Source organism: Streptococcus suis, from assembly GCF_024509555.1.
In the GTDB taxonomy this organism is placed as follows: domain Bacteria; phylum Bacillota; class Bacilli; order Lactobacillales; family Streptococcaceae; genus Streptococcus; species Streptococcus suis_AD.
In genome coordinates this window covers 1-57,671 of record NZ_JAMWEL010000007.1, presented here as the reverse complement: position 1 = coordinate 57,671, position 57,671 = coordinate 1, and the positions used below count along the sequence as shown (strand labels likewise).

Here is a 57,671-nt window from a genome sequence, read left to right as displayed (position 1 = left end):
TGGAGAAACCTGAGTTGTCAATGAGATACCGTCGTTGGCATGGTTGAAGTTGAGTTTAGAAAGGGTGTTCAAGTTTTGCAACCAACCACCACGAGATTTAGAAGTTGGGTTAGCACCTGGTGGGAAGAATTCTACTTTAGAAGTGTTGACAGAGCCATCTTCGTTGAGGAATACACCACGGTGTACAGGTGAGTTACCAGTTTGTTTAGAGTAGGCAACGTTTGATGTGATAGTCAAGATAGATACAGCAGCTTCTGCATTCTTGTAAAGTTTCTTGTTAGCAAGACGAGTATAGAATGCTTCCATGAGCCATTTTGCAATGTCATCTACACGGTCATCGTCCTCACCGTAACGTGGGAAGTCACCCGTTACTTCGTAATCGTAGATGAAGCCATCTTCGTCACGGATTGGTTTCACTTGTGCATACTTGATAGCTGACAATGAGTCAACAGTGTTTGCGAAACCACAGATACCGAAGCCCATGTTTGCACGGAGGTGAGTTGGCAAGAAGGCCATTTGAACAGCTTCGTAGTTGTACTTGTCTGTCATGAAGTGGATGATGTTCATGGCATCAACGTAAGTGTCTGTCAACCAGTCAAGGGCTTTTTCAAAGTTTGCGATAACTTGGTCGTAGTCAAAGACTTCAGAAGTGTTTGGTTCAACGCCGTCAAATACTTTATAGTCTTTGTGAACATCATCGTAACCGTTGTTCCAGCTTGAAAGAAGGGCTTTCAAAACGTTAACACGCGCACCGAAGTACTGGATGTTGTGGCGTTTGTCTTCGCTTTCTGGGTCAAGTGGAGACACACAGCAAGAGATACATGACATTTCACCATAACCGTCTTTGGCCATTGTTGTTACACCTTCGTATTGGATAGAAGAGTGTTTGTGGCTCATTGCCATACAGTAGCGACGGAAAGCGTATGGAAGTTGGTCAGACCAAAGAACTGTCAAGTTTGGCTCTGGAGAGTTACCGATGTTGTCAAGTGTGTTCAAGAAACGGTAGTCCATCTTCGTAACACGGTGACGACCATCGTTACCCATACCTGCCATAGATGTTGTAAGGAAAGTAGGGTCACCAGAGTAGATTTCGTCGAAGGCTTTTGTACGAGCAAATTTCACTGTACGAAGTTTCAATACGAAGTCATCAACAAATTCTTGGATTTCTGATTCAGTAAATGTACCACGAGCCAAGTCACGTTCTGCGTAGATGTCAAGAACGATTGGCACACGACCAAGAGAAGTTGCTGCACCGTTGATAACACGGCAGACTGCCATGAAGGCGATGTTGGTCCATTGGATTGCTTCTTTTGTGTTCATCGCAGGTTTGCGAACATCAACACCGTACAAGTCACCCAAGCGAACAACTTGTTGAAGAGCTTGGTACTGCATGTTGATTTCTTCGCGAAGACGGATTGACTCTTCATCGATTTCAGTGATGGCATTCCAGTCAGCTACTTTTTCTTCCATCAAGTAGTCAGCTCCGTAAAGGGCCAAACGAGCATACATACCGATGATACGGCCACGTGAATAAGCATCTGGAAGACCAGAAACGTGGTGTGAGTGGCGAGCACGGCGGATGTCAGCTGTGTAGGCACGGAAGATACCGTCGTTTACAGTTGTAGCGTGTTTTGTATAGATTTCATGGATAAGTGGGTCTGGAGTATAGCCGTTTTCGATAAGCGTTGTTTCAGCCATACGGATACCACCACGTGGCATGAAGTTAAGTTTGAAGAGCTCATCGTTTTGGATACCAAAGATGAGTTCGTTCTCTTTATCAATGAAACCTGCTGGGATGTCAGCAATAGAGGTAGCACGATCTACGTCCATTGGGAAACGAGTGTCCTCGTAACCAGCTTTTGTTTCTTCAATGATTTTTTTGATATGAAGTGAACGCTCAGTTGGACCTGCAAGGAAGCTTTCATCTCCATCATATGGAGTGTAGTTAGCTTGAACGAAACGTGTTACGCTAGCTTTTTCTTGCCAGTCTACACCTTTAAAGCCTTCCCAGGCTTGAGCGAAAATGTCTTCAGTAACATTTTTTGTTTTCACTTTTGTTGACATGAGGGTTCTCCTTTTAGATAGTTTTGTTTTTCACATATTTTAGTATATCATATGTAAGCACTTTCTTCAAGACAAAACACTGAAAAATAAATTGGAATTTTTTCCAAGTAGATGGAAATAGTATCCATTCATCCAGTTATCTATCTTTCTGAACATTATTATATTAAAATATTCAACAATGGTCAAACATAATGGATTGATATATTGACAAAGAAAGCGTTATCATGTAGAATGTATGTGTATATTATATTAATAACAAAAGATAAAAGGAGGCAGACGATGAGAGCTTACTCTAAGGAATTATTTTCTAAGAAGAATAGATATTCAATTAGAAAATTGACAGTAGGTGCGGCGTCAGTTATCGTAGGAATTTCTCTATTTTCAGGTGGAACAGTATTGGCAGAGGGAACAGCACTTGCCGATACTCCTGTTGAGACGATAGAAAACAACGATGTTAGCAATACAAATGAAGGAGTTGTGGATCAAGATAGCTCCCAAACAGACGAGGTAGTTGGTTCTGAAATAGAAGCTGCGCGGACGGAAATGAATTTTGCCCAGTCAGAATCTCAAGAAGTCGCTGCGGAATGGACGCCAACTTCTACACCGGCTGGTACAGTTGAGGTCGTTGAAGAAGAAGGAATTCGTTACAACCGCTTGTCTTCAGTTGATGGTCAGGACAATTCGACAAATATCGGAACATTTGAAAATCCTGACTTGAAGATGAATGCAGATGGCAGTGCGGAGGTATCATTGTCATTTGTAGAACGCTCTGAACCAGCACAGGCTCGCTTTGGTGTCTATCTGAACCATACTGATCAGAATAAGCATGTCTTAGTTGGTTATGATAAAGATGGTTGGTTCTGGGAGTACAAGTCTCCAAGCGGAAGCACGTGGTATCAAGGTCAACGGGTACCAGCTCCTGAAAGAAATGTTCTCTATGATTTAAGTGTCAATTTAACACCTACTGGTGAGATTTCGGCATCCATTCTTTCAGATTCCATGACCGAGGCACAGGAATTGTTTGCGGCTCAGCAAATTCCCGAAGCAGCTTGGAATGATTTAAAGAATACCTTATCAGCTAAATTAAAAGTTACTAGCCGTAATACTGATCGTACAGTGGTAGATATTGTTGCTAAAAACCAAGAGGGAGTTTCAGAAACAGCTAGCCAGCCAACAACTCCTGCTACAACAGGTACAGGGACACCAACAACTCCTACTGCTCCAACTACACCAACTCCAGTAGCAACTGAAAATACAGCTCCTACAACCATTGGTCCAGACTGGCGTCCAGCATCGACTGTTCAAGGGACAGTTGATGTTGTAGAAGTAAATGGTGTTCGCTATAATGCCCTTGCTTCTACTACATCTAATAACAATTCTGAGAATGCAGCCTTGTTTGTTAAAGAAGGCTTGACAGTAGATGCTTCGGACAACGCCAACCTTGCAGTAACCTTTGTGGAAAATTCAGAAGCAGGTCATGGTCGTTTTGGTGTCTATTTGAAACACAGAGATGAACGCAACCATATCTTTGTCGGCTATGATAACGGTGGATGGTTCTGGGAATACAAGGTAAATGGTCAAGGCAATTACCTCAGCAATCGCAGTGTTCAAGCACCAACTAAGGGAAGCACCAACCGCCTAGAGATTTCTTATAAGTCAGACGGACAATTAAATGCGACTGTCAATGGTCAGAACTTATTTGATACCTATACAGTCGGAACAGAAGTTCGTCAAGCCTTGGCAAATGACAAGCGCATTGCCTTGAAATTGGGAACCTATGGTCAACAACTAACCAAGGTTAACGTGGTTGCAGACAACCAAGACGGTGTCAAACCAGTTGAGACAACAGCAGAAGATGCAATTGTACTAAATGATAGCAATGTTTCCTACGAGACCCTTGCTTCAGATGTTCTTACTGCTAAGATTGACCGTGCCTTCCCACGTATCAAAGAATATACGATGCAGGGTGAAAAGGTTTATGGTCAAGTCAATCCAATCCGTACCCTCAGAATCAATGATTACGAAGTTACACCAACAGTTACTTTCAATAAGGTAAGTGACAGAGTTGCAGAGTATGTTCTAGATGTTGTTGATGAAGCTAAGAAACTAAATGTCGCTATCAAGGTTAAGGTAGAGGTTGCTGGAAATGAGTTGCACTTTGATGTGACAGAAGTAAACAACCGTAACCAAGTAACTCCTGGTCAGACCATTGATGATGTCGCTAAATTGGTACAAAGTATCTCCTTTGCCAATAATAACTTAGTATCGGTAGCTAGCACACAGGCTGGTGCTAAGTTTGACGGTGCACGTATGTCTACCAATACTCACCAAACAGGTGATCGTCACGTAGATGTGCAAGACAATACACCAAGCTCTAGTGCAGGATTTATGTATGGATTTGTTTCTACTGATAAGCTAGCTGCTGCGGTATGGAGCAATTCACAACACGGTACAGGTGGTGCAGATGACTTTACTCGTCTGACTGCAAACAGCGAACGGTACAGTCTAAATGGTGAAACAGGTGTCCACTACGGTATTGCAAGCTCACCTTGGCAGTGGCAAAAGGCACATAACAGTGTTGTATATCCAGCCTACACCTTGGAATTACCAAGTGCTAAGGTTGTCTTTACAAAAGATGCTAACGAAGACAATGTGGTAGACTGGCAAGATGGTGCGATTGCTTACCGTCAAATTATGAACAATCCAAAAGGGCATGAATACGTACCAGAATTGGTAGCTTACCGTATTGCCATGAACTTTGGCTCACAAGCGCAAAACCCATTCTTGATGACCTTGGATGGTATTAAGAAGATTGCTCTTCATACAGATGGTCTAGGTCAAAGTGTTCTTCTTAAAGGGTATGGTAGTGAAGGTCATGACTCTGGTCACTTGAACTATGCAGATATTGGTAAACGTATCGGTGGCACAGAAGACTTCAAGACTTTGATTGAAAAATCGCAACCATATGGTGCAAAATTAGGTATTCACGTTAACGCATCTGAAACCTATCCAGAATCTAAATACTTCTCTGAAGAAATTCTTCGTCGTCACGCAAATGGCGAGTATGTTTATGGCTGGAACTGGATTGACCAAGGTATCAATATCAGTGGTCACTATGATTTGGCTCACAACCGTCTGAAACGTTGGGAAGATTTGAAGAAAGAATTGGGCGACGGCTTAGACTTTATCTATGTCGATGTATGGGGTAACGGCCAGTCTGGTGGCGAAAATGCTTGGGAAACCCATATTCTTTCTAAGGAAATCAATATGCAGGGTTGGAGAAATGCCTTTGAATGGGGCTATGCAGGTGAGTATGACTCGACCTTCCAACACTGGGCAGCAGACTTGACTTATGGTGGATACCGTCTAAAAGGTATTAACAGTAACATTGTTCGCTTTATTCGCAACCACCAAAAAGACTCTTGGGTTGGTGATTACCCGGCTTATGGTGGTGCGGCCAACTATCCACTTCTCGGTGGTTACAATATGAAAGACTTTGAGGGTTGGCAAGGTCGTAGCGATTACAATGGCTATATCACAAACCTCTTTGCTAATAACCTCATGACCAAGTATATCCAGCACTTTAAGGTAACAAGCTGGAAGAACGGTACACCAGTTACCATGACAGACCATGGTGAAACCTACAGATGGACACCTGAAATGGAAATTGGTCTAGAAGATGAAGATGGTAACAAACTCTTGCTCAGACGTAAGTCAAATGATGTGAGCAATGAAGGCTATCGCCAACGTACAGTAACCTTGAATGGTCGTACAATCCAAGATGGTAGTGCCTACTTAGTTCCATGGAACTGGGATGCCAATGGTCAGGATCTTGAAGCCAAAGATCATAAGATGTATTACTTCAACACTGCTGCAGGTGCTACAACCTGGACCCTACCTTCAGATTGGACTGGTAACAAGGTTTACCTCTACAAACTTACTGAGCTTGGTAAGACAGATGTTCAAGAATTGGCAGTAACAAATGGTCAAATTACCATTCAAGCTGATGCAAATGTGCCGTATGTTCTTTATAAATCTCCTCAGACAAATCCAGAGATGTCCTGGAGCGACGGCATGCATATCTATGACCAAGGCTTTAACTCAGGTAAGCTAGACCATTGGACAATTGATGGTGATACTAGCAAGGCTACTTTGGTCAAATCCCAAGGTGCCAACGATATGCTCCGTATCCAAGGTAATACATCCAAAGTTAGTCTCAGTCAAAAATTGACTGGTCTGAAACCAAATACCAGCTATGCAGCTTATGTAGGGGTAGACAACCGCAGTACAGCAAAAGCTAGCATTACAGTCAATACAGGCAGTTCAGAAGTTACAAACTATACAAATGAGTCTATTGCTCTTAACTATGTAAAAGCCTATGCTCATAATACATTGCCACAAAACGCAACGGTTGAGGATACAAGTTACTTCCAAAACATGTATGTATTCTTCACAACTGGAGACAATGTGGATAATGTACGCTTGACCCTATCTCGCGATGCAGATGCTGCAGCAACCTATTTTGATGAAATTCGTGTCTTTGAAAATGACTCAACCATGTTCGCAGGTGGTCACAATACAACTGCAGGTACCTTCAAGCAAAACTTTGAGAATGTTCCGCAAGGTATTTTCCCATTTGTTATCGGTGGTATTGAACGAGTTGAGGACAACCGTACTCACCTTGCAGAAAAACATGCTCCATACACTCAACGTGGCTGGAATGGTAAGAAAGTGGACGATGTCATTGAAGGCACTTGGTCACTCAAGACAAATGGTCTGACAGCTCGCAATAGTATTGTTTACCAAACTATTCCACAAAACTTCCGCTTTGAAGCTGGCAAGGCCTATCGTGTAAGCTTTGATTATGAAGCAGGTTCTAATGGAACTTATGCCTTTGCTATCGGTGAAGGACGTTATAACAATGATGCTGGTAGCCTAACGCTGAATCCATTGAACAATTCATGGGAAGATAGTGACAAGGCTAAGAAAGCAAGCTTCTTAGTTACAGGTGCAGAGTCTGGCAATACTTGGGTTGGTATCTTCTCAACTCGCCGTGGTGGTGATACCAAGGGAGATACTAGTGGAAACGCCAACTTCCGAGGCTACAATGACTTTATGCTGGATAATCTGGTGATCGAAGAAGTTACCTTGACTGGTCACTTGTTGACAACGGATTACTATAACTTGAATACTCCTGTCTTGAATGAAAACTATACTCAAGCAAGTTTGGCACCATACAAAGAAGCTTTGTTAGCAGTGTCTGCAGCTCCTGAGGATATTAGTATCGAAGACGCTCGTACCTTGATTGCTACTGCCAATACAGCCCGTCAAAATCTTCAAGTGAAGAAAACAGCAATTACAAATGAAGATATTGGCTTGGCTCAGGCTAACGCTCAAGAAGGTGAAGAAATAGCTAAAGCCTTTGACGGCAATCCGTCTACTATCTGGCACACACCATGGAATGGCCGTCATATTAATGAGCCAGTGACAGTTAACCTTCGTAGACCAGTTGACATTCAACGTTTTGAATATGTGCCAAGACAATCAGGCCGCAACGGTATCTTGAAAGCATTGACATTGGTGATTACTGATGATCAAAACGTGGAACATACCTTTACTGGTGCGGATTGGGCAGCAACAAGTGCTACTAAGACAATTGATTTCGGTAAGACAATTAAGGCTAAGAAGATTGTGATTACAGGTACCGCCTCATACGGTGATACTGCAGATCAATTTATGTCTGCTGCTGAATTCCGTTTCTTGACACCTGTTCAGGAAGAAGCCACCCTTGATAAGGCACCTTATGAAGCAGCCCTTGCGGCCGCACGTTCAGCAGGTAAGACAGCTCTTGTCAAAGAAGTAGAAGACTTTATGGCTTCTGTCGAAGCTGCAAATCTTTTGACAGCAAATATCTTAGATGCTACAGTTGCTCGCTTGAATGCTACAGAAACACCTGCAAATCCAGGCAATACGACAGGTACTACTACCGAAACGCCTGCAAATCCAGGGAATACAACAGAAACTCCAACACCAGATACTGGAGAAACACCAGTTGATAAGCCGACAGAGACAGCTGTTAATACAGCAAATCTTGAGGCAGCAATTGCTAAAGCAGAGGCTTTAGACCAAGCAGCATATTCAGCAGAGGATTTAGCAGTTCTAACGGAATTACTTGAAAATGCTTTGGCAACCCTAGAGTCAACTAGTCAAGAGTTGGTAGACGATGCTACTCAGATGTTGAATGATTGGCTAGCAAGCCACACTACTCAACCAGCACCTGAGACACCTAAGCCAGGCACAGGTGAGAAACCAGCTGAAGAACCAGCAAACCCAGGCACAGGTGAGAAACCAGCTGAAGAACCAGCAAACCCAGGCACAGATGAAAAACCAGCTGAAGAACCTGAAAATCCAGGCACAGATGAAAAACCAGCTGAAGAACCTGAAAATCCAGGTACAGTTGAGCAACCAGTTGATGAGCCAGCAAACCCAGGCTCAGGTGAGAAGCCAGTTGATGAGCCAGTCAAACAAGATGAGGATATCGTCACTGCAAAAGGAGAAAGTACCAAAGCAGATCCTCTTCCGTTAGGGGAATTGCCACCGCTTGTGATTGCAAAAGGTGATAGTGTTAAAGCAGAACCATTACCTGCTTTCGATGGAGGCTTAGTTCCTAACTATGCTCCTACAGCAGCTGCTCTTCCAAGTATTGATCCTGCAAGCTTGGCGAAAGAAGCTGCTAGTCCAAAACCAGCAAAAGCTACTTCAGCTACTTTACCGCAAACAGGTGAAGAAACTGAACAAGGTCTTCTCCTAGCAGCTGGTTTGGTAGGTCTAATGGCTATGGCGGCTCGAAGAAGACGATTTGAGTAGTCATTTCAGAATAACATAGCTTGTTCTCCAAATACATTAGAGGTAGGTATCGGACCTGCCTCTTTTGTATTGTTTATCGAAGCTTTTCGCAAACTTATAGCAAAATGGAATTAGAAAGAGGACACGTCTAAGTTTATACATTTGAAAATTCTACTATCTAAAAATGCGAAGTAGTGGTGCTCTATCTACATCTGCGTCGCCTAGTCTGATTTTGATTTTCATTGAGTACTACTTGCCCGTCAATGTTCGCTTTATGAAAAAATTTGTTAGATAGGCTATAATATGTCTAGTAGTAAGGAGCAGAAAGGAGTATCTATGTTAATTTTTCCTCTAATCAATGATTTATCTCGAAAAATTATTCATGTTGACATGGATGCGTTTTTTGCTGCTATAGAGGTCAGGGACAATCCTGCTTTGAAAGGCAAGCCAGTTGTTATCGGGGCAGATCCGCGACTGTCTGGCGGTCGAGGAGTTGTGTCTACCTGTAGCTACGAGGCGCGTGCCTTTGGCATTCATTCGGCCATGTCCTCCAAGGAGGCCTATGAACGCTGTCCGCAAGCCGTCTTCATCTCTGGAAATTATGAAAAATACCAGGAAGTGGGGCGACAGGTTAGGGAGATTTTTCACCGCTATACGAACCTAGTAGAGCCCATGTCCATTGATGAGGCCTATCTAGATGTGACAGAAAACAAGCTGGGTTTAAGTTCGGCAGTTAAAATTGCCAAACTCATCCAATACGACATTTGGAATGAACTGCATTTGACTGCTTCTGCTGGTGTTTCTTATAATAAATTTCTAGCCAAGATCGCCTCGGATATGGAAAAACCGCATGGCCTGACCCTAATTTTGCCTGAGGATGCGATTGAAGTATTGGCTTCTCTGCCTGTTGAAAAATTCCATGGTGTCGGCAAGAAAACGGTCGAGCGCCTACATGATATGGGAGTTTACACAGGCAAGGATTTGCTAGACGTGCCAGAAATGGTCTTGATCGATCGCTTTGGGCGCTTTGGTTATGATTTGTATCGGAAGGCTAGAGGCATTTCAAATAGTCCCGTGAAAACCAATCGGGTGCGCAAGTCTATCGGTAAGGAAAGGACCTACCGCAAGCTCCTCTATCGTGATGAAGATGTCTTGAAGGAGCTAGTCAGCCTCTGTCAACGGGTGGCTGCCAGCTTGGAGCGCAATGAGAAACAAGGGCGAACCATTGTTCTGAAAATCCGCTATGGAGATTTTTCGACCCTGACCAAGCGACATAGTTTGGGAGAGGCGACCAATCAAGCTCAAGTTATAGAGAAAGAAATTCGTCAGCTTTTTGAAGAAGTTGGACAGGCTGAGAAAGGTGTTCGCTTGTTAGGAGTGACAGTTACCAATTTTATGGAAGGAGAAAGTAAAATTGCAAATTTCGAGTAGATTTACCATTGCTAGTCATATCTTGGTCTTGCTAGCCTTGGAGGGAGAAAAGGAAAAACAGACCAGTACTAGCATTGCAGGCAGTGTAGGTGTCAATCCAGTCATCATCCGCAATATTCTGTCTCAGTTGAAAGAGGCTGGTTTGGTTCAGGTGGCGCGTGGTGTAGGTGGCGCACGTTTGGCCCAAGATCCAGACAAAATTACCCTCCTTCATATTTATCAGGCTGTAGAGTTATTTGGAGAAAAGGGGAAACTTTTTGGTTTTCATGAACAACCCAATCCAGCCTGTCAGGTCGGCCGCAATATTCATCCCCTGCTAGATAGCCGTTTGGAAAATGCCCAGTCGGCTCTGGAAAGAGAGTTGGAACAAACGACCATTGCTGATTTATTGGCAGAATTATAGGTATACAATCATCCTCGTGATGATTTTTTTAAACTTTTAAGTTGTAATCTTTGACATTACAACGAATATAGTATAGACTAAGTATTGTAAACAAAGACATTACAACAGCAAGTGAGGTAAACAATATGAAAATCGCCATTATTGCAGCAAACGGTCAAGCAGGTCAAGTCATTGCCAAAGAAGCGGTAGAACGTGGTCATCAGGTGACAGCCATTGTCCGCTCTGAAAACAAGAGCGCAGCCCAAGAAGTGATCCAAAAAGATGCTTTTGCACTTAGCAAGGAAGACTTGGCGGGCTTTGATGTGGTTGTCAACGCCTTTGGTGCTTGGACACCAGAAACGCTACCAGATCACAGCCGTCTAGCAAGCCATTTGACAGACTTGCTTGCAGGCACCTCTACTCGCCTCTTGATTGTCGGTGGTGCAGGCAGCCTTTATCTTGATGATAGCCAGACAAGCATGCTCAAGGATGCTCCAGACTTCCCAGCGGACTACCTACCAGTCGCAGAGGCTATGGGCGCAGGTCTTGACATCTACCGTCAGGCGACAGCGGTCAACTGGACCTATATCAGCCCAGCCGCTGATTTTGATGCAGAAGGTCAAAAAGCAGGTGCTTATACCCTTGCTGGCGAGGTTTTCCAGGTCAATGCCCAAGGTGAAAGCTATATTAGTTATGTAGACTATGCTGTGGCCTTAGTAGATATTGCCGAAAAAGGTGGCTACCAGCAAGAACGTATTTCGGTTTTTGCCTCATAAAAATGTAGGAAAGATAGTTCCCATCGTGGAATTATCTTTTTTATTTTCAGTTTATATAGTATAATAATATGTACAAAAGAAAAAAGGAGTTCCCTATGATTCACTTGATTTGTCCCAATCCAGCCCTAGACCGTACGCTTCTTGTGGAGAAGATTGAAAAGAACATTCCCCTACGTCCGACGGAAGTCAGAGATTATCCAGGTGGCAAGAGTTTCAACGTAGCCTATGCCCTTCGAGAAAATGGAGTGACAGACTACACAATCCATACCATTTTAGGTGGACAGATCGGTCGCTACATTCAAGACCTCAATGTCCAAAAGGGAAATCAACTGCAGGTCGTTGAAAATGACCAGAACACAAGAACCTGCAATATTTACGTAGAAACCAGCACAGGCGATGTCGTTCTCTTCTATGAAAAAGGATTTGAACTGACAGAGAATCTGCTCAATCAATTCACCCAACAGATTGAAAAGAACCTACAGGCTGGCGATATCCTAGTCTTTTCAGGCAGTCTCATGAAGGGCATGCCGGATGATTATATTCAGCGATTTATTGAAAAATACCCAGAGGTCTTGACCATTGTGGATACCAGTGGACCAGCCTTACAAGCTGCTTATCAAGCTCGCCCAGCCCTGATCAAAATCAATAATGAAGAGCTCAAGGACATCTATCCAGAGCTGGATGAGGAAAGTCCGGAGGATATTTTGCGGATACTAAAAGAAGTCACACCGCATGAGAATATCATCATTACCATGGGTGGAAAGGGAAGTTTGGCTAAGATTGGCCAGCGTTTCTTCCGTATCCAGTCGCCTAAAAAAGAAACACGCAATCCTATTGCGGCAGGAGATTTTTACCTGGGCTTGCTAGTTAAAGGTATCAGCCAAGGGCAAGCCCCAGAAATCTTTTTGAAAGAGGCAGCAGCCTTTGCGACTGCCAACTGTCTCAACTATTTCCCAGAGGTTCAGTCTAAGCAGTTCCAGGAGATACTAGATCAGGTCTTGCTGACAGAATTATAGGAATAAGGGATTGATATCTAAGCGAATAGGTTTCATTTATGTTTTTTTCGGCCTGTTTTTCCTCGGATGTCCTATTTTCAGAAAAATTAAATAGACTAACTTTTCAAAAATACATTGACAAGAGTATATTTAAATGTTAATATAACAATATAAAAAGAAAACGTTTACATCATGGTTACTCTATTGATTACTGCTCAAAATAGAAAGGAAAAAGGAATGAAAAGAGTACTGAAGTTTTTAGCAATTGCTTTTGTAGGTTTGTTTCTGGTAGCTTGTGGAAAAGCGACGGAAAATTCTAGCAGCGGTTCTGACTCAGGATCAGGAAAAACTTACGAAGTCGGTGTTGCTATTTACAAATTTGATGACAACTTCATGACCCTCTATCGTGAAGAGTTAGATGCCTATTTCAAACAATTAAGTGAGAAAACAGGCAACAAGTATGTTTTGGATATCCAAGACGGTAAGCAAGACCAAGCTACCCAAACAGAGCAAATCAATACCTTTATTGCACAAGGTAAAGATGTTATCCTTGCAAACCTAGTTGACCCAACAGCTGCAGGTTCCATCATCAACTCAGCTAAATCAGCAGATATCCCAGTTGTTTTCATCAACCGTGAACCAGAAGTTGCTGAATTGGAAATCTGGCCTGGTAAAACAACTTACGTTGGTGCAGATGCTACCCAATCAGGTACCTTCCAAGGTGAAATCATCGCTGCAACTGAAAGCAAGGGTGATATCAATGGCGACGGTAAAGTACAATACATTACCCTCTTTGGTGACCCAGCAAACGTTGATGCTCAACAACGCACAACATACTCAGTAAAAGCTCTTGACGCCGCAGGTATCAAACGTGAAGCCTTGGCTGAGCCTTACCTTGCAAACTGGGATACAGCTAAAGGTCAAGAAGTAACCGCGGCTGCTTTGGAACAATTTGGTGACAAACTCGAAGTTGTTTTTGCAAACAACGACGGTATGGCAGTTGGTGCGGTAACAGCAATCAAGGCTGCAGGTCGTACAGTTGGTAAAGACATTTTGGTTGTTGGTGTAGACGCTATTCCAGATGCTATGGAACTTCTTGCCAAAGGTGAATTGACTGGTACAGTATTGAATGACCACTTCAACCAATCTCATACAGCAGCAAACGTTGCAGTTGAGTTGATGGAAGGTAAAGAAGTTTCTCCTTACTACTGGGTTGACTATGTAAAAGTTACAAAAGAATCTGACTCAGAATTGAAAGAAGCAGAAGCTAAAAAAGAAACAATCGAAGAAATCAAAAAACGTTACGCAGAACGTGAAAAAGAGTAGTCATTCTATGTAGTCAAATGAAGCCCTCTTCAGCTGACGAATGAGTAATCCATTTTGAAAAACGATGAGTGCGTTCTCACTATCTATGATTCCCTTGAAAAATGGTGATTGTACGTATAGTGAGAACTTATTTTTTTGGAAAGAGAGCTGGGAGAATGAGTGAATATATTTTAGAAATGAAACATATTACCAAGACATTTCCAGGTGTTAAGGCTTTGGACGATGTAACCTTTAAACTGCGTCCAGGAACCGTTCATGCTCTGATGGGAGAGAATGGAGCTGGGAAATCCACCCTCATGAAGTGTTTGTTTGGAATTTACCATCGGGACCAAGGGACTATTATCTTTGATGGCAAGGAAGTAGACTTCAAAGATTCCAAGGAGGCAATTGATGCAGGTGTTTCCATGATCCATCAGGAGCTTCAACCTATTCGCATGATGACCATTGCTGAAAATGTCTTTCTGGGGAATTATCCCCTTGGGAAGTTTAATCTGGTGGATCACGCCAAGATGAATCAGGATACTAAGGTTCTCTTGGAAGAGGTGGGTCTTTATGTAGATCCGCGCACCTTGCTGGATGCCTTGACTGTGTCGCAGATGCAATCAGTAGAGATTGCCAAGGCCATTTCCCACAATGCTAAGGTGGTGATCATGGATGAACCAACCTCCTCACTGACCAGCTCAGAAGTGGAAAAATTATTTGAAATCATTGCTCAATTAAAGGCAAAAAATATTGGTATCATCTATATCTCCCATAAGATGGACGAGATTCTTCGGATTTCAGATGACATCACCGTCATGCGTGATGGTCAGTATGTTGGTACCTGGCCAGCAGCGGAGATGACAACTGCAAAAATCATTCAAGCCATGGTGGGCCGGGAATTGACCAGTCTCTTCCCAGAGAAAACCAACAAGGTTGAAGAGGAAATTGTTCTTCGTTTGGAAGGCATGACATCGCCCAACCATCTTTCCTTTAAACAGGCTAGCTTTGAATTGAAAAAAGGCGAGGTTCTTGGAATCGGTGGCTTGGTTGGTGCCCAACGGACAGAATTGATGGAGGCTCTTTATGGTATTCGTGCCTTAAAACAAGGGAAGATTTTCATCAAGGGCAAGGAAGTTAAAATCAAAAATCCTGCGGCAGCCATTGCCAATAAGATTGCCCTCGTGACAGAAGATCGGCGCTATAATGGTATCTTTGGGGTTCTGTCTGTGTCAGATAATGCCTCGGTGGCCTCTTTAAATCAATATCTAGGTGCCTTTGGCCTCTTAGATGATCAGAAAATCAAAAAAGTGGTGGACCACAATGTGGAACGTCTGCGCGTGAAAACACCGACCACCAAAACTCATATCGAAAGTCTTTCAGGAGGAAACCAGCAGAAGGTGATTCTTGCCCGCTGGTTGGCTAATGATCCAGACATTCTCATCTTGGATGAACCAACTCGAGGGATTGACGTTGGGGCCAAGTATGAGATTTATCAAATCATTAACAATCTAGCTGCGGAAGGCAAATCCATTATCATGATTACATCTGAAATGTCTGAATTGTTGGGCGTTTCAGATCGAATTATGGTCATGTGTGAAGGACGGATTTCTGGTTTCTTGGATAAGGAAGAAGCGACTCAGGAATCTGTCATGAAGCTAGCTACCAAATTTATGACTGGCAATCAAGGAGGAGATGACAATGCCTAAACTAGCGACAAGAGCTGATCAAAACTTTCATCTAGGAGAGTTCCTAACCAAGAACTCCATGTATATCGTAGTTGCAGCTATGATTTTATATACTGGACTGACCCAGGATAATTTCTTTACCCTTGGGAATGCGGCCAACATTATGGCCAACACCTCTGTCCGCTTTATCATTGCTCTGGGGGTATCAGGTTGCTTGATTATTCGTGGTACTGACCTATCAGCTGGTCGGATTGTGGGCTTGACAGCCATTATCACAGCAACCTTGGTGCAACGTCCTGACTTTGCCCAAAAATTCTTCCCAGACCTACCTGACATGCCGATTTTCGTACCACTTTTGGCAGCCCTAGCTGTCGGTGCCCTACTCGGCTTGCTCAATGGTGCTATCATTTCTTTCCTCAGCGTGCCACCATTCTTGGCGACCTTGGGAACCCAGATTATGACCTATGGTTTTGTCTTGATTTATTCCCAATCCAAACCAATCGGTACCTTTAAGGATGAATTTGTAGCTATTGGTCAAGGTAAGTTGTTTGGTTTCATTCCTTATATCACTATCATAGCAGCCCTAGTTGGTCTGGCCATGTGGGTTCTTTACAACAAAACCCGCTATGGTAAGTACATGTATGCAATCGGTGGTAATGAAAATGCCGCAGAAGTTTCTGGTGTCAATGTTCGCTTGTCTAAAATCAAGATTTTCCTACTCGCAGGCTTGCTTTATGGTCTAGCAGGTTTCCTACTTTCTGCTAAGACAGGTTCAGCTGGTGCTGGTGCTGGTATGGGTTATGAGTTGGATGCCATTGCTTCGGCTACAATCGGTGGTGTATCAACTGCCGGTGGTCAGGGTACTGTTCCAGGTATTCTCCTAGGGGTCTTTGTCTTTGAATTGCTCAAAGTCTGCTTGACCTACTTGGGTGTAACTCCAGATATGACCAACGTTATCCAAGGTATCGTTATCGTCGTAGCTGTGGCACTGGATATCCGTAAGACATTGGTTAAGAAATAAGGATAAAGGATACAATAGAGAGATAGTGCGTAAGTTTGCCTATAGCTTGTATTTAATATGTATCAAGAAATGTATGTGGCTAGAAAATGGCTACATGCATTTTCTTCATTCCTACGGTTTGAAAATTGGATTTTTCTACTTGGTGTCTGTTAACCAGTTGTGGTAAGATAGAGGTAATTATGGTTGAAAGAATTAGCTTTCAAACACGGAACTGAGGTGCAGGTTTTACTAAAGTACGGCAAAGCGAAAGTGACAATGCACCAAAGTAATTCAAATGACGATATATTCTTCGAAAATCAAAATTATCCATTGTCAGGAGCCTAGATGAACTCCGGTTCTTTCTTTAGATTCATTTCCGAGTCTATTTTTGATTTTCATTGCGTATTAGTCATTCTTCTACATTTTCGAATCAGGGTTGGTTTACGATTTATGAAACAAATGAAAAATAAAAAAGGTATCTTGATTTTTCTAAGTCTGCTTATAGCACTTGGTCTTACGACGACGGCTTTTTTCCTACAAAATAATGAGGAAAAATCAAGTCTAGCTATCCAGACTACATCCTCCACCCAGGAGCTTGCATCTTCAAGTGAAAAAGTTTATCAGCTGTCTGATGAAGAAAAGCAGGGCTTGAAAGATCAATTTGATAGTTTAAAGGCTATCAATCCTGACACGATCGGCTATATTTATGCTCCGGGTACAAAGTTGGATGAGCCGGTTGTACAGACGACGGATAATGCTACCTACCTTTACAAGCTATTTGATGGTTCTGGTGAAGATCCCTATATGGGGACGGTTTTTATGGATATGGACAACAAGAGTGATTTTTCTGACCAGTTGACCTGGTTGTTTGGTCATGCTAGAGGATCCCTGGTTCCAGACAATCGCATGTTTAATGATGTCAATTTCTATGATGACCAGCAGTATTTTGATCAGCATCCTTTTGTCGTTGTTCGTACACCAGAAAAAATTCATTATTATCAGGTTGCCTTTATGATTATTGTTCCAGAAACGACCTCTTTCTATCGAACAAGTTTTGATAGTTCTCAGCAGTTCGTAGAACAATTAATAGCAGTACGTGAAGGAGCTGTGACTAAAGACGACTCGATTGTGATTAGTGAAACCGATCGTTACTTGGTTCTATCAACTTGTCGGGAAGAGGATGTTACCATCCGTGCCAATCTATATCTCCGTGAAATACCGGAGTCAGAACTAGTGGATTTCCTTGCGGTCAATAAGGAAAAATTGAACTATGTTCCAACTCGTTAGTTATCAAAGTATAGTGCAAATCATCTGATTAGGAAATAATCAGGTGATTTTTCTAGGTTCATCCTAATTTTTACTTTTAAGGATAAAATGATTGTTAAATACTGGATTTTTCTGGTATAATGACAGTATTATGAAAAATGCAAAAAGTAGATTTGGAAAAAGAAATAATTGTCGGATTGAGAAAAATAGGAAACCACGTCGGGTTCCTGCTCAACATGATCGTGCCAGCATTCATCAGCGCTATCCACGACCAAATGGATCAATTGAAATCATCCAGTTTAACAGTGAGCCTGAGTTGGAGAATCTAGCACAATCAACTGCAACATCGGATTTGGAAAATACTTCAACTATTGATAACGTATCCTTGCTAGATAGTTTATCATCTACAGAAGTTTTCCAGGAAGAAAGTATACAAGAAACAGATCAGGAAGAGGCTCAAACCTTCTTTGGGAAGTGGAAGATACCTTTGTTTATCTTAGGACTTATCAGTTTAGTTGGTATTGGTATAGCATGGATTTTGGGAATGGGAGGCCTAAAATCATTTACGGAAAAAACAGATTCATCCACAGCTTTCCAAACTGAACAGTCTTCTAGTGAGGAGGTTAAACCAGTAGCAAAATCACAGGAAGCCAAACAATTGGTCATGCAGGAAGATTTGGCCTATATGGACAGCCTCTACCTCTACTATGACTACCCTAATTTGAGTTTGGAAGACACAGTGAAGGCCTACTTGACTGAACAAGGTTTGGATCCTTCACAAGTTGCCTTTACCTACAAAAACTTGAAGACCAATGAAGTCTTCTCTATGAATGATAGCCAGTTGATGACAGCCGGTTCTACCTATAAACTACCTTTGAATATGTTGGTGGTAGATGCAATCGAAAAGGGAGAAGTATCGGCAACGGAATCTTATGATATCACTGCAACAACATACGAAAATCAAGCCGAGCGCGATGCCTACGTGGCTAACTATAATGGTCAGATGACTATTGCAGATATGCAGTATGGTTCAATCGTAGTTTCTGAAAATACTCCTGCCTACGCCTTGGCTGAAAGAATAGGTGGTATGGATCAGGCCTATGCTCAGTTTGAACGTTACGGTGTTTCGAAAAATAAAGAAGTTCCTACCATTTCTTTGGATGGAAATAAAACTACCACAAGTTATTACACTCATGTTTTAGACTATCTGTACAAGCATCAAGATAAATATGTCGATTTATTAGGCTATTTAGATCAAGCCTTTACAGGGCAATGGCTAGAAGAATATGTTCACGGTGTGACTATCTATCAGAAACCGGGCTTTGTTCGGGAGGCTTTAAATATTGATGCGATCGTCATGGAAGAGACACCATACAGTATTGCTCTTTATACTTCTCATTTCGGAGGTGCATCTGAAGATGACGTAGAAATTGATGCGATGGGTTACAACCAACTTGTTGCCCTGACTTATGTTATCAACGAGTGGCATCGAGTAAATATGAATCCTGCTAAAGATGTAACTACAGCAGGGACAGCAACTGAAACAACAACAGAACAAAATGATGGAAACTAGGCTTGTCCTAGTTTTTTTCTTTTAAAATTCCCAACTTTACTTCATTAAAATATTTGTAAAAAAATGCCATAAAATCCTTGACAAAAATATCGGGGGGGGGTATAATATTTTTGACCCTGTTTACATAAGTACATTGGGCCAATGTTGTGCCTGGATAATCATATAAGATTATTGAGGTATTTCATCTATATAGAGATTATATAAAAAAGGGAAGGTGACATATATGTCAACAAAGAAAACGTATCTTTTGAGAAAAACTTCAATCGGTTTGGTATCATTGGCTGCTCTTGCAGTAGTAGGAACTACTGTATCGGCTAATGAAATTGGTGTTGCAACAGCACATGGTACAGGTGCTTATGCTGATCCAATTCCAACATTCAACATCAATACAGGTGAATTGACAGCTAAAGGTAGCAGTGTTTTGAACTCTGACTACAAACCAGCCTTGGATCCAAGTACGGTGGACATCACTAAACATGGCGAGGGTGTGACTGCGGAACTTCCAGAAGTAGCACTTGGTTTTGACAATGGTGAGCCATATGTTTATGCACACGGTACAGGTGTGGCTGCATCAGTAGAATTGCCAGCCTTAGACCCAAGTACAGTAGATATCACTAAACATGGTGAGGGCGTAACAGCACCTGCTTTGAATGAAGTAGCAGTTGCCTTGGATGAAAATGGTTTGTACTTTACAAACACACCAGTAGAAGCTCCAAAAGCAGAAGCACTTCCAGAAGTGCAAGTTGGTGGCAAAGATGGTGAATACTATCTATATGCTAAAGGTGAAAGTACAACTGCAGCAGAACTACCAACAATTGATCCAGCAACACTTGGGGCTCCTACAGAGACAGCTAAGGGTGAAAGTGTGACTGCACCTGCTCTTCCAGCAGCAGAATTACCTGCTTTGGAAACAGCTAAAGGTGAGGGCGTAACAGCAGAAGAATTGCCAGCAGTAGAAGTTTCTAAAGATGAAAACGGTGAGTACCTATCATCAAAAGGTACAGGTGTAACAGCACCAGAACTTCCTGCGATTGATCCAGCAACACTTAAAGAAACACCTGCAGCAGCTCCTAAAGCAGCAGCTTCTAAAGCGACTACAGAAACATCATCTGCAAAACTTCCAGAAACTGGTGAGGCTTCATCTGCAGTATACTTTGTTACTGCCTTGGGTCTTCTTGGTGCAGCAGTAGTTGCGAAGAAAAAAGAAATCTAAGAAATCAACTATCTCATCTCGGAAGAGGTTGGACATATGTCCAGTCTTTTTTCTTTCTTCTATTTTTGTTTTTACTATATAGTAGTTTGAATGGAGTAACCTACTGTCTCGGTTTCATTAGTTCCTTGTCTGAAAGTTAATGTATTCGACTATATTTCTAACTAACAATCATTTAATATTAACATATTGAATAAAATAAAAAGTTGGGTTATAATATAGCTGACGCAAACTATAAAAACGCTTACACTCATGTTTTTAAGCCATTGAAAATAAGAGTGAATGAAAAAATAGAAGGAGTTGACTAGATGAAACGAAGTTCCAAAGACTTGTTTGATAAACGTGAACGGTTTTCTATACGACGCTTAAGTGTAGGAACTGCATCCGTTGTTGTAGGTTGCTTATTGTTTGGTACCCAGCTGGCACAGGCTGAGTCAATTGACGGTGGCAATCCAGGTGTAGAGTCTATATTAGACTCAGATACAGGTAGCGTTGCCCCAGAGGAGAGCAAGCCTACTACCCTAGATACTGCAAATCCCGCTACAGCGGAAGTGGATGTAAAAGAGGAAAAATTAGTAGCTGAAGAGGCAGGAACAGCTGAACTAGTATCCGAAAAAGAAGTAGCAGCAAGATCTGAGGAGGTTACAGAGGAAGTTTCAGCCCCAGTAGTTGAAGAGAATATTCCAGAAACTCTTCAATCAGCTGAAACAAGCATTGAGCATCCTTCTTTCAGCCTTTCCAATGCAGAGGAGAGGGCAGTGTCTACTCCTCTTTCTACAACAAGTAGCCAGACAAGTAACCAGGTAAATGCAGTTGAAACTTGGAACAAGATTACCCATATCACAGATACTGACCGTTCGATTCATTTCGATAATGATTGGAAGTTCCAGTTGGGTGCTCAGGCTACTGCTGCTCAGAAGGGCTATGATGATTCCAGCTGGCAGTCTTTAGATTTGCCTCACGATTTTAGCTTGACTCAGGATTATACCCCAAGTGGAGAAGCAGAGAGTGGCTATAAATTAGGTGGAACTGGCTGGTATCGGAAGAATTTCACCGTTAGTCCAGAAGTTGCTAATGGTCGGGTAGAATTGCACTTTGATGGTGCCTATATGGAAACAGAGGTATTTATTAACGGTACTTCATTAGGCACTCATACCAATGGTTACAGTCCTTTCACTTTTGATTTGACAGGACATGTTCGGGCTAATGAAGAAAATACCCTGGCTGTAAAAGTGGTCAATAATACACCAAGTTCCCGCTGGTATTCTGGTAGTGGTATCTATCGTTCTGTTCAATTAAATGTGACTCCTAAGGTCCACCTCGCTGAATATGGAGTGGTGGTTAAAACACCAAATCTGAAAGAAAGTCAGAGCCAACATCAGCCAGCAAGCATAGAAATTGCGACAAATATCAATAACGTGAGTGATGCAACAGCTCAGGTTAAGGTCAAAACAACCTTGTTTGAACGCAATGCAGATGGTAGTCTTGGTAGACAAGTGGCAGAAGCAACTAGCTCAGTACAGGCAGTAGCAGCCAATGCTAGTGGTAGCTTGTCCACAAATCTTAGTCTGACAAATCCAAAGTTGTGGTCTGTTGATAGTCCAAACCTATATATTGTCAGGACAGAAGTGTTTGACGGAGAAACCAAACTCCAAACACGTGAACAAGAAACAGGTTTCCGCTACATTGAGTTTGATAAGGATACTGGCTTTAAACTAAATGGCCAGAAGATGAAGCTACAAGGGGTATCGATGCACCATGACCAAGGTGGTCTGGGAGCAAGAGCCTATTATGATGCCATTGAGCGACAGGTTGAAATTCTGAAGGGAATGGGTGTCAATGCCATTCGTGTGACCCATAACCCAGCAGCGCGTGCTTTGAAAGACATTGCCAATCGCAAAGGGATGTTACTGATTGACGAGGCCTTTGATACTTGGGAGCATGCAAAGAATGGGAATACCCATGACTATGCCCGCTTCTTCAATACACAGATTGGACAAACAGCCAATAAATTAGTTGGTGCAAGCTCTAGCCAGACTTGGGCGGAGTTTCATATCAAGCAAATGGTGAAAAGTGGTATCAACGACCCGGCCATTATCATGTGGTCAACTGGTAATGAGGTCATGGAAGGTTTCTCAGCTAATGTCAATAATTATCCTCAGGTTATTAGGAAGTTGATTGATTGGGTAGCTGCAGTTGACCCGAGTCGACCAGCCACTTTTGGCGATAATATGCTGAAGCGTCGCAACCCAAATTCGATTGGCATGGCGGACGTTTTAACGAACAATAATGGTATTGTCGGTTTTAACTATGCTAATGGAGCTCAATATGATGCCGCTAGACAAACCAATCCAAATTGGATAATTTATGGTTCCGAAACAGCCTCATCAGTCAATAGTCGTGGGGTGTATAATGTAAAAAATGGAACACAACGTTCTGACAAACAGTTGACTGCCTACGATCAAAGCAAGGTTGGTTGGGGACACTATGCAAGTGAGGCTTGGTATGACACTATTGTTCGTGACTTTGTAGCTGGTGAATTTGTTTGGACTGGTTTTGACTACCTAGGTGAGCCAACGCCGTGGAACGGTACTAGTACAGGTCCTGTTGGTTCATGGCCAGCTCCTAAGAGTTCTTACTTCGGTATCGTTGACACCGCTGGTTTCCCTAAAGATTCTTACTATTTCTACCGTAGCCAATGGAATAAGAAAGACACAACCCTCCATGTCTTGCCAGTTTGGGAAGAATCTGTAGTCAGCAAGAATGCCCAGAACCAAGTTGAGGTTGTGGTCTACTCCAATGCTGCCAAGGTAAAATTGGTTCATGTTGGAATAGATGGTAGGGAAACTGATTTAGGAACCAAAGAATTCACCAAGCGGACAACTACCGCAGGTTTTGAATACCAGATTTACCAAGGTGAGGGACGGAGTTCAGAGCAACATAAGAACCTTTACTTGACTTGGAATGTGGATTATCGACCAGGTTCTATCAAGGCTATTGCCTATGACAGCAATGGTCGTGAAATTAGCGACACTGTTGGTCGAAAAGAAGTTAAAACCTTTGGAACAGCCAGCAAGTTAAAGGCTAGCATTGGTAAACAGCCACAAGTGACGACTGACCAGTCACTAGCCTATATTGAGATTGATGTGCAGGACGCGGCAGGCAATCTAGTAGCCAATGCGACCAATCCTGTCAGCATTACTGTAGAGGGACCTGCGTCCTTGGTTGCTATGGATAATGGTAATGCTATGGATCACCAGTCCTATCAAGACAGTAACCGTAAGGCTTTTGCGGGTAAGGTACTGGCGATTGTGAAGTTAGATGGTAGTTCAGGACAAGTTCGCGTAACAGCAAGTTCAGCAGGTTTAGCATCTAGCTCCGTTGAATTTACGGCAAATGAACTGGCTCAAGCAGGTAGCAAACAAGCAACAGATCTTAAATTTGCTAAAACAATTTACATCAAGCGTGGTGCAGATTTAACCTTACCGACTACTGCAAGAGTACGCTACAGTGATAAGACAGAAGAAGATAAGCAGTTAACCTTTGACCGTGCTCAAGTAAACAGAGATTTGGCGACTGGTAATAGCTTTGTGGCGCGTGGTAGTGTTGCAGGTCTTGAAACTCCTGCTGAAATCTTAGTATCAGTGATTGACCAAGTGGCAGCTATGAAGAACATCAGTACAGCTGTCGAAGTTGGGTCTCAACCAAGTTTGCCAGATAAGGTTCAGGCCTTCCTAGCTGATGGCAGTCTCCTGTCATCTGAATTCCCAGTGACTTGGACAAGCCCAGCACCAGGTTCATATGACAATGAAGGAACTGTACTTGTGACTGGTAAGGCCAATGTACTTGGTACAGAATTGCCGGTAACAGCCAGTGTCCGTGTTGGTCGCAAGACGATGACAGTTGACCAAAACGTGGCACCATCTGCGGCTAGCTTGACTCAAGATATTCCAACCAATCAACAATCAGATACTCTCAATGCTATCAAGGACGGTGTTCTGGTTCCTTCTGCCAATAATAGTGGAGGGGCAAACCCAACGATTTGGTCCAATTACAATGCTGCTCAAGCTGGTGTTAAAACAGCTAAATTAACGTTTACATACGACACTGCCCAAAATATTGGCGAAGTTGTTGCGCATTATCATCGTGATAATTTTTCCTTACGTAATCCTAAGTCGGTTGCCTTTGAGTGGGCTCGCAGTAGCAGTGATCAAGCGGAAAGAATTGAGGCTACTGAAGTAAATCGTTCGACTACAGGAACAGTCACTAAGATTACCTACAAACTTGCTAGACCAGTTCCAGCGGTTGTATTCAGTATGACTGTTGAAAATGCTGACCAAGAATCTGGAATGCGTGCAAAACCATCAGTTGGTATCGTTGAGCTAGAACTGAAAACAGTATTGGAAGGTTTTGCGCAACAAAGCGATGCAAGTATCAACGAAATTCGTTTTGGCAATAGCACCTATACTGGTTCAGATATTTCAAATAACATGACCATTTCTGGCAGTGGTGAATTGACTGCCAGACATACAAGCAATAACCCAGGTATTACCATCCTGAAAATTGATGAGGATACCTATAAAATCTTCACAGAGTCAGAGGACAAGAGCCGTACAGAAGTCTATACGTTGACGGTTGTGGCAGATAGTCCAACGACAGAAGGTCGTAACTACATACCAAGATCTGAGATGACCTTGACAGCCGGTTCTACTCAGCAAGGTCCAGCGAATGCTGTTAACAATGCTAAAGACTTCAATCTCAACTCCATTTGGCATTCTGCCTGGGCTGGTGCTCCGATGTCCAACTTATGGTTGTCAGTGGATACTGGCAAGGAACGACAGCTAAATGGTCTGGCCTACATGCACCGTCGAGATGGTAGCCCGAACGGTAAGGTGACTGATTATGAAGTCTATGTAAGCAGAGACAACCAAAACTGGACTCGTGTGAAAACAGGTCGTTTTGAAGAAAACAACCGTGAGTGGCAGGAAGTAAGCTTTGACCCTACAGCTGGACGTTATGTCAAACTACAGGCCGTTCATACCTTGGGAGATGGAAATAGACCAGACAGATTCATGTCGGCTAGTGAAATTCGTGTCAGTGAATTTGTTTCAGGAACTCAGGCAGAACCAACTAGTCCTCAAACAGGGAATACAGGGGCTACAAATCAACCGACTGCTCCTCAGACAGGAAATACAGCGCCAAACAATCAGCCAACGACACCTACCCCTCCTCCAGTTGTAGAAAGTGGAGATGGTACAGTTGAAACTGCGGCAAGCTTTAGAGCTACGAAGCCGGCTAGTGCTGAGGCTATCGCTGCAGCTAAAACCAGCTCAGACTACCTCAGAAAAGAGTATACTATCTTCCCAAGCCCACAGAGTGTAACCTATGGTACAGGCACAGTTGCTCTTCAAGGAACTGTCAATTTAGTAATCGGTGAAGAGGTTGATATCTATACCCGCAATCGTCTAAAAGATACCCTACAAGCTAACCAGATTTCCTATACAACTAGCAATGTAGCGGTGGCGGATGCAACCAATGTCTATATTGGTATCCAAGGGAAAGCGTCTGCGGCAAGCAATCACCAAGCTAGCTCTGCTATTTCCCAAGACCTTTACAGTAAGATTGATGCCTACTCTCTTGTCATCAAGGACAATGCGATCTCAGTAGTTGGTAAGGATACAGATGCTGTCTTCTATGGTTTGACAACCCTCAAGCATATGCTAAATGAAAGTCCAGTTCCAGTCTTGCGTGAAGTCAAGGTGGAAGACTATGCGGATATTAAGAACCGTGGATTTATCGAGGGTTACTATGGAAATCCTTGGAGTAATGAAGACCGGATGGAGTTGATGCGTTATGGTGGCGATATCAAACTAACCCAATACTTCTTTGCTCCAAAAGACGATGAGTACCATAATAGCCGTTGGCGTGACCTCTACCCAGAAAGCAAATTAGCTGAGATTCGTGAAATGGCCCGTGTGGGTAATCAGAATAAGACCCGTTACGTGTGGACCCTCCACCCATTCATGAACAATCGTGTTCGCTTTGGAAATGATGCCCATTATCAAGAAGATTTAGGTATTATTAAGGCCAAATTCACTCAGTTGATGGGTGCCGGTGTGCGTGAGTTCGGTATCTTGGCAGACGATGCACCAAACCCAGTAGGTGGTTTCGAAAGCTACAACCGTCTGATGACAGACTTGACCAATTGGTTGGAGAGCAAGCAGGCAGAATATCCTGGTCTACGCAAGGAAATGGTCTTTGTCCCTCATGAATACTGGGGAGATGGTGATGAGGCTGAACTTCGCTCCCTCAATGAAAAACTGCCAGCGACATCACTATTGACCCTGACAGGTGGTCGCATTTGGGGTGAAGTTTCAAGTAATTTCCTCAATCGCCTGAAAACAAATCTGGAGTCAGGTGGCAAGACCTATCGTCCAGTTCAATTGTGGATCAACTGGCCATGTACAGACAATTCTAAAGAGCATTTGATTTTAGGTGGCGGGGAGAAATTCCTTCATCCAAATGTTGATCCAAGCTTAATTGGCGGTATTATGCTCAATCCGATGCAACAATCTGAACCGTCTAAACTCGCTCTCTTCTCAGCAGCTGAGTATACTTGGAATGTTTGGGAATCAGAAGAAGAAGCTCGCCGTGTAAACGACGTAGGTTTCAATTTCATTGAAACAGGTCGCTTTACAGAAACGCCTGAGTCACTAGCCTTCCGTGAACTTGGTAAACACATGATTAACCAGAATATGGATAATCGCGTTGTCAAGTTGCAAGAGTCTGTTGAATTGGCACCTAAGCTGACTGCCTTTACAAACAAACTGGCTGCAGGGGAGGCATTGACCACAGAGCGAGCAGAACTACGAGCAGAATTTGCCAAATTGAAACAAGCAGCAGAGACCTACAAGGCAAGTGGCAACCAACGTATGAAAGGGCAGATTTCATACTGGTTGGACAACACCATTGACCAAATGAATGCTTTGGATGCCCTGCTAACAGCCACAGAGCATATTGGTGGGGACAGTGCGGCACTTTGGAACAATTACTACCGCGGTCTCAGTCTCTATGAACAGTCTAAGACTCACAAGTTCTGGTATGTCAGTCGCTATGAAAAAGCCGAACTCGGTGTTCAGCACATCCGACCGTTTATTCTCAATCTCCTAGAGCGTTTGGCAAGTGAAATTGAGAAAGATTTGTATCCGAATAAAGTCTCAAGCACTTTCATTTCCAACCGAACTGGTGCAGAAGGACGTACAGACTACTTAACAGATGGAGACCTATCAACTCAACTAATCTTTAAGAATCCGAATACAATCAGTACAGGAGACTACGTCGGTTTAGAGTTTAACAAGCCAATTCAATTGACTAGTCTAGGATTTGCTATGGGTGCTGTGTCCAATCCTCGTGATACCTTCAATGCGGCAGCGATTGAATATCTGAATGAAGCAGGACAATGGGTTGCTTTGGAAGGACACAATTTTGTCGGCAATGAACCAGTGATTCAGTTGTCAGACTTGTCAGTCACTGCTAAGGCTGTTCGGATGAGGGCAACCTCCGACCGTAGCAATACCTGGTTTGCTGTTCGAGAAATTGCAGTCAACCGTCCGTTGGCTACTGCACAGGCAAGCCCTGTTACGATCACCCATTCAAATAATTTGGTCTACAAACTCAACACCAATGTTGGTCAGATTACAGATAAAAATGATGCGACAGAAGCCATGTTGGCTAATAGCTCTGGAGCTGATAATACACCAGTAGATGCATGGGTACAATTGGATCTCGGTGCAGAAAAACCAATCTCTAAAGTACGTTTGGTACAAGGAACTGGCGACAAGCTTGCTGCAGGGGTTATTGAATATTCTAGCGACAGTACAAACTGGACTGAATTGGCTCGCTTATCTGGAGAACAAACGAAAGAAATCAGTCAGGACCTTACCGCTCGTTATGTTCGTGTTCGAAATACACGGGCAGTCAATATTTGGTGGCGGATTAAAGACTTCCAAGTCGAAACCAATGAGGGTACGACAGAGTTGACGGATACCAATCTCACCACTCTGGCGAACAGCAAGGCACTTACCAGTCTAGGCTCCTATAATCTTGTTCTCCCAGCGACAAGTCAGTTAGCTCCAAATCAGTACATCGGCTTGAAGTTGGAACGTTTGCACGAGTTGGAGTCTATTGATGCAACCGGTTCTAACCTTGAACTGAGATATTCTCCAAACCTTGTTGAGTGGTATAGTGTTCAAGAGATTGCAGAGCAACCATTGGCTCGTTACATTCGTTTGATTAATACCAGCAATGAGAATCAAGTGATTGGTGCCAATAACCTTTTTGTGAGAACCAAGGAAATTCATCCGGATAAACTCAAATCAACCAGCTTGACCATTCATAACGTTTATGGTGGACCAGATGTTCGTAATCGCAAGAACCTTGCCCAACTCTTTGATGGTGTGTACAACAACACGGTTGAGTTTTCAAATACGCCAACCAAGGATGGTCATATCTTGCTTGAGCTAGGTGTCCCACGTCCAATTCATAAGATTAGAGCCTATATCCAAGATGGTACTACCAACTATCTGCGTGATGGTAAGATTCAAATCAGTCCAGATGGAGAAACTTGGACCGATGTGGTGACAGTGGGTGATGGCGTAGCCAATGCTCAGAAAGATGACTCGCTTGGAGATGGTTGGACCCATGATTCTGCTAAACCGGGTAATCGTTATATTGAAGGAAGCCTAGCAGCTCCTGTTCAAGCCAAATACCTCCGTGTTCTCTTTACGGCTAACTACGATCATCGTTTTGTGAGCTTTACAGAAATGGTCATTAATGACGGTGAGTATGTAGCAACAGTAAATGATCCAACTGTTCAAGGTCAAGCAGCTGAAAACCATACAAGTAAGAGAAATTACTTGGTGGATGGTAAGGTATTAACAGCTTATACAGCAACTGCTAATGAAGGCAATTTGGTCTACCATTTGTCTGAGGACACAGCTGTCAATCATATCAAGCTGATTTCAGATCTTCCAGAAGGTGCGACTGCTAGAGTTTCAGCTCGTGTAGTCAAGGATGGTCCAAGTTCACGAACAAGCGAAGTTCCTACTGAATGGATTGATCTTGGTGCTGTGACCAGCAACTATCAGACCTTTGTTGTTCGTGAGCCAATTGCTCATTTGTTGGATGTCAAGATTGAGTGGACTGGTGGACCTGCGACAGTCTATGAAATTTCGACCTATCATGCGCCAGTGACTGCTGAGAGTGTAGGAGAAGACAAGCCTACTGACACTAGTCAGCCACCTGTTTCTGATCAAGTAGATGCTACTGATTTTGCAATCCGAGAAGACCAACTTAAGATTCTGGTTGATAGAGTGAATGCTCTGCCAGAAACTGAGGAGAATAGTCGAACTAAGGCAACTCTTGCGAATGCATTAGCAACGATTGAGGCAGTTCGACAAGCACCGACTAAAGCAGCCGTTGAACAGATAAATACCTGGATAGAACGTGCACTGGCTTCTCTAGAAACGACCCAAGGAGAGCCATCAGAAACTTCTAATAGCGGTAATAGTGATAACACTTCTTCAGGTGACACGGGAGCAGGTAGTACAGAGAATCCAATTGCAGGCGACACGGGTAGTAGCACCGAGAATCCAATTGCAGGTGATTCAGGAACCGGCAGCACAGATAATCCAATTGCAGGCGATTCAGGAACCGGTAGCACAGCTAATCCAATCGCAGGCGATACAGGAACTGGTAGCACCGATAATCCAATCGCAGACGATTCAGGACCCGGTAGCACCGAGAATCCAATCGCAGACGATTCAGGAACCGGCAGCACTGAGAATCCAATCGCAGACGATTCAGGACCCGGTAGCACCGAGACTCCAATTGCAGGTGATACAGGAACCGGTAGCACAGATAATCCAACCGCAGGCGATTCAGGAACCGGCAGTACAGAGAGTCCAATCGCAGGCGATACAGGAGCAGGTAGTACAGACAGCACAACCTCAGGTGATACGGGTGGTAGCACCGAGACCCCAGCCCCAGACAACACAGGCGGTAGCGTTGATACTACATCTCCAGGAGATACAGGAATTGGTAGTACAGACAGCACAAGCCCTGAAGATACAGGCGATGGCAGTGCTGTTTCAACTCCGGCGATTGAAACAGTTAAGACAGAGCCTGCCTATCATGAAGTTCCTACTTTTGATATAGAAGCTTGGCTGGAAGGACTTATCAAGGAAAATGATCAGTCCCCTGACTTGGTGACAGCCAAAGGTGACTCTCTCGCTCACTTCATTCCTGCCTTTGATGGCGGTTTGGTACCAAATGAAGCACCTCTCACAGAGGAGCTTCCAACCATTGATCCAGCAAGTTTGGTGAAACAAGCACCACTTGCTTCACAGACGACTCAATCAACAAGTAAGGCTGACAGTACCTTGCCTGCGACTGGCGAGACAAACTCAAGCCTAGCCCTTGTTGGATTGACCGTTCTTGGCATGTTGGGCACAGCCGTTCGTAAAAGAAAAGGCTAGCTGCAAGCCTAACTAGTTGCCAGATTCTTATAGTCCCTAAGAGATGAAGATTTTCTCTTGGGGACTTCTTTATTGTTTTAAAAAATCCATAAATATGATAAAATATGGGGTATGCGTGGTTTTGTGCAAAAGAGAGTGAAACAAGCTTGTTTGATTGTCTTTTGTAGAAAACACGCAAGAAAAAATTTCAGAAAAATAGGAGACAATTCATGTCAAAACAAGTATTTGAAACGGTTTTTGCTGGTAAGAAATTGGTCGTTGAAACAGGTCAAGTTGCCAAACAAGCCAATGGTGCGGTTGTTGTTCGCTATGGCGACTCCACAGTCTTGACTGCGGCTGTTATGTCTAAGAAAATGGCAACGGGAGACTTCTTCCCCCTCCAAGTCAACTATGAAGAAAAAATGTACGCCGCTGGGAAATTCCCAGGTGGCTGGATGAAACGTGAAGGCCGTCCATCAACCGATGCGACCTTGACAGCTCGTTTGATTGACCGTCCAATCCGTCCAATGTTTGCGGAAGGCTTCCGTAATGAAGTCCAAGTCATCAACACAGTGCTTTCTTACGATCCAGATGCTTCAGCCCCAATGGCAGCTATGTTTGGTTCTTCATTGGCATTGGCAATCTCAGATATTCCATTCAACGGTCCAATCGCAGGTGTCCAAGTCGGCTATGTCAATGGTGAGCTCATCATCAACCCTGACAAGGCTCAGATGGAAGAGTCCCTCCTTGACTTGACAGTGGCTGGTAACAAGGACGCCATCAACATGGTTGAGTCTGGTGCCAAAGAATTGTCAGAAGACATCATGTTGGAAGCCCTCTTGAAAGGTCATGCGGCCATCCAAGAACTCCTTGACTTCCAAAATCAAATCGTAGCAGCAGTCGGCAAGGAAAAGGCAGATGTGGAACTTCTTCAGGTTGATCCAGAATTGCAGGCTGAGATTGTCGCAGCTTACAATGACGATTTGAAAAAAGCGGTGCAGGTTGAAGAAAAATTGGCCCGTGAAGATGCGACCAATGCCGTGCGTGAAACCGTCATCGCAGCTTACGAAGAAAAATACGCTGAACACGAAGAATTTGACCGCATCATGCGTGACGTTCATGAAATCTTGGAGCTCATGGAGCACGCAGAGGTTCGTCGTTTGATTACAGAGGACAAGGTCCGCCCAGACGGTCGCCGTGTCGATGAGATTCGTCCCTTGGATGCAGAAGTAGATTTCTTGCCAAACGTTCACGGTTCAGGTCTCTTTACCCGTGGTCAAACCCAAGCCTTGTCTGTCTTGACCTTGGCCCCAATGGGTGAAACCCAAATCATCGACGGTTTGGATGATGAGTACAAGAAACGCTTCTTGCACCACTATAATTTCCCACAATACTCAGTGGGATCAACAGGTCGTTACGGAGCACCTGGTCGTCGTGAGATTGGTCACGGTGCCCTTGGTGAGCGTGCTCTTGAGCAAGTCTTGCCGAGCTTGGAAGATTTCCCTTACGCTATCCGCTTGGTGGCAGAAGTTTTGGAATCAAACGGCTCGTCTTCACAGGCATCTATCACAGCTGGTACCCTTGCCCTCATGGCAGGTGGTGTGCCAATCAAGGCACCAGTTGCAGGGATTGCCATGGGTCTGATTTCAGACGGTACCAATTACACCGTCTTGACCGATATTCAAGGTCTTGAGGACCACTTCGGCGACATGGACTTCAAGGTAGCTGGTACCCGTGATGGTATCACAGCTCTTCAAATGGACATCAAGATTGACGGTATCACACCGCAAATCCTGGAAGAAGCCTTGGCACAAGCTAAGAAAGCTCGCTTTGAAATCCTTGATGTGATTGAAGCAACTATCCCAGAAGTTCGTCCTGACTTGGCACCAACCGCACCGAAGATTGACACGATCAAGATTGATGTGGATAAAATCAAGATTGTCATCGGTAAGGGTGGCGAAACTATTGATAAGATTATTGCAGAAACTGGCGTGAAAATCGATATCGACGAAGACGGTCTTGTGGCTATCTTCTCACCAGATCGCGATGCGATTGAACGGACCAAAGAAATCATTGCAGGTCTTGTTCGTGAAGCAAAAGTGGACGAAGTCTTCCGAGCAAAAGTAGTTCGTTTGGAGAAATTCGGTGCCTTTGTCAACCTTTTCGACAAGACTGATGCTCTGGTCCACGTTTCTGAAATGGCCTGGACCCGTGTCAATAAACCAGAAGATTTAGTTGAAATCGGCGATATTGTCGATGTTAAAGTTATCAAGATTGATGACAAGGGCCGTGTTGATGCTTCTATGAAGGCTCTTCTTCCAAAACCAGAAGGTTATGTGGAGCCAGAAAAACGCGAGCGTTCGGACAGACCACGCCGTCACAAAGACAACAAAGAGAAAAAAGACAACAACTTTGGTGAATTCAAATTCCACAAGGTTGAAAAGAAATAAGCTGAGTAGACAAGTTCGGTAGCGGGCTTGTCTTCTCGCTAGAAGGAGTGACTATGGGTTGGTGGAAGGACACCATTGAGATTGTAAAAGAAAAAGATCCGGCAGCACGGACGACCTTGGAAGTTCTTTTGACCTACCCAGGTGTCAAGGCCTTAGCTGCCCACCGTTTGTCCCACTGGATGTGGAAAAAAGGTTTTAAATTACTAGCTCGGATGCACAGCCAATTTTGGCGTTTTTGGACCAATATTGAAATTCATCCAGGCGCTGAGATTGCTTCGGGGGTCTTCATTGACCATGGAGCTGGTTTGGTTATTGGTGAGACGGCTATTATTGAGTCTGGTGTCATGCTTTACCACGGCGTAACGCTTGGTGGTACGGGTAAGGATTGTGGTAAACGCCATCCAACTGTACGACGAGGAGCTCTGGTTTCTGCCCACGCCCAAGTCATTGGCCCTATTGAGATTGGGGAAAATGCTAAAGTGGGTGCAGCTGCCGTTGTCCTAGCCGATGTTCCAGCAGATGTGACAGTGGTCGGTATGCCAGCTAAGATCGTCCGTGTGCATGGTCAAAAAGATGAGAAGGTCATTCATGACATGGAAGGTGGTCGTGAACACTACACGACCAAACTGGCAGAGCTGAGAGAAGCCAGCCACCATTCGTCGCATTTGTAGGAAAGCCACATATGGTAAGTCCTATGTGAGTTAGCCACAGAGAGGAAAAATAAGCATGATACTAGCAACTAATGTGCTAAATCCCCAGCAGTTATCTGCAGCAAAAACTCTGATAAGCACTGTACAATCCCATGACGGAACCTATCGTGCCCCTTACCTGTCAAATATGCTCAACTTTGACCCTGAAATGCCAGCTTTTTTCTTGGCTTATCAAGACGAACAGTTGGTGGGGCTCTTGACTGTGTATGCCGATGATGAGGATGTGGAGCTTGCGATTATCGTGCACCCAGACTACCGCAGACAGGGTCTGGCACGCAAGCTCTATGACTGCTATCTGACGAAGACGGCAAACTATCCTATCGCTAGTGTGACCTTTCAGACGGAACGTGTCATTCTGGACAAGCACCCAGACCTTGCGCCAGCATGGAACTTGGTAGAAGATACGGATACTGAGACATGGCTGGGACGTGAGCGAGAGCCTTATCAGTTCTCACAACAGGCTGAACTCACAGTAAGTTTGGCACAGGCTCACCATGCAGACGACATTGCGTGTTTCCAGACAAAGGTCTTTGATAGCGACTATGAGGTGGCTCTTCGTTACGCACGTGAGGCTATCGCTGATGCAGACAGCTTGCTTTATCTTTTGGAACATAGCGGAGCGGTTATCGGTTCTTGCACAGTAGATATATCGAGCGATGATAACTATCTTTACGGTTTAGCTATAACACCAGACCAGCAACAAAAAGGTTACGGCACTTACTTAGTCAAAGCTGTCATCAATGACCTTATCAGGAAAAACGACAAACCTTTTCAAATCGCCGTCGAAGATGACAACCTCATCGCTAAGCGGCTATATGAAAATATCGGTTTTACAAAGCAGACACAAGTAGTTTATCTAGACCCAAAAGGAGAATGATATGCTACTAGAAGAATTTGAAAAAACCTCTGCTGTCATTGAACTGACGGACAAAGCCATTGCAAGAACATTAGAAAGTACATCATGTTAAAAAAATTAGTAAGACAAAACTGGCCTTATGTGGTGACCGCCATTGCTGGGACGATCATGTTTATCCTTAAATTCTCCCAAGGAAGCTGGCAGGTAGGGATGATTTGGTTGGCCGCGACAGCTTATTGGCTAGTAAAATTGTATCAAAAGTATCAAGTCCTAAAGAATACTCAGAAGTAATGGAGAAACTATGATTAAAATTTACGATACCATGACTCGCAGTCTGCGTGACTTTGTACCCTTGGAAGAGGGTAAGGTCAAGATGTATGTCTGCGGTCCGACGGTTTACAACTATATCCATATTGGTAATGCCCGTAGTGTCGTGGCTTTTGATACCATCCGCCGCTATTTTGAATACCGTGGCTATGATGTGACCTACATTTCCAACTTTACGGATGTGGATGACAAGATTATCAAGGCTGCTAATGAAGCTGGCATGACAACCAAGGAACTGTCTGATAAATTTATCGCAGCTTTCAAGGAAGATGTGGCAAAACTGGGTGTCAAGCCTGCTACCAAAAATCCTCGTGTCATCGACTACATGGATGAAATCATTGATTTTGTGCAGGTCTTGATTGACAAGGGTTACGCCTATGAAGCTTCTGGAGATGTTTATTTCCGTGTGGAAAAGGCTGAAAACTATGCTCGTTTGGCCAACAAAACCCTGTCTGACTTAGAAGCTGGTGCTTCTGGTCGGGTTGAGGGAGAAGGTCAACTGAAAGAACATCCTTTCGACTTTGCCCTGTGGAAAACTGCCAAGCCAGGCGAAGTTTCTTGGGAAAGTCCTTGGGGAGCGGGTCGTCCAGGTTGGCATATCGAGTGTTCGGTTATGGCGACAGAGATTTTGGGAGCTACCATTGATATTCACGGTGGTGGAGCGGACTTGGAATTCCCTCACCATACCAATGAAATCGCCCAGTCTGAGTGCAAGACAGGTCAAACCTTTGCCAACTACTGGATGCACAATGCCATGCTCAATATCAACGATGAGAAGATGTCCAAGTCCTTGGGCAATTTTCTGACAGCCCATGATATGTTGGAACAAATTGACGGTCAGGTCTTGCGATTCTTCCTAGCCACCCAGCACTACCGCCGTCCACTTAACTATACTGAGAAGGCTATTTCAGATGCGGAAATCAATCTCAAATATCTGAAAAATACTTATACACAACCTGTGCAAAACTCTGTGGATAAGCCGGGTCTTGAATTACATCTGGTGGCCTTTGAAGCAGCCATGGATGATGACTTTAATGCGGCAAATGGCATTACGGCTATCTTTGACTTTGCCAAATGGATCAACTCAGGCAATTACGATGAAACTGTAAAAGAAGCCTTTGGCAAGATGCTCGCCGTCTTTGGTATTGTCTTTGAAGAAGAAGTTTTGGACAGTGAGATCGAAGCCTTGATAGAAGAGCGTCAAGCAGCGCGTGCCAATCGGGACTTTGCGACGGCTGACCGAATTCGTGATGAATTGGCGGCCCAGGGCATCAAGCTCTTGGATACCAAGGATGGTGTGAGGTGGACACGTGACTAAGGCAGTAGATGTCAATCTTATCAATGGTATTGCCCTGGCTTTTGAAGGGGATGCTGTCTATTCCATGTATGTCAGACGTCACTTGATTTTCAAGGGGCTGACCAAGCCCAATCAATTGCACGGAGAGGCTAACAAATACGTATCGGCCAAGGCTCAGGCAAGCCTGATTTCTGCCCTCTTAGAAGCTCAACTATTGACCGAAAAAGAGGAAGAAATCTACAAGCGGGGCCGCAATACCAATAGCCACACCAAGGCCAAGAATGCGGACGTGGTCACCTATCGGATGTCCACAGGTTTTGAGGCGGTTTTGGGCTATTTGCACATGACAGAGCAGATGGAACGCCTGGATGAACTGGTGAATTGGTGTATTGACAAAATAGAAAGAGGATAAGATGGACGAAAAGGAACTTGTAAGCTGGTTTCCGCAGGCAAAGTTGTCACAAGTAGAGGGTGAATGCTCACTTCAATTGGGCGACGGATCTTATCTGGACTTGTCTGATGCAGACTTGACGGATCGGGAAGGCTACCTTTTGTCCTTGCTATCTCATCCTCGAAAGCAGGTCCACTCAAGTCCCTGGCAGTCCTATCTACAAGGTCAGGGAAGGATTCCTCAGACAGTTGAGGCCATTCAATTTATCCATATCCACCTTTGGTCACAAAAAGAAGCCCAGCTGGATGCCTGGCAGGCCATGATGACCGACCTCTTGCCCAGTCAACTGGCTCAGGTACAGTTGACACCTCAAGATTATCTCATTGTCTTGGAGCAGGGCACCTGGATGGATCATCAGACCGTTTTACAGGACACCCTATCGGCCTTGGAGTTTGACTTTGGCTTGCGGTTGACCCTCTTTGTTGGGCAGGTCTGGCCCAAACACGTCTCAGACCACTGGCCTCGACTCTATCAAGCAGAAGCCCAACTCTTTGCTCACTGGCGGGCACGCTACCAGCAGTCAACCGTCCTCTCCTTTAGTCAACTCTTTCTTTGGGGACAAGGCAGAGCAGGCTTGGAACTTAGCCTGATAAAAGCCAGTATGCTAGAGCTGATAGATCAGCAAGATATGCAGGCTATCATTCTAGCCCTATGGACAGAAGGAGCTGTGGTTACCAAGGCCGCTCAAGTCCTCTATATCCACCGCAATACTCTCCAATACCGTTTGGAAAAGTGGCAGGATTTGACGGGACTCCAATTAAAAGATCTGACTGACTTGAGTTTCTGCTATCAAGTATTATTAGATAGACAATTTTGATATTTTGTGCAACTTGCACAGAATATCTTTTTTCTTTTGGTCAACTTGACATAGAAAAATAAAGCGTTTTCATTTATAATAAAACCATCAAAGAAAGCGAGGATTGAACATGGTTCAATTGAATTTAAAAAATATCTACAAAAAATACCCAAATAGCGAGCATTACTCAGTTGAAGACTTCAACTTGGACATCAAGGACAAGGAGTTTATCGTATTCGTAGGTCCTTCAGGATGTGGTAAGTCCACAACTCTTCGTATGATTGCTGGTTTGGAAGATATCACAGAAGGGGAAGCTTACATCGACGGCGTGTTGATGAACGATGTTGCTCCAAAAGACCGTGACATTGCCATGGTATTCCAGAACTATGCCCTCTACCCACACATGACTGTATTTGACAACATGGCCTTCGGTTTGAAATTGCGTAAATACAGCAAGGATGAAATCAAGAAACGTGTGGAAGAAGCTGCACAAATCCTTGGTTTGACAGAATTTTTAGAACGCAAACCAGCTGACCTTTCAGGTGGACAACGCCAGCGTGTTGCCATGGGCCGTGCTATTGTTCGTGATGCAAAAGTCTTCTTGATGGATGAGCCTTTGTCAAACTTGGATGCCAAACTGCGTGTGTCCATGCGTACAGAGATTGCTAAAATCCACCGCCGTATTGGTGCGACAACCATCTACGTAACCCATGACCAAACAGAAGCTATGACCTTGGCTGACCGTATCGTTATCATGTCTGCAACTAAAAACCCAGCAGGTACAGGTACAATCGGTCGTATCGAGCAAATCGGTAGCCCAGAAGAGCTATACAACCGTCCAGCCAACAAGTTTGTTGCTAGCTTCATCGGTAGCCCTGCTATGAACTTCTTCGCAGTAACGCTTCAAGATGGTGTTCTTGTTGGAGATGGCTTCAAAGTGGGTCTTCCAGAAGGTCGTCGCAAGCACTTGGAAGAAAAAGGCTACAATGGTAAGAGCTTCACACTTGGTATTCGTCCAGAAGACATCAAGGCTTCTCAGTTAGAATTGGATACTTACCCTTCTTCTATCGTAGAAGCAGAAGTAGTCGTTTCAGAGCTTCTCGGTGCAGAAACCATGCTTTACTCTAAGGTTGGAAACACTGAATTTGTATCTCGTGTCGATGCGCGTGATTATCACAACCCAGGCGATAAAGTCCGCTTGACCTTCAACCTCAACAAAGCTCATTTCTTCGATGATGCAACAAGCAAGGCCATCGTATAAAATTGTTCATAAAACACCTGACCGTCAGATGAAAATCTGGCGGTTTTTGGCTAGGAACATATCATTTCTTGTTTTTGTGTGTTGAATTCTATATAATAAATATAAAAATATACTTTACAGGAGGTTCCCATGAAAATACTACTGAAAAAAATTCGGATAACTGCTCTGTATATTTTGCTTTACAACCTTATTTTGATTATATGCATTTGGATGGGTAAGGTATCCACCAAAGAGGAGTTCATCATTGCTGTCGCAGGGAATGCGGTCATGATGGGGCTGTCTTTCGTGCATTTGCACAACCAAGTATCAGATGAATTTCATGGGAAAATAGAAGAACCGTCGGTTTAAACTGACGGTTTCTTTTCTTATGTTAGTAATTGTAGTAGGTAGGTCATTGTTCCGAATTCGAATAAAATGTAGATTCCTAATATGATAAAAATGGTTGGAAGAATCATTTTTTCATATTTTTCCATGAATTCAGAAATGCTATGGAGACTTCCAAATTTTTCTGCTAGGTAACAAATGGCGACTGTCTCTAGCAAGATCAGGCCAGCAGTTAAGAGTGTTTCTAAGGTACTTAAAGTTGTAAAATAGGGGGTAAATATTCCTAAATTATCTACTCCCGATGCTAATGAAATAAAAATTACAGATAGTAGTCCGATTTTGCTATCAGGAATTTCTGTCTCTGCTTCGTTTTCAAAAAGGATTCTAACCCCTAGTAGAATAGGGACGAAGCCGAGCAGACCAAGGATCCAGTCAGCTAGAAAAATATTGGCAACTTGGCTAAGGATTGAACTTAAGAGAATGAGTATAAAACTAGCAAGTAGTTGTCCAAAATAGATTGTGCGTCTTTCACCTGGTTTCTTTGCCTGTGAAAATAAAAGGAATAAAATTAGGAAATAATCGATACTTGTTGAAATACCAAGAATCAGTGCATAAGTAATAATAGTCATGGTCCCTCCGTATAATATAGTAGTCATAGATATTTATTTACAGAGGCACATCAATTTTGAAAGATAGAAGTAAAAATTGCGATTCATTTTAATTTCCTTTCTCATTACCCTCATCTTCATCTTTATAAACCTCATAAAAATCAACCTTGAGGCGAATAAAGGCTTCCATATCGTGTAGGAGCTGAAAGAGGGTGGCTCGGGTTTCAAATTCTTCTCGGGTTTGCGGCAGAGGTCGCTCGCGGAAGGTGGCATGGAAGAGTTCGATGTCCAGGAGCAGTTCCTTGGCGGAGTTTTCTCGGCTCAGTTGCTGGGCTGCTCGCTCGAAGAGGCTGGACAGGATAATATTTTCTCTGCCTTCCAGTAAACATTTGTTGATATTTCCTGCCATTGTTCGCAGGATTTTGTTTTGTGCGGCTCGCATTTCAAAGTAATGGACCTGATAATTGGTCTGCTGGAAGAGCTGGTTGTGGCGGTCTAGGTAGACGACTTTCAGGGCCTCATCCAAGGTCTTATCCAGCTGCGTAATCAATTCTGCCTCGTTTCGTCCGTCGCCGTTGAGCAGAAAGGCTTCAAAGCGAAGGAGAATCTGCTTGAGCAGGTCTTCTACTTGGTCGTGATAGGCCTGGATTTGCTTTTCTTGTGAGGGCATATAGAGGTTAAACAAGAGTGCCAGGCCTGCCCCAATCAGAAAAAGCGCCAGCTCATTTCCCAAAAAAATCAGCGAAATATCCTGCTCTAGCAAGAGGTGGGTAACGAGGACGGTCGAGGGGGCGATGCCGGCCTCCCAGTTGAATCGGTAGGCCAGAGGGACGTAGAGTGCCAGGTAGATGCCCAGGGTCCAGATGCCAAAGCCAAAGAGGGTGAAGGTCAGGACGGCTATGGTCAGGGCCAGGAGGGTGGAAAAGAGGCGGTTGCGGGCCATTTTGAAGCTGGACTTGCGGGTGTCGAGGACGCTGAGAATGGCAATGATGCCAGCTGCCGTTGCATAGGACAAGCCCAGGGCGGTCGCTAGGTAAATGGCTAGGACGGTAGCAAATATCAGTTTAATCGTTCGGAGGGAGAGGGACATGTTGGCTCCTTTGGTCTTAGTCTTCCTTTTATTGTACCATAAAACCCTCCTATCTTAGGAGGGTTAATTTTAAGCAAACAAGGCAATGATTCCAACTACCAAATAGCAGACCAGTTTGTAGCTTTCGTTGATGAGGATGAGGTTAAGAGGGCGTTGCTCAAAGACATAGTTTTTCAATGAAGCAAGGACTGCAATCACACCCATGCCACCAGCTGCGTGGAGTGGTGAAACACCAAGGGTCTTGATGAAGAAAATCGCCACAACAGCAGTCAGTACTTCAATCGCCAAGGAAATCATCATTTCCTTCTGGCCATTTTTCCCAGCCTGACGGTCAGCTTCCACCTTGGCCATGTCAATGCCTGAAGCCTTGATCCAAGCATCGCGGAAAATCAAACCATACCACAAACCACCGATAGCAAAGGCAATCAGACCTGCCACAATTCCAAAAATAAGTGTCATAAAATCTCCTGTTTCGATTCCGTTTGTACGGACAAATAGTAGACATTAGAATATCATAGGCTTTACTATTTGTCAAAAGTTAGATTGAAACGGGGTGAAAATGAGGATTGACAAATTAAGGTGTTATGCTATACTAAAATAAAATAGATTTTATTTATAGATAATAACCAATATTTTATGAGGAGATGATTATTATGGATCAATGGATGCGAGATTTTGAAGAGCGGCAGAGACATGATGAATTGAAGCAAAAAATAGATGCTCAAACCTCTGCTATGAACTCTCAAGCAATAGCACTTCAAAAACAAAATAACATTTTGCAAAAAGAGCATGAGCGTCAAATTGAAAAAGAGTTTAAGGATAGAATTTTTCAATTACGATTGCACTTAGCACAGGTTACGGATGAGAGTCAACGATTTGTCATCCAGCAAATGCTTAGCGAAGCTGAGGAAGATTATGAGAATTATCAAAGAGAGCAAGCTGAGAAACGTTTGGCAGACGCAAAAAGACGAAAGGTATGGCTAATCATTTCAAGTGTTGTGGCTGTGTTAGGAATGGCTGGTTTATATTTTGTCTACCAAGATATTTCTCAAGTTACAGTTCCTGAATTATATGGTATTGAGCTATCTGAAGCTAAGGCTATACTGTATGAAGAGGGGTTAAAGGTCGGGACAATAACAGAAGTTGGTGGACAGTCGGTTCAGCCTGGGAATGTTTCAATGTCTTCTCCAAGTGGAGGAAATAAGGTAAAGAGAGGAAGTTCAGTCAATCTAGTTGTTGCAGAAGATACAGATGAAACGATTGTGGTTGAAGAGAGCTCGACTAGCGAAGTATCAACTAGCAAGACCGCTGGAAGTTTGCAGTCTTCCAGTCAGTCTCAGGTAGGTAGCGCCGTTCAATTGTTTACTGTGGATATTAAAAAACAAGGACTGGTTATTCGTCAGGAACCTAGTTTATCTGGAGAAGTTGTGACCAATATAGAACCTGGAATGTACACGATAGTTGAGACGACTCAAAAGGAAGGACATAGTTGGGGCAGATTAAAGTCAGGACAGGGTTGGATTTCGTTGACAGATTTGCATAATCCTGTACCGCAGGTTGATACCAAAAACTTAACGACAGATCAGGTAAAGGCTTGGGTCATGGATGATTTATTTAGCCGTAGCGTCATGATTGAAAAGTATCGAAAAGACCAGGTTGTCATAAGTGTTCGTATGGCTGAGGATGGTTTAGTTTATGCAGATGTAACTGTACCATCAGACCCTAATTTTGAACCACGAGATTGGAGTTATCGGATCAATAGTCGTGGGGAGTTGGAAGCTAGTGAGTATGATACAGATCCGGAACAAGGGGGTGTCAACTGGTATGTTGCCCAACATTATTATCTGGAAAACAGTGTGAACTAAGAAAGCTGAGAAATTCTCGGCTTTTTCCTTTTCAAAAATATGCTATAATAAAACCATGGAACATAATGATATTGTATATGGCGTACATGCTGTAGTGGAGAGTTTGGATGCCAACACCGGCAACAAACTCTACATTCAGGATGATTTACGCGGAAAAAATGTAGAAAAAATCAAGGCTCTAGCGGCAGAGAAAAAGGTGTCAATTTCTTGGACGCCCAAGAAGACCCTGTCGGACATGACAGAAGGTGCGGTCCACCAAGGCTTTGTCCTGCGGGTTTCTGAGTTTGCCTATGCGGACCTTTCGGTGATTTTGGAAAAGGCAGAGCAGGAAGATAATCCCCTCATTCTCATCTTGGACGGACTGACAGATCCCCACAACTTCGGCTCGATTTTGCGGACCGCAGATGCCACTCAGGTAGCTGGCATCATCATTCCAAAGCACCGAGCAGTTGGCGTGACGCCTGTTGTGGCAAAGACCTCAACAGGGGCGGTGGCCCATGTCCCAATTGCCCGAGTGACCAATCTCAGTCAAACCCTAGACAAACTCAAGGAGGCTGGTTTCTGGGTATTTGGCACGGATATGAACGGAACCCCAAGCCACAAGTGGAATACGACTGGCAAACTAGCCCTTATTATTGGCAACGAAGGCAAGGGCATCTCCAGCAATATCAAAAAGCAGGTGGATGAGATGATTACCATTCCTATGAAGGGCCATGTCCAATCTCTCAACGCCAGTGTGGCAGCCGCTGTGCTCATGTACGAAGTATTTCGGAAGAAAATCTAAATGAAAGAAAAAGTTCTCATTGTAGATGGCTACAATATGATTGCCTTTTGGCAATCGACTAAGCAGGATTTTAAAAAGGGAGACTTAGATGCGGCCAGAACGACCTTACTTCGCACCTTGTCTCACTACGCAGCCTTTGAACAGATTGAGGTCATTTGTGTCTTTGATGCTCACCATGTACCAGGTCTTCGCCAGCAGTATGACGAATTCAAGGTATCGGTCATTTTTACAGATGAGGAAGAGACGGCAGATAGCTACATCGAACGGCTTAGTGCCCAGCTCAATAGTGACCGTCGCAAGCAGGTTTCCGTCGCAACCAGCGACCTCAATGAACAGTGGGTGGTTTTCTCCCAAGGCGCTTTACGGGTTTCGGCACGTGAGTTGGAGGAGAGAACCAAGGTCATCAAAAAGGACTTGGACAAGTTTGTGGACCAGGTGGAACTCGATACTCCACGGCTCAATCCCTGGTCAGATGGGAATTTTCAAGCCTTAAAAGAAATGATGGAGGAAATGAAGGAGTGACATTTACAATCGTAACCGATTCGACATCGGACTTGCCAATCAGCTGGGTCCAAGAAAATGATGTGACCGTGCTTGGTCTGACCATTAACCTAGACGGCGTAACCTATGAAACAGTCGGTGAAAACCGCTTGACCTCAGCGGAACTGTTGGAGAAGATGGCGACTGGAGGTCTTCCGACAACCAGTCAGGTCAATGTTGGTCAGTTTGAAGAAGTTTTTGAAGCGGCAGCCAAGGAAGGCAAAGAAGTGCTTTACCTAGCCTTTTCATCTGCTCTTTCAGGAACCTATCAGAGTGGAACCATTGCACGCGATATGGTCTTGGATGCTTATCCTAATGCTGTTATTGAAATTGTAGATACTAAGGCGGCTTCTATCGGTGAAGGCTACTTGGTCATGCAGGCGGCTCAAGCGCGTGCTGCGGGTAAGACTTTGGCAGAAACCGAGGCACTTATTGAGGAACTGGTGCCTCGCTTGCGGACCTACCTCTTGGTCGATGACCTTAACCACCTGGTGCGTGGGGGTCGCTTGTCCAAGGCAGCTGCCCTCATTGGCGGTCTAGTCAATATCAAGCCTCTCCTTGCGCTCAATGCGGAAGGAAAGTTAGAAGCGATTGCTAAAATCCGTGGTCGCAAAAAAGGAATCAAGGAGATGTTGAACCTGACCTTGGATAGTTTGGATCATTCTACGGTCATGGTGGCCTATACAGGTGATTTGGAAGCTGCTGAAGCTATTAAAGCGACTTTGTTGGAAGATAGCCGTGTGACCGATGTTCTCTTGACTGAGTTGGGGCCGATCATTGCCACCCATACAGGTACAGGGGTGCTAGCTATCCTATCTATCAATAAAGAAGAGAGATAATCTCTTTTCTTTTTACTGAAACAGAAAGCGGTTACAAAAACGATATCAATTTGGAGGTTATTATGAAACGCTTGTTGTCTTGTTATGCTAGTGACTTGCTGGGAGCGACCAAGGAGGAGCTCAAGCAGTCCATTTTGTCCAGTGAAGGTCGGATTCTCATGGGAGAAACGGTGGTCACAGCGGCTCCCTTGATTGCGGGGGTGACCAATGCGGAGATGATGGCTGCTTTTGGTTGCGACCTCTTAGTGCTCAATGAATTAGATGTTTTTCATCCGGAGATTGTTGATTTTTACGACTGCGACAATCCTATCGCTGAAATCAAGCGGTTGACGGGTCGATTGGTTGGGATTAACTTGGAGCCTGTGGATAGCAGCCAAGAGGTCCAAGACCAGCAGGTCTTTTTAAAAACAGGTCGTCAGGTCAGTCCAGAAAGTCTACGACAGGCCCAAGTTCTTGGCGTAGACTTCATCATGCTGACAGGTAATCCTGCTACGGGTGTGTCTATGGCTACAATCCGCTCTGCTATTGGCCTTGCCAAAGAACACTTTGAAGGTCTCATCTTTGCAGGAAAAATGCACGGTGCAGGTCTGGGAGAGTCGGTCGTGGATAGTCAAGCCTTGCTGGACTTTGTGGAGCTGGGGGCAGACGGTGTCCTCATTCCTGCGGTCGGAACAGTACCGGGTGTGCGGGAGGAAATCGTGGCACCGATTGTCAGTCAGGTCAAGGCGCGTGGTGGTCTGGTTATTTCGACCATTGGAACCAGTCAGGAGAGTGCGGACAGCCAGACGGTGCGAGAGTTTGGACTCAGCAACAAGCGGGTGGGCTCGGACATCCACCATATCGGAGACGGGGGCTACGGTCGTATGCCCGACCCTGAAAATATCTTGGCCCTGTCCTTGGCGGTCAGAGGCAAACGGCACACCTATTTTAGAATGGGGCAGTCAGTGAGGAGATAGAATGTTACTCATCATCAGAAAAGAAGAAAAAGATCAGCGTGCGGTTGAAGAGAAAGCACGTGACGCCTTTTGGAATGTCTTTCATCCGTCAGTTTATCTTTTATTACATCGTTAACTCGTTTTGCCGTACTCCAGTAATGTCTGCAACTCGTTGCCTTGTACTAAAAGTAAACTGAAGGCCTATTATCTGAGTGCGACGGAACACTTGATTGTCCACCAGTTGCGTGGGCAGGATCATGTGGTGGCTGACCTCAATCTTATCGCGGAAGCCGACGGGCAACTGGTGGGGCACATCCTCTATGTCGCTTCGGAGATTACAGCGGACAACACTCGCCTGCCTAGCTTGACCTTTGGTCCCTTTAGCATCTCGCCAGACCAGCAAGGCTGTGGTTATGGTCAGGCACTTTTAGAGCATTCGTTGGCTTAGGCGGAAAATAGCGGAGCGGTCTTGGTGGCCATTACAGGCTTTCCTGACTACTACAGTCGATTTGGTTTTGTCAAGGGTAAGGAGGTCGGCATTCGCTATCAGGCAGACCCAGAGGCCGATTATTTCTTGGTCAAGTTGTTCCAACCAGAAGCCTTGGATGGCCGGGACTGGTGGTTTACAGATCTGCCGGGCTAGACGGTGGATGAATTGATCTTGGAAGAATTTGATAAAACCTTTCCTTATAAGGAAAAGTTGGTCTTGCCTGGACAACTAGGGCAGTAGGTGAGTAAATTTTAGAAGAATGGAAAGAAGTCCATTCTTTTATTTTGAAACCGTTGACAAACAATCAATTGAATGTTAGAATGTATTTGAGAAAAAAATCACAAAGGAGGTCAAGATGACTAAGAAATATATAGTTGTAGGTGGTGTTGCAGGTGGTGCCTCTGTAGCAGCTCGTCTTCGTAGGATTGATGAAAAGAGTCAGATACAGATTTATGATAAGGGTTACGACATTTCCTTTTCTAACTGTTGCTTGCCAAACTATTTCAGCGGAGAAGTCGAAAATGTAGAGGATTTAGTTTTTTATGATACTGAGAGTTTTAAGAAAACCTATAATCTGGATGCCAAAGTTCGTCATGAAGTGATAGAGATTCTTGCAGATGAACATAAGGTTACCGTAAAAAATCTTGAGACTGGCGAAGAGTTTCAAGATTGGTATGATGCCCTCATTTTGTCACCTGGGGCAAGGGCAATTCGTCCCTCTAGCATAAAGGGGATTGATGCTCCTCATGTTTTCGCATTGAAGAATGTGTCAGATGTTCGCAACATCGATCAGCATTTAAAGTATTCAAAAGCAGAGCAAATCGTTGTGATTGGTGGCGGATTTATTGGTGTCGAGGCAGCAGAATGTTTGCGCCATTCCGGCAAAGAGGTAAGCCTTGTTGAAGCTAGTGCTCAAATCATGACTCCGTTTGATGATGATATGGTTCAGATGCTGCACAAGGAACTCTATGACAATGGTGTGCAACTAATATTAGAGGATAGTGTTGTCGAGATTACAGAGAAGGAAGTTGTGTTACTGAGTGGCAAACGATTGCCCGCTCAAGCAGTTATCGTAGCTATCGGTGTCAGCCCAGATGTTGATTTTGCAGTCAAGTCAGGCATAAAATTAGGGGAGACAGGGGCGATTGAAGTAGACTACCGCTACCAAACAAACTTACCAGATGTCTATGCTGTGGGTGATGCTACTGAAGTCGTGCATCAGATTACAGGTAAAAAGACAAGGCTACCTCTTGCGGGACCTGCCCAAAAACAAGCTCGAAACGTGGCAGATGCGATTTCGGGCAAACAAAATCGCAATCGAGGTGTGATTGGTTCTTCTTGCATCCGTGTCTTTGGTTTGAATGCGGCTAGTACTGGGTTAAATGAAAAAGACTGCCAAAAGACTGGTATCGATTATCGCGTTGCCTTGGTTATCCCAAACGACCGTGTTGGGTTGATGCCAGATGCAGCACCCATGCACTTTAAATTACTTTATCAGTATCCGACTGGAAAAATAGTAGGTGCCCAGGCCATCAGCAAGGGCAATCCTGTTAGGAACATCAATGTCATTGCGACGGTGATTAGTTTCGGGGGCTATCTGGAAGACTTGAAAGACTTGGAATTATGCTATGCTCCTGCTTTTTCAACTGCAAAAGATGTGGTGAACTTTGCTGGAATTGTCGGCCTCAACTATCTCAATGGGGACTATCAGCAAGTACCTGTGACAAGTGTTCGTCAGTTGGTAGATGAAGGTGCGTTTATTCTCGATGTTCGTGGGAAGGAAGCCTTTGACAAATCTCATGTTATCGGTGCAGTAAATATTCCGCTCGATGAAATTCGACAACGCTTAGGGGAGATTCCGAAAGACAGACCGGTTTACATCCATTGTCGGACCTCTTGGAATAGCTATTATGCTATCCGCGCCTTGAAAGGTTATGGCTTTGAGAATATTATCAATATCCAAGGTTCCTTTCTTGCCTTGAGTTATTATGAATATTTCAAGGATAAAACGACTGATAGAAGACCAATCGTGACGGGGTATAACTTTGACTAGTGGCAGACAGACCTTATCAAAATTAGATGTTATTTCCTTAGTAATTGGGGCGGTTATTGGCTGGGGTGCCTTCTATCTGCCAGGGAATAAATTTCTGCCCGAAGCAGGAGTTCTTAACACGGCAGTTGCATTTTTGCTTGGAGCTGTACTGATTTATTTTATTCAGATGGGCTACCATGTCATGATTGAATACCATCATGAACGTGGCGGAGAATTTTCCTATGTATTCGTACATTTAGGAAGAGGTCATGGTTTTCTAGTAGGCTGGGCCTTGACATTTTGCTATCTGACCTTGATTCCCTTGAATGCTACTGCGGTGGTACTGGTTCTGAAACAACTTTTCGGAGGCATTTCTTTTGGATATCTTTATACTGCGGCTTCCTATTCAGTCTATATCACGGATGTACTGATTTCTACAGTAGTAATTCTGGTATTTTATTGGGTCAATCTGCAGGGAGTCTCTCTTTCCATGCGTTTGCAAAAGATATTGATCATAAGTCTGGTAGCCATTGTAGTGGTGAGTTGTATCTATATGCTCGTTTCTGGAAATCGTGTTCAGTTTGCGGCTAGTTATTTAGAGCAGTCTCAGATTGATAGCGTTGCGATCTTGAAGGTGTTGGCCATTATTCCCTTTCTTTTTGTTGGATTTGATATTGTACCGCAGGTCTTGACTGATCTTGGTTTCCCTTTCCGTTTCGCAACAAGAATGACGATTCTAGCAACTATAATTGGGATGCTCATTTACAATATGTTGAATGTGATGACAGCCTTAGCCTATTCTCCAAGTCAGGCTAGTCAACTTGATTGGGCTTTGGGGAGTGCCATTTTAGAACATGCAGGCTGGGTTGGTTTTGTTGGTCTATGCCTTGCTCTTTTTGCTGCAGTAGTTGGCGGAATCAACGGCTTTTTAGTTGGAAGTAGCCGAGTATTAGCTTCTCTAGCGACGCATGGATTACTTCCTGCTCACTTTGCTAAGGAAAATCAATATGAGATACCAGAAAATGCTTTACGGTTTGTAACGGTTGTAAGTATTCTGATGCCACTCTTGGGGAGAAGTGTTATTTCTTATATCGTTGATTTGTCCAGTTTGATGGCGGCAGTCACCTACGCTTATGTTTGTTATGTGAGTAGTCGGCTGACAGAAAAACGAGTTATGAAGTATCAAAGTTTGTTGGGAATGCTAGTGGGGATTGTGTTTGTACTATTGCTTGTTTTCCCAAATTCACCGAGCCAGTTGTCTCCTTATTCATTTGGAATTTTGGGCATTTGGGTCGGTTTAGGATTTCTTTATTTTCATTTTTCAAAGAATAAACAAAATAAAAAGGAGTTTTTATGAAACATGTAGAACGTTATAGCGGTTTTCTATTAGGAGCAGCTATTCTGATTTTGGGGCCGAAATTATTGTCATCGGATATGCTATTCTTTCGGCTGGTGATAGGTGTGGCTCTTGGCTACACACTCAGTCGAGGGTATACAGGATTTGCAGGTAGTGTCAATCGTGCCTATCGAACAGGCTCTACACGCTTGATGCGGACCATGATGATGATGTTCTTTATTACAACTTTATTGAGTACCGCTTTTCTATTTAATGCAGATGCTTCTTCTTACGATCTTTGGGTGAATCCCATTAATCTAGGTCTTCTCTTGGGAGGGATTTTATTTGGATTTGGGATGACCTTCTCTTCTTGTTGTGCCTCAGGCGTATTGACTGATTTGGTGACAGCCTTGCCTCGTGGATTGATTACATTGGTCTTTTTCTGCTTTGGCGTATTTATTGGATTCCCTATTCAGAATTCAGCTAGTTGGATTACACAATCTTGGTTTACAAGTGAAGTGGGTTCTAAATTATATGGAGGGGTCTATCTACCAGACTTGTTCAAATTTGATGGACTGGGTGGATATCTAGGAGCATTGATGTTTACCGGTCTCCTCTGTGGAATTGTCATTTGGCTTTCTTATCGTTATGAAAACAAACGCAAGCAAGCCGGTACCTATACTGGTCACTTTGGCGAGAAAATTCAAGATATGGAAGTGGCAGAGTCTTTGGAAAGTCCAGCGGATGAGGCAGGGTGGTATGATCGCTTGTTTGTAAAGGCATGGTCTTTGCGTAAAGCTGCGGTTATTCTTGCCGTTCTCTTTACTCTCTTAATGGGAGTGACAAAAGCAGGTTGGGGTGCAAGTACTCCCTACGGTTTATGGTTTGGCCAATTCTTGATGCTGTTTGGTATAGATGCAAGTAGTTTGGCGGAGTTTACCCTGATGCCAGAGGGAGCATTTTCAACACCATTCTTTGAACACCCAATTAGCACACAAAACTTTGGAATCATGTTAGGGACAATTTTCTTCTTGTTGACTTCAGGTACCTTTACCAAAGTAGCCAAATCAGAGTTGAAAATTACTCCAAAACAGGCTTTCTTCTTTGCCTTGGGTGGTTTATTGATGGGCTTTGGAACGCGGTTGTCTAATGGCTGTAATGTAGGGGCTCTCTTTACCCCGATTGCGAATTATTCTCTGTCGGGATGGATTTTCTTAGTTGTTCTGGTTACGGGTGGAGTGCTAGGTAATACGGTAGCCAAGAAATTAGAACTCTAATTCCTAGATTATTAAGGACAAATACTTTGTTAGTTCTGACTAGCAGAGTATTTTTACTATATGCTATAATGGAGACAGTAAGTTTAGCAAGGAGTCATCATGAGTCAAGATCGTGACTATATGGATCAAGTATTTTTAGAATATGTTCGGATCGCCAAAGCCCTTTCTAGTGAAAAACGCTTGGAGATACTTCACCGTTTAATTCATGGACCCAAGACGGTAGAACAGCTAACCAGAATGACCGATATGACAACCGCTAATACATCTAGGCATTTGCAAGTTCTGAAGGAAGCATCCCTCGTTTCAATTGAAAGAGACGGAAAATATATTTGGTACAGTATTTCCACCCCGATAGTAGAAAAACTCTTGTCTGATATTCATTCCATTAGTGAAGAACGGTCGCCGATGTTAGGGTGGATTGAAAAGAGTTATATTGAGCAAGATAAAGCAATCCAAACAATTGGTTTAGATGAAGCCAAGGATAAGGTCTTTTCTAGCCAGGCACAACTAGTTGATCTAAGAAGCGTTAGTGAATTTGAGCTGGAGCATGTAGATGGAGCGGTGAATATTCCCTTCAGTCAATTGGAGGAGCATTTAGAGGAACTAAAGCGCGATAAACCAATTATTCTATATTGTAGGGGATTATTCTGTACCTATGCCAATCGGGCGGCGGCCTTTCTAAATAAGAGAGGTTATCATGCCTATAGCGTAAGTGGGACACATTTTGATTGGAAGCGAACTAGAGAAGAGTAGTAGATGCCAAGGCTTTCATTCTCGGCAGCTCTGCTATCTTTCAAAAAATAAAAAAAGTAAAGTAAAATAACTTGACGGAGAACAGTAGTTTTGATAGAATGGTAGACGGTATTGTTTACCCCATTTGAAAGGCCCCGGAACCTTCCAAATACCCGCGGACCGGAACATCCGCCCAGTAAACAAAAACGATTCGTATAGGAGAAATCATGAACAAAACAACATTTATGGCTAAACCAGGCCAAGTTGAACGTAAATGGTATGTAGTAGACGCTACTGATGTACCTCTTGGACGCCTTTCAGCAGTAGTTGCTAGCGTTCTTCGCGGTAAAAACAAACCAACTTTCACACCTCACACTGATACTGGTGACTTCGTTATCGTTATCAACGCTGAGAAAGTGAAATTAACTGGTAAAAAAGCAACTGATAAGCTCTACTACACTCACTCAAACCACCCAGGTGGATTGAAATCAATCTCAGCTGGTGAATTGCGTTCTAAAAACGCTGTTCGTTTGATTGAAAAATCAGTTAAAGGTATGCTTCCACACAACACACTTGGTCGTGCACAAGGCATGAAATTGAAAGTGTTTGTAGGTGCTGAGCACACTCACGCTGCACAACAACCAGAAGTACTTGATATTTCAGGTCTTATCTAAGGGAAAGGACGTAATCTAAATGGCACAAGCACAATACACAGGTACTGGTCGTCGTAAAAACGCGGTTGCACGCGTACGTTTGGTCCCAGGTACTGGTAAAATCACAGTAAACAAAAAAGATGTAGAAGAGTACATCCCACACGCTGACCTTCGTTTGGTTATCAACCAACCATTCGCAGTAACTTCAACACAAGGTTCATACGACGTTTTCGTTAACGTGAACGGTGGTGGTTACGGTGGTCAATCAGGTGCGATCCGTCACGGTATCGCGCGTGCATTGCTTCAAGTAGACCCAGACTTCCGCGATTCATTGAAACGCGCAGGCCTTCTTACACGTGACGCTCGTATGGTTGAACGTAAGAAACCAGGTCTTAAGAAAGCACGTAAAGCTTCACAATTCTCAAAACGTTAATATACTGCGATATATCAACGTTTCAAAGCACTCAAGAGTTTACCTCATGGGTGCTTTTTTCGTGTTTTTTTGAAAAGCTTCCTTGGTTGTTTTGCATATGTTGAGAGGTGAGAGTGACAGCGGATAAGGAACGATTCCTATAGCCTTTCCAGAAAGGCATGAGCGGCTCAAGCATATCTTGGAAGAGCAAGTTTACGGCTTTGCGCCAACGGCTATTATCCAGAAGATCGCTTTGGAGTTCATCTTTGGCACCCTACCTGACACCATCAGTCGGAAAAACTTCTTACAAGTGGATACTGTTCCGTATGCCAAGGAAGGTACGATGTAGGGGTTGATAGATAAATCTTTTGGATAATATTGAAGGAAAACTTGTCATTTTTGGCAAGTTTTTTTAGATAAGGTGCTATACTAAAACTAGGAATGGAGGGGGATATGTTATGGCAAATTATGTTTATCAGCAGGTCATTTGTTCCAAAGATTTTTTTGAAACCTACTTTTTAGATTACTACCCGATAGACGAAAAAAGGATTGATCCACCGTATATTAGTTTTAACAAACTGGTGGGTGTTAAAAACATTGGCAAGTACGGAGAACTTTTTGGTGAGTATATCTATTATGGTTATGGTTTCACCTACCAGATACGTTCGGATGGTTTGATGGTTGTCACATTTGCGACCAAACGTTCCTATCCCATTGCTGCTATTAAAGCGGCAATTCAGATGGACCATAACCTAGAGTGGTACGCGGTTGAAGAGAATTGTATCTATGTTTCTCGCTTTTATTGGAATCATGGTATCAAAGAAGCGATTTGTTTGTTAGGTGATGACTTTGGAATATGGGCAGAGGCTAGATATGAGTTTGAAGAAGCACTGGCCGACTCAGATCATATTGTCTGGTATTATCTATTGGAGAATAAGATTAACTGGCTCGACAGGGCTACCTTGTTGGACCTACCGAGATATTATGAGGAGTGATTTGTGAGAGGAGAATATCATGTGGACAAAAAGAATAGGCTACATTACCGATCCTGGGAAATTGGTTGATTATTTCTTATCTGTTGGACAGTTTCATGATTATTTGATTGGCTCCTTTTCCTATGATAGTCAGTCAGCTAGTCTACGTTTAACCATTGAGGAGGATTGTTTAGCGGAAAGTCATTCCAATGAGCCAGCCTTGGTTTGGGATTTGGAATGCCAGGGAGTAACAGATTTTAGAATGCAAGACATGGAGGGGATTTCAAGCTGGTGGATTTATGAAGTTTTATATAATGGCACTACTTTCCAATTTCAGCTTGTGAATGGCTATTTTTCCTTCTCAGCAGAAAGTTTTAAGTTGGGAATTCCCCATAAACCGACTACAGAAAGGCATCCAGCCATTACTCGTTTGCAGTATGATTATTTCTTGCAAGAATTTGAGGCGGGGATGATGCCTGGAGAAATCAATTTTTCTTTTGAAACAGATGAAGAAAGTGAGCTCCGTTCATTTGGTTATTCAAAAGAGGTGGAGCAACCATATTGGATAAGGGAAAACAAGCAAACGGATGAAAGAAGGTTTACGAATTCTGCCCCATTATTTTCTTCTCCTCTGTTTGATGGGAAGTCCTTGAGAGAAAGATGGTACGAAGTAGTAATCTACAGTATAGCAGGTCAATCCTTAAATGATTGGTTGAGTTATGCAGACCATTCGGTTAAAACGCATGTGTATGAACTGGAGGACGAATATGGTCTCTACATCAATGGGGTTGAATTGGATGGTTTTATTGATGAGGATGGGAAGCTTTGTCCGTCTTGTGGTAAAGTCCCATGTTATTTAGATGATTATGACGAACATTTTTGTCCTTATTGTAATAGCTGGATGACAGAGGACTGGTGGGACAGGGATGAGGTGCACTACTTTGAAAAACGTACTCTCGAGCCGGAACTTTTATGGAAACCCAATAAAATGTTGCGGTTTTGCCAGGTACAATTTTCAGTTGACGGCAAACCCTATACCTACTATTGTCCTGACCAAACCATAAATAAGGGAGATTGGGTGCAAGTTTCAGTTGGCAAGCAAGCTGTAAAAAAAGATGTTCCAGTAGTGGCTATCTTTACTGCTCCAGCAGACCGTCCTCCCTATCCTTTGGATAAAATAAAAACCGTACTAGGAAAATCAAGAGAGTGGTCGGAAATGATTGCCGAAAAATTGGAGCATTTACTAACTCACAGCCATACATGTGATTTATCGGAAGAAAAAATCCCAGCCGATTCATCGGTAGCTTACGACCTCTTGAAAACTCCAGTCGGCAATTTCTGGTTGGAATTAAACGGTCAGCCCATAAAAATGTCAATTATAGCCTTATATCCAAAACCTGAGGACAAGTACTTTGTGGAAGGTTCTTACCATATAAAACCTTTTGATACGAATTTTGTTGATTTTAAGAGTTTATCGATTTGTACAGATATTGACTTTAGAACTACCAGACTGATTGACAACTTAGGCGGTGAACATCAATACGGGAACAATTGGCAAGTTGGCGATTATGATATTGGAATTGTCGCGCACCCATACTCATACGATGAAGAAGAAGTAGATGAAAACATGTTAGGAATTCCCTATTTTCGTGAATGGATAGAAGACTATCAGCATCTAACTTGCTTTTCGGTTGCTTGGAAATACTATACTTCCGATGATGATTTATCCATCTGGTTCAATATGTAAGAAGGTTGCTTTTAAGGGGTATATTGATAATCATAGGGAAAAGGATGTGGGGACAGCTCCCGAACAGGTGTCATAGTAGAAATACTACATCCATTTCTAAGGGAGAGAAGAAATTTAACGTCTTATGATGGGATATCGCAACAAATAGACTTAACTAAAAATGAAAATTTTGATATACTACAAGTATATACAGAAAACGATTTCAAGAGGTGTACGTTATGGAAATAAGAGAAATAATGCAGTTGCTAGAAGAAATGAAGCTTGGAGTATTTGCGACTGTAGACCAACAAGGAAAGCCACACGCTCGTCATATACATATAGTCGCTGCTAATGAAAGTGGCATATTCTTTATGACAAGCAAAGAAACCCACTTCTATAATCAGCTAATTTCAAATAATCACGTAGCTATGACAGCCATGAAAGAGGAAGGTTATCTGATTCAAGTGGTAAGAGTAGAGGGTCTTGCAAGACAAGTGGATAATGACTACTTACAAAAGATTTTTTCAAACAATCCCTACTATCAGCATATTTATAAGGATACCAGTGATGATTTAATGCAGGTATTTCAAATATACGAAGGCAAAGGATTTTATCACAGCCTAACTCAAGGTCATAAGTATGTATTTTCTATAGGGGATTCTGATAGCGGAAAAGCGCGGACCATCTAATTGATTTTTACTGATTACCTATCCTAAAAAAGCCGAGCTATCTCTAGTAACAATATTTAATAGAGGTAGCTTGTTTTTTTATAGTAAAATGAATGAGAAACAGGGAATGATTACGTTTATAAATTTGAGAATTCTAAAGCTAGTTTGGGAGCGGGTTCCTAACACGACCACTCAAAGTTGTCCTGTTCTTAATTCAAGCAACTAATCCTATCAGAACTCTCACTTACTTTGAGAATTTACCTGAGAATTTAGTAATAAATTTTTTTCAAAAAAGTGTTGACAAGGTCAATTCTTAATGTTATACTAGTTCTTGTGTTAAGCGGGGATGGCGGAATTGGCAGACGCGCAGGACTAAGGATCCTGTGATCGCTTTAGATCGTGTGGGTTCAAGTCCCACTCTCCGCATTGGAAGACTAGCTATGTGCTAGTCTTTTTTGCATTCAAACATTACAATTTTTTGGCTCTTTGTCAACTGTAGTGGGTAGATGAAAAGCTAACACCTAGAGAGGACGAACTTCGTTCTCTCTTTCTTTATGTTCAAAGCAATCAAAATGCGTTTTTTAAAATTTTCAAAGTTTCTGAAACCAAAGGCATTTCTCTTAATGACTTTGATGAGATTGTTAGTAGCTTCCAGTTTGGCGTTGGAATAAGGCAATTCCATAGCATTTACAATCTTGTCTTTATCCTTTAGAAATGTCTTAAATACCGTCTGGAAAATAGAATTAACATTGGCTATTTCCTGTTCGATAAGGTCAAAGAAATGAACTGAGTTTTTCTCTTGGAAATGGAACAAGAGAAATTGATAGAGTTCATAGTGCTGTCTGAGTTCATCTGAGTAGGATAGGAGTTTTTCTAGAATTTCCTTGTTAGTCAAGTGCATGCGAAACATAGGGCGATAAAATCGTTTATCGCTGAGTTTACGGGTATCTTGTTGAATCAATTTCCAGTAGCGTTTCAAGGCTCGGTATTCCTGCGATTTTCTGTCGAATTGATTCATAATTTGAATACGGACACGGTTCATAGCACGGCTAAGGTGTTGCACAATATGAAAGCGGTCGAGTACGATTTTTACATTCGGAAAAAGCTGTTTAGCAAGTTGATAATAGGGACTAAACATATCCATGGTAATCACTTTGACCTGATTTCTAACCTTTCTAGGATATCGTA

41 protein-coding genes, 1 tRNA gene and 1 pseudogene (1 of these 43 running past the window's edge) are annotated in these 57,671 nt (G+C 43.4%); 38 read left to right on the top strand and 5 right to left on the bottom strand.

Annotated features, from left to right (window positions below; translation table 11 throughout):
* On the bottom strand, positions 1 to 2,064 hold the 5' portion of the coding sequence (gene pflB, locus NF418_RS04595; RefSeq protein ID WP_256778621.1) for a formate C-acetyltransferase. It extends 282 nt beyond the left edge of the window; 2,064 of the gene's 2,346 nt are visible here — the first part of the coding sequence; the start codon lies at positions 2,062 to 2,064; its stop codon lies beyond the left edge, outside the window.
* Positions 2,065 to 2,343: 279 nt separating this feature from the next.
* Here pflB and NF418_RS04590 point away from each other — a divergent pair, with 279 nt between their 5' ends.
* The 20 genes from NF418_RS04590 (at position 2,344) to NF418_RS04495 (ending at position 39,546) form a co-directional block, all read left to right on the top strand.
* Positions 2,344 to 8,931: an endo-alpha-N-acetylgalactosaminidase family protein gene (locus tag NF418_RS04590; RefSeq protein WP_256778620.1), complete on the top strand. Its 6,588-nt coding sequence runs from the start codon at positions 2,344 to 2,346 to the stop codon at positions 8,929 to 8,931.
* 315 nt (positions 8,932 to 9,246) lie between these two features.
* Positions 9,247 to 10,341, top strand: a complete 1,095-nt coding sequence (gene dinB, locus NF418_RS04585; RefSeq protein WP_256778619.1) for a DNA polymerase IV — start codon at positions 9,247 to 9,249, stop codon at positions 10,339 to 10,341.
* Positions 10,325 to 10,744, top strand: coding sequence for an Rrf2 family transcriptional regulator (locus NF418_RS04580; protein WP_256778618.1), 420 nt, complete (start codon positions 10,325 to 10,327; stop codon positions 10,742 to 10,744). The genes dinB and NF418_RS04580 overlap by 17 nt, the downstream gene beginning before the upstream one ends.
* A 125-nt stretch (positions 10,745 to 10,869) precedes the next feature.
* The gene (locus tag NF418_RS04575) at positions 10,870 to 11,499 is read left to right on the top strand and encodes an NAD(P)-dependent oxidoreductase (protein ID WP_256778617.1); all 630 of its coding nucleotides are present in this window, start codon (positions 10,870 to 10,872) and stop codon (positions 11,497 to 11,499) included.
* Between the two features lie 95 nt (positions 11,500 to 11,594).
* Positions 11,595 to 12,515: a 1-phosphofructokinase family hexose kinase gene (locus NF418_RS04570; protein ID WP_256778616.1), complete on the top strand. Its 921-nt coding sequence runs from the start codon at positions 11,595 to 11,597 to the stop codon at positions 12,513 to 12,515.
* Between the two features lie 216 nt (positions 12,516 to 12,731).
* The gene (locus tag NF418_RS04565; RefSeq protein WP_256778615.1) at positions 12,732 to 13,820 is read left to right on the top strand and encodes a galactose ABC transporter substrate-binding protein; all 1,089 of its coding nucleotides are present in this window, start codon (positions 12,732 to 12,734) and stop codon (positions 13,818 to 13,820) included.
* A 155-nt stretch (positions 13,821 to 13,975) separates the two neighbouring features.
* Positions 13,976 to 15,508: a sugar ABC transporter ATP-binding protein gene (locus NF418_RS04560; RefSeq protein ID WP_105109911.1), complete on the top strand. Its 1,533-nt coding sequence runs from the start codon at positions 13,976 to 13,978 to the stop codon at positions 15,506 to 15,508.
* Positions 15,495 to 16,508: an ABC transporter permease subunit gene (locus NF418_RS04555; protein ID WP_105145663.1), complete on the top strand. Its 1,014-nt coding sequence runs from the start codon at positions 15,495 to 15,497 to the stop codon at positions 16,506 to 16,508. The genes NF418_RS04560 and NF418_RS04555 overlap by 14 nt, the downstream gene beginning before the upstream one ends.
* A 429-nt stretch (positions 16,509 to 16,937) precedes the next feature.
* Positions 16,938 to 17,774 (top strand): class B sortase, LPKTxAVK-specific, encoded by an 837-nt coding sequence (gene srtB, locus NF418_RS04550; protein WP_373325945.1) that lies wholly within the window; start codon positions 16,938 to 16,940, stop codon positions 17,772 to 17,774.
* Positions 17,775 to 17,904: 130 nt separating this feature from the next.
* Positions 17,905 to 19,326, top strand: a complete 1,422-nt coding sequence (locus NF418_RS04545; RefSeq protein ID WP_256778613.1) for a class A beta-lactamase-related serine hydrolase — start codon at positions 17,905 to 17,907, stop codon at positions 19,324 to 19,326.
* A 223-nt stretch (positions 19,327 to 19,549) separates the two neighbouring features.
* Entirely contained in the window at positions 19,550 to 20,539 is a 990-nt protein-coding gene (locus NF418_RS04540) for an LPXTG cell wall anchor domain-containing protein (protein ID WP_256778612.1), read from the top strand.
* A gap of 305 nt (positions 20,540 to 20,844) precedes the next feature.
* On the top strand, positions 20,845 to 31,071 hold the full coding sequence (locus tag NF418_RS04535) for a beta-N-acetylglucosaminidase domain-containing protein (RefSeq protein ID WP_256778611.1): 10,227 nt from the start codon (positions 20,845 to 20,847) through the stop codon (positions 31,069 to 31,071).
* 209 nt (positions 31,072 to 31,280) lie between these two features.
* Positions 31,281 to 33,500 (top strand): polyribonucleotide nucleotidyltransferase, encoded by a 2,220-nt coding sequence (gene pnp / locus NF418_RS04530; protein WP_256778610.1) that lies wholly within the window; start codon positions 31,281 to 31,283, stop codon positions 33,498 to 33,500.
* 53 nt (positions 33,501 to 33,553) lie between these two features.
* Positions 33,554 to 34,171 carry a serine O-acetyltransferase gene (cysE, locus tag NF418_RS04525; protein WP_024378261.1) on the top strand — a complete coding sequence of 206 codons (618 nt, stop codon included), beginning with the start codon at positions 33,554 to 33,556 and terminating at the stop codon, positions 34,169 to 34,171.
* Between the two features lie 55 nt (positions 34,172 to 34,226).
* On the top strand, positions 34,227 to 35,087 hold the full coding sequence (locus NF418_RS04520; protein WP_256778609.1) for a GNAT family N-acetyltransferase: 861 nt from the start codon (positions 34,227 to 34,229) through the stop codon (positions 35,085 to 35,087).
* Positions 35,088 to 35,367: 280 nt separating this feature from the next.
* A complete protein-coding gene (cysS, locus tag NF418_RS04515; protein WP_256778608.1) occupies positions 35,368 to 36,711 on the top strand; it encodes a cysteine--tRNA ligase in 1,344 nt (447 codons plus the stop codon).
* A complete protein-coding gene (locus tag NF418_RS04510) occupies positions 36,704 to 37,102 on the top strand; it encodes a Mini-ribonuclease 3 (RefSeq protein WP_256778607.1) in 399 nt (132 codons plus the stop codon). The genes cysS and NF418_RS04510 overlap by 8 nt, the downstream gene beginning before the upstream one ends.
* A 1-nt stretch (position 37,103) precedes the next feature.
* Complete coding sequence (locus NF418_RS04505) at positions 37,104 to 37,958, top strand: helix-turn-helix domain-containing protein (RefSeq protein ID WP_256778606.1); 855 nt, start codon at positions 37,104 to 37,106, stop codon at positions 37,956 to 37,958.
* A gap of 109 nt (positions 37,959 to 38,067) precedes the next feature.
* Entirely contained in the window at positions 38,068 to 39,198 is a 1,131-nt protein-coding gene (locus tag NF418_RS04500; RefSeq protein WP_044689349.1) for an ABC transporter ATP-binding protein, read from the top strand.
* A 129-nt stretch (positions 39,199 to 39,327) separates the two neighbouring features.
* Positions 39,328 to 39,546 (top strand): hypothetical protein, encoded by a 219-nt coding sequence (locus NF418_RS04495; RefSeq protein WP_248051260.1) that lies wholly within the window; start codon positions 39,328 to 39,330, stop codon positions 39,544 to 39,546.
* Between the two features lie 17 nt (positions 39,547 to 39,563).
* On the opposite strand, the gene NF418_RS04490 is transcribed toward NF418_RS04495, so the two are convergent.
* From NF418_RS04490 to NF418_RS04480, 3 genes are all read right to left on the bottom strand, one after another.
* Positions 39,564 to 40,151: a cadmium resistance transporter gene (locus tag NF418_RS04490; protein ID WP_256778605.1), complete on the bottom strand. Its 588-nt coding sequence runs from the start codon at positions 40,149 to 40,151 to the stop codon at positions 39,564 to 39,566.
* A gap of 88 nt (positions 40,152 to 40,239) precedes the next feature.
* The gene (locus tag NF418_RS04485) at positions 40,240 to 41,220 is read right to left on the bottom strand and encodes an aromatic acid exporter family protein (protein ID WP_256778604.1); all 981 of its coding nucleotides are present in this window, start codon (positions 41,218 to 41,220) and stop codon (positions 40,240 to 40,242) included.
* A 69-nt stretch (positions 41,221 to 41,289) separates the two neighbouring features.
* Positions 41,290 to 41,679 carry a DUF1761 domain-containing protein gene (locus NF418_RS04480; RefSeq protein WP_256778603.1) on the bottom strand — a complete coding sequence of 130 codons (390 nt, stop codon included), beginning with the start codon at positions 41,677 to 41,679 and terminating at the stop codon, positions 41,290 to 41,292.
* A gap of 194 nt (positions 41,680 to 41,873) precedes the next feature.
* Here NF418_RS04480 and NF418_RS04475 point away from each other — a divergent pair, with 194 nt between their 5' ends.
* The 18 genes and pseudogenes from NF418_RS04475 (at position 41,874) to NF418_RS04390 (ending at position 56,909) form a co-directional block, all read left to right on the top strand.
* Positions 41,874 to 43,085 carry a PASTA domain-containing protein gene (locus tag NF418_RS04475; protein WP_256778602.1) on the top strand — a complete coding sequence of 404 codons (1,212 nt, stop codon included), beginning with the start codon at positions 41,874 to 41,876 and terminating at the stop codon, positions 43,083 to 43,085.
* A 55-nt stretch (positions 43,086 to 43,140) separates the two neighbouring features.
* Positions 43,141 to 43,869 carry a 23S rRNA (guanosine(2251)-2'-O)-methyltransferase RlmB gene (gene rlmB, locus NF418_RS04470; RefSeq protein ID WP_256778601.1) on the top strand — a complete coding sequence of 243 codons (729 nt, stop codon included), beginning with the start codon at positions 43,141 to 43,143 and terminating at the stop codon, positions 43,867 to 43,869.
* Complete coding sequence (locus NF418_RS04465) at positions 43,870 to 44,391, top strand: NYN domain-containing protein (protein ID WP_256778600.1); 522 nt, start codon at positions 43,870 to 43,872, stop codon at positions 44,389 to 44,391.
* On the top strand, positions 44,388 to 45,248 hold the full coding sequence (locus tag NF418_RS04460) for a DegV family protein (RefSeq protein ID WP_256778599.1): 861 nt from the start codon (positions 44,388 to 44,390) through the stop codon (positions 45,246 to 45,248). Before NF418_RS04465 ends, NF418_RS04460 begins: the two co-directional genes overlap by 4 nt.
* Before the next feature lie 62 nt (positions 45,249 to 45,310).
* Positions 45,311 to 46,204: a DUF7916 family protein gene (locus tag NF418_RS04455; RefSeq protein WP_256778598.1), complete on the top strand. Its 894-nt coding sequence runs from the start codon at positions 45,311 to 45,313 to the stop codon at positions 46,202 to 46,204.
* 151 nt (positions 46,205 to 46,355) lie between these two features.
* A complete protein-coding gene (locus tag NF418_RS04450) occupies positions 46,356 to 46,631 on the top strand; it encodes a GNAT family N-acetyltransferase (protein ID WP_161943952.1) in 276 nt (91 codons plus the stop codon).
* Between the two features lie 21 nt (positions 46,632 to 46,652).
* Entirely contained in the window at positions 46,653 to 46,826 is a 174-nt protein-coding gene (locus tag NF418_RS04445; protein ID WP_161943951.1) for a hypothetical protein, read from the top strand.
* Positions 46,827 to 47,028: 202 nt separating this feature from the next.
* Positions 47,029 to 48,726 carry an FAD-dependent oxidoreductase gene (locus NF418_RS04440; RefSeq protein WP_256778597.1) on the top strand — a complete coding sequence of 566 codons (1,698 nt, stop codon included), beginning with the start codon at positions 47,029 to 47,031 and terminating at the stop codon, positions 48,724 to 48,726.
* Positions 48,719 to 50,062, top strand: a complete 1,344-nt coding sequence (locus NF418_RS04435; RefSeq protein WP_185738568.1) for an APC family permease — start codon at positions 48,719 to 48,721, stop codon at positions 50,060 to 50,062. Before NF418_RS04440 ends, NF418_RS04435 begins: the two co-directional genes overlap by 8 nt.
* The gene (locus NF418_RS04430; RefSeq protein WP_105109981.1) at positions 50,059 to 51,318 is read left to right on the top strand and encodes a YeeE/YedE family protein; all 1,260 of its coding nucleotides are present in this window, start codon (positions 50,059 to 50,061) and stop codon (positions 51,316 to 51,318) included. The genes NF418_RS04435 and NF418_RS04430 overlap by 4 nt, the downstream gene beginning before the upstream one ends.
* Positions 51,319 to 51,417: 99 nt before the next feature.
* The gene (locus NF418_RS04425) at positions 51,418 to 52,071 is read left to right on the top strand and encodes an ArsR/SmtB family transcription factor (protein WP_105109980.1); all 654 of its coding nucleotides are present in this window, start codon (positions 51,418 to 51,420) and stop codon (positions 52,069 to 52,071) included.
* Positions 52,072 to 52,277: 206 nt separating this feature from the next.
* On the top strand, positions 52,278 to 52,724 hold the full coding sequence (rplM, locus tag NF418_RS04420) for a 50S ribosomal protein L13 (protein ID WP_256778596.1): 447 nt from the start codon (positions 52,278 to 52,280) through the stop codon (positions 52,722 to 52,724).
* Positions 52,725 to 52,743: 19 nt separating this feature from the next.
* Positions 52,744 to 53,136, top strand: a complete 393-nt coding sequence (rpsI, locus tag NF418_RS04415) for a 30S ribosomal protein S9 (protein WP_002942223.1) — start codon at positions 52,744 to 52,746, stop codon at positions 53,134 to 53,136.
* A gap of 145 nt (positions 53,137 to 53,281) precedes the next feature.
* Positions 53,282 to 53,464 (top strand): annotated as a pseudogene (locus NF418_RS04410) (hypothetical protein); the annotation flags it as partial.
* A 109-nt stretch (positions 53,465 to 53,573) separates the two neighbouring features.
* On the top strand, positions 53,574 to 54,110 hold the full coding sequence (locus NF418_RS04405) for a hypothetical protein (RefSeq protein ID WP_256778595.1): 537 nt from the start codon (positions 53,574 to 53,576) through the stop codon (positions 54,108 to 54,110).
* 19 nt (positions 54,111 to 54,129) lie between these two features.
* Positions 54,130 to 55,836, top strand: a complete 1,707-nt coding sequence (locus tag NF418_RS04400; RefSeq protein ID WP_256778594.1) for a hypothetical protein — start codon at positions 54,130 to 54,132, stop codon at positions 55,834 to 55,836.
* Positions 55,837 to 56,054: 218 nt separating this feature from the next.
* Positions 56,055 to 56,504, top strand: coding sequence for a pyridoxamine 5'-phosphate oxidase family protein (locus NF418_RS04395; protein ID WP_172054071.1), 450 nt, complete (start codon positions 56,055 to 56,057; stop codon positions 56,502 to 56,504).
* Positions 56,505 to 56,823: 319 nt separating this feature from the next.
* Positions 56,824 to 56,909: transfer RNA gene (locus NF418_RS04390), tRNA-Leu, on the top strand.
* A gap of 88 nt (positions 56,910 to 56,997) precedes the next feature.
* Here the strand turns inward: NF418_RS04390 and NF418_RS04385 are convergent.
* Positions 56,998 to 57,671 (bottom strand): ISL3 family transposase (locus NF418_RS04385; RefSeq protein ID WP_256778593.1); only part of this gene is annotated, 674 nt, incomplete at its 5' end.

Bases quoted from the DNA above. Each gene is read 5' to 3' on its own strand.
- dinB (WP_256778619.1), top strand. From the start codon at position 9,247: ATGTTAATTTTTCCTCTAATCAATGATTTATCTCGAAAAATTATTCAT.
- NF418_RS04560 (WP_105109911.1), top strand. From the start codon at position 13,976: ATGAGTGAATATATTTTAGAAATGAAACATATTACCAAGACATTTCCA.
- NF418_RS04475 (WP_256778602.1), top strand. From the start codon at position 41,874: ATGGATCAATGGATGCGAGATTTTGAAGAGCGGCAGAGACATGATGAA.
- cysE (WP_024378261.1), top strand. From the start codon at position 33,554: ATGGGTTGGTGGAAGGACACCATTGAGATTGTAAAAGAAAAAGATCCG.
- NF418_RS04575 (WP_256778617.1), top strand. From the start codon at position 10,870: ATGAAAATCGCCATTATTGCAGCAAACGGTCAAGCAGGTCAAGTCATT.
- NF418_RS04505 (WP_256778606.1), top strand. From the start codon at position 37,104: ATGGACGAAAAGGAACTTGTAAGCTGGTTTCCGCAGGCAAAGTTGTCA.
- NF418_RS04405 (WP_256778595.1), top strand. From the start codon at position 53,574: ATGGCAAATTATGTTTATCAGCAGGTCATTTGTTCCAAAGATTTTTTT.
- NF418_RS04535 (WP_256778611.1), top strand. From the start codon at position 20,845: ATGAAACGAAGTTCCAAAGACTTGTTTGATAAACGTGAACGGTTTTCT.
- NF418_RS04565 (WP_256778615.1), top strand. From the start codon at position 12,732: ATGAAAAGAGTACTGAAGTTTTTAGCAATTGCTTTTGTAGGTTTGTTT.
- NF418_RS04500 (WP_044689349.1), top strand. From the start codon at position 38,068: ATGGTTCAATTGAATTTAAAAAATATCTACAAAAAATACCCAAATAGC.
- NF418_RS04395 (WP_172054071.1), top strand. From the start codon at position 56,055: ATGGAAATAAGAGAAATAATGCAGTTGCTAGAAGAAATGAAGCTTGGA.
- NF418_RS04400 (WP_256778594.1), top strand. From the start codon at position 54,130: ATGTGGACAAAAAGAATAGGCTACATTACCGATCCTGGGAAATTGGTT.
- NF418_RS04490 (WP_256778605.1), bottom strand. From the start codon at position 40,151: ATGACTATTATTACTTATGCACTGATTCTTGGTATTTCAACAAGTATC.
- NF418_RS04570 (WP_256778616.1), top strand. From the start codon at position 11,595: ATGATTCACTTGATTTGTCCCAATCCAGCCCTAGACCGTACGCTTCTT.
- NF418_RS04455 (WP_256778598.1), top strand. From the start codon at position 45,311: ATGAAACGCTTGTTGTCTTGTTATGCTAGTGACTTGCTGGGAGCGACC.
- NF418_RS04430 (WP_105109981.1), top strand. From the start codon at position 50,059: ATGAAACATGTAGAACGTTATAGCGGTTTTCTATTAGGAGCAGCTATT.
- rpsI (WP_002942223.1), top strand. From the start codon at position 52,744: ATGGCACAAGCACAATACACAGGTACTGGTCGTCGTAAAAACGCGGTT.
- NF418_RS04440 (WP_256778597.1), top strand. From the start codon at position 47,029: ATGACTAAGAAATATATAGTTGTAGGTGGTGTTGCAGGTGGTGCCTCT.
- rlmB (WP_256778601.1), top strand. From the start codon at position 43,141: ATGGAACATAATGATATTGTATATGGCGTACATGCTGTAGTGGAGAGT.
- NF418_RS04480 (WP_256778603.1), bottom strand. From the start codon at position 41,679: ATGACACTTATTTTTGGAATTGTGGCAGGTCTGATTGCCTTTGCTATC.
- cysS (WP_256778608.1), top strand. From the start codon at position 35,368: ATGATTAAAATTTACGATACCATGACTCGCAGTCTGCGTGACTTTGTA.
- NF418_RS04465 (WP_256778600.1), top strand. From the start codon at position 43,870: ATGAAAGAAAAAGTTCTCATTGTAGATGGCTACAATATGATTGCCTTT.
- NF418_RS04520 (WP_256778609.1), top strand. From the start codon at position 34,227: ATGATACTAGCAACTAATGTGCTAAATCCCCAGCAGTTATCTGCAGCA.
- NF418_RS04545 (WP_256778613.1), top strand. From the start codon at position 17,905: ATGAAAAATGCAAAAAGTAGATTTGGAAAAAGAAATAATTGTCGGATT.
- NF418_RS04485 (WP_256778604.1), bottom strand. From the start codon at position 41,220: ATGTCCCTCTCCCTCCGAACGATTAAACTGATATTTGCTACCGTCCTA.
- rplM (WP_256778596.1), top strand. From the start codon at position 52,278: ATGAACAAAACAACATTTATGGCTAAACCAGGCCAAGTTGAACGTAAA.
- srtB (WP_373325945.1), top strand. From the start codon at position 16,938: ATGAAACAAATGAAAAATAAAAAAGGTATCTTGATTTTTCTAAGTCTG.
- NF418_RS04495 (WP_248051260.1), top strand. From the start codon at position 39,328: ATGAAAATACTACTGAAAAAAATTCGGATAACTGCTCTGTATATTTTG.
- pnp (WP_256778610.1), top strand. From the start codon at position 31,281: ATGTCAAAACAAGTATTTGAAACGGTTTTTGCTGGTAAGAAATTGGTC.
- NF418_RS04555 (WP_105145663.1), top strand. From the start codon at position 15,495: ATGACAATGCCTAAACTAGCGACAAGAGCTGATCAAAACTTTCATCTA.
- NF418_RS04425 (WP_105109980.1), top strand. From the start codon at position 51,418: ATGAGTCAAGATCGTGACTATATGGATCAAGTATTTTTAGAATATGTT.
- NF418_RS04590 (WP_256778620.1), top strand. From the start codon at position 2,344: ATGAGAGCTTACTCTAAGGAATTATTTTCTAAGAAGAATAGATATTCA.
- NF418_RS04540 (WP_256778612.1), top strand. From the start codon at position 19,550: ATGTCAACAAAGAAAACGTATCTTTTGAGAAAAACTTCAATCGGTTTG.